General features: G+C 73.8%; 51 protein-coding genes and 4 pseudogenes (1 of these 55 cut by a window edge). 25 read left to right on the plus strand and 30 right to left on the minus strand.

Translation table 11 applies throughout. The features are described from left to right. A pseudogene (locus tag ABT026_RS21130) lies at positions 1-105 on the plus strand (alcohol dehydrogenase catalytic domain-containing protein); the annotation flags it as partial. A gap of 317 nt (positions 106-422) precedes the next feature. Here ABT026_RS21130 and ABT026_RS21135 read toward each other — a convergent pair. From ABT026_RS21135 to ABT026_RS21160, 6 genes are all read right to left on the minus strand, one after another. Next, entirely contained in the window at positions 423-806 is a 384-nt protein-coding gene (locus ABT026_RS21135) for an NTP pyrophosphohydrolase (RefSeq protein ID WP_351116336.1), read from the minus strand. A gap of 132 nt (positions 807-938) precedes the next feature. Further along, positions 939-3,068 (minus strand): 3-hydroxyacyl-CoA dehydrogenase NAD-binding domain-containing protein, encoded by a 2,130-nt coding sequence (locus ABT026_RS21140; RefSeq protein WP_351116338.1) that lies wholly within the window; start codon positions 3,066-3,068, stop codon positions 939-941. Then, positions 3,065-4,282 carry a thiolase family protein gene (locus tag ABT026_RS21145; RefSeq protein ID WP_351116339.1) on the minus strand — a complete coding sequence of 406 codons (1,218 nt, stop codon included), beginning with the start codon at positions 4,280-4,282 and terminating at the stop codon, positions 3,065-3,067. Before ABT026_RS21145 ends, ABT026_RS21140 begins: the two co-directional genes overlap by 4 nt. 398 nt (positions 4,283-4,680) lie before the next feature. Continuing rightward, entirely contained in the window at positions 4,681-5,982 is a 1,302-nt protein-coding gene (locus ABT026_RS21150) for an HRDC domain-containing protein (protein WP_351116341.1), read from the minus strand. A 91-nt stretch (positions 5,983-6,073) separates the two neighbouring features. Further along, entirely contained in the window at positions 6,074-6,733 is a 660-nt protein-coding gene (locus tag ABT026_RS21155; RefSeq protein ID WP_108952319.1) for a helix-turn-helix transcriptional regulator, read from the minus strand. 310 nt (positions 6,734-7,043) lie between these two features. Next, positions 7,044-7,754, minus strand: coding sequence for a DUF3000 domain-containing protein (locus ABT026_RS21160; RefSeq protein WP_351116342.1), 711 nt, complete (start codon positions 7,752-7,754; stop codon positions 7,044-7,046). A gap of 282 nt (positions 7,755-8,036) precedes the next feature. On the opposite strand from ABT026_RS21160, the gene hemE reads away from it, so the two are divergent. Further along, positions 8,037-9,086: a uroporphyrinogen decarboxylase gene (gene hemE, locus ABT026_RS21165; RefSeq protein WP_351116483.1), complete on the plus strand. Its 1,050-nt coding sequence runs from the start codon at positions 8,037-8,039 to the stop codon at positions 9,084-9,086. 111 nt (positions 9,087-9,197) lie between these two features. On the opposite strand, the gene ABT026_RS21170 is transcribed toward hemE, so the two are convergent. After that, entirely contained in the window at positions 9,198-10,496 is a 1,299-nt protein-coding gene (locus ABT026_RS21170) for an ROK family transcriptional regulator (protein WP_351116344.1), read from the minus strand. A gap of 163 nt (positions 10,497-10,659) precedes the next feature. Between ABT026_RS21170 and ABT026_RS21175 the strand changes: the two genes are divergently transcribed. From ABT026_RS21175 to ABT026_RS21190, 4 genes are all read left to right on the plus strand, one after another. After that, a complete protein-coding gene (locus tag ABT026_RS21175; protein ID WP_351116345.1) occupies positions 10,660-11,976 on the plus strand; it encodes an ABC transporter substrate-binding protein in 1,317 nt (438 codons plus the stop codon). Between the two features lie 8 nt (positions 11,977-11,984). Beyond that, entirely contained in the window at positions 11,985-12,968 is a 984-nt protein-coding gene (locus ABT026_RS21180; RefSeq protein ID WP_351116347.1) for a carbohydrate ABC transporter permease, read from the plus strand. Beyond that, positions 12,961-13,824, plus strand: coding sequence for a carbohydrate ABC transporter permease (locus ABT026_RS21185; RefSeq protein ID WP_351116349.1), 864 nt, complete (start codon positions 12,961-12,963; stop codon positions 13,822-13,824). Before ABT026_RS21180 ends, ABT026_RS21185 begins: the two co-directional genes overlap by 8 nt. Positions 13,825-13,904: 80 nt before the next feature. Next, on the plus strand, positions 13,905-15,278 hold the full coding sequence (locus tag ABT026_RS21190; RefSeq protein WP_351116350.1) for a GH1 family beta-glucosidase: 1,374 nt from the start codon (positions 13,905-13,907) through the stop codon (positions 15,276-15,278). Between the two features lie 270 nt (positions 15,279-15,548). Here the strand turns inward: ABT026_RS21190 and ABT026_RS21195 are convergent, their stop codons facing one another. Together ABT026_RS21195 and panD are read right to left on the minus strand one after the other, a co-directional pair. Next, a complete protein-coding gene (locus ABT026_RS21195) occupies positions 15,549-18,128 on the minus strand; it encodes a pectate lyase-like domain-containing protein (RefSeq protein WP_351116351.1) in 2,580 nt (859 codons plus the stop codon). Between the two features lie 172 nt (positions 18,129-18,300). Continuing rightward, complete coding sequence (gene panD, locus ABT026_RS21200; RefSeq protein ID WP_351116352.1) at positions 18,301-18,720, minus strand: aspartate 1-decarboxylase; 420 nt, start codon at positions 18,718-18,720, stop codon at positions 18,301-18,303. A gap of 1,085 nt (positions 18,721-19,805) precedes the next feature. Here panD and ABT026_RS21205 point away from each other — a divergent pair. The 3 genes from ABT026_RS21205 to ABT026_RS21215 all read left to right on the plus strand — a co-directional run bounded on the left by ABT026_RS21205 (position 19,806) and on the right by ABT026_RS21215 (position 22,201). After that, a complete protein-coding gene (locus ABT026_RS21205) occupies positions 19,806-20,498 on the plus strand; it encodes a Type 1 glutamine amidotransferase-like domain-containing protein (protein WP_351116354.1) in 693 nt (230 codons plus the stop codon). A gap of 40 nt (positions 20,499-20,538) precedes the next feature. Further along, positions 20,539-21,135 carry an MBL fold metallo-hydrolase gene (locus ABT026_RS21210; protein ID WP_351116356.1) on the plus strand — a complete coding sequence of 199 codons (597 nt, stop codon included), beginning with the start codon at positions 20,539-20,541 and terminating at the stop codon, positions 21,133-21,135. A 79-nt stretch (positions 21,136-21,214) separates the two neighbouring features. Beyond that, positions 21,215-22,201, plus strand: a complete 987-nt coding sequence (locus ABT026_RS21215) for an NADPH:quinone reductase (protein ID WP_351116357.1) — start codon at positions 21,215-21,217, stop codon at positions 22,199-22,201. A 68-nt stretch (positions 22,202-22,269) separates the two neighbouring features. On the opposite strand, the gene ABT026_RS21220 is transcribed toward ABT026_RS21215, so the two are convergent. From ABT026_RS21220 to ABT026_RS21230, 3 genes are all read right to left on the minus strand, one after another. After that, positions 22,270-22,770, minus strand: a complete 501-nt coding sequence (locus tag ABT026_RS21220; RefSeq protein WP_351116359.1) for a DUF2165 domain-containing protein — start codon at positions 22,768-22,770, stop codon at positions 22,270-22,272. Between the two features lie 78 nt (positions 22,771-22,848). Further along, positions 22,849-23,682 carry a YhjD/YihY/BrkB family envelope integrity protein gene (locus ABT026_RS21225; protein ID WP_351116360.1) on the minus strand — a complete coding sequence of 278 codons (834 nt, stop codon included), beginning with the start codon at positions 23,680-23,682 and terminating at the stop codon, positions 22,849-22,851. Positions 23,683-23,829: 147 nt separating this feature from the next. Beyond that, on the minus strand, positions 23,830-24,198 hold the full coding sequence (locus ABT026_RS21230; RefSeq protein WP_351116362.1) for a DUF6223 family protein: 369 nt from the start codon (positions 24,196-24,198) through the stop codon (positions 23,830-23,832). A 183-nt stretch (positions 24,199-24,381) separates the two neighbouring features. Between ABT026_RS21230 and ABT026_RS21235 the strand changes: the two genes are divergently transcribed. Both ABT026_RS21235 and ABT026_RS21240 read left to right on the plus strand, forming a co-directional pair. Further along, positions 24,382-25,566: a sensor histidine kinase gene (locus tag ABT026_RS21235; protein WP_502968023.1), complete on the plus strand. Its 1,185-nt coding sequence runs from the start codon at positions 24,382-24,384 to the stop codon at positions 25,564-25,566. After that, positions 25,563-26,246, plus strand: coding sequence for a response regulator (locus ABT026_RS21240; RefSeq protein WP_351116363.1), 684 nt, complete (start codon positions 25,563-25,565; stop codon positions 26,244-26,246). The genes ABT026_RS21235 and ABT026_RS21240 overlap by 4 nt, the downstream gene beginning before the upstream one ends. Here ABT026_RS21240 and ABT026_RS21245 read toward each other — a convergent pair. The 5 genes and pseudogenes from ABT026_RS21245 to ABT026_RS21265 form a co-directional block, all read right to left on the minus strand. Then, the gene (locus tag ABT026_RS21245) at positions 26,221-26,358 is read right to left on the minus strand and encodes a hypothetical protein (RefSeq protein WP_351116365.1); all 138 of its coding nucleotides are present in this window, start codon (positions 26,356-26,358) and stop codon (positions 26,221-26,223) included. The two genes, ABT026_RS21240 and ABT026_RS21245, sit on opposite strands and share 26 nt — an antisense overlap. A gap of 42 nt (positions 26,359-26,400) precedes the next feature. Then, positions 26,401-26,634 carry a hypothetical protein gene (locus ABT026_RS21250; RefSeq protein ID WP_351116366.1) on the minus strand — a complete coding sequence of 78 codons (234 nt, stop codon included), beginning with the start codon at positions 26,632-26,634 and terminating at the stop codon, positions 26,401-26,403. A gap of 160 nt (positions 26,635-26,794) precedes the next feature. Continuing rightward, on the minus strand, positions 26,795-27,901 hold the full coding sequence (locus ABT026_RS21255; protein WP_351116367.1) for an ABC transporter substrate-binding protein: 1,107 nt from the start codon (positions 27,899-27,901) through the stop codon (positions 26,795-26,797). Positions 27,902-28,131: 230 nt separating this feature from the next. Then, the gene (locus ABT026_RS21260) at positions 28,132-28,233 is read right to left on the minus strand and encodes a putative leader peptide (protein ID WP_351116369.1); all 102 of its coding nucleotides are present in this window, start codon (positions 28,231-28,233) and stop codon (positions 28,132-28,134) included. A 142-nt stretch (positions 28,234-28,375) separates the two neighbouring features. Continuing rightward, positions 28,376-28,833, minus strand: a pseudogene (locus ABT026_RS21265) (RrF2 family transcriptional regulator). A gap of 136 nt (positions 28,834-28,969) precedes the next feature. Between ABT026_RS21265 and ABT026_RS21270 the strand changes: the two are divergent. The 5 genes from ABT026_RS21270 to ABT026_RS21290 all read left to right on the plus strand — a co-directional run bounded on the left by ABT026_RS21270 (position 28,970) and on the right by ABT026_RS21290 (position 33,092). Further along, positions 28,970-29,068: a putative leader peptide gene (locus ABT026_RS21270; RefSeq protein ID WP_351116371.1), complete on the plus strand. Its 99-nt coding sequence runs from the start codon at positions 28,970-28,972 to the stop codon at positions 29,066-29,068. A 164-nt stretch (positions 29,069-29,232) separates the two neighbouring features. After that, positions 29,233-30,342, plus strand: coding sequence for an LLM class flavin-dependent oxidoreductase (locus ABT026_RS21275; RefSeq protein ID WP_351116372.1), 1,110 nt, complete (start codon positions 29,233-29,235; stop codon positions 30,340-30,342). Continuing rightward, complete coding sequence (locus ABT026_RS21280) at positions 30,339-31,193, plus strand: ABC transporter permease (RefSeq protein WP_351116374.1); 855 nt, start codon at positions 30,339-30,341, stop codon at positions 31,191-31,193. The genes ABT026_RS21275 and ABT026_RS21280 overlap by 4 nt, the downstream gene beginning before the upstream one ends. 92 nt (positions 31,194-31,285) lie before the next feature. Beyond that, positions 31,286-32,344, plus strand: coding sequence for a taurine ABC transporter substrate-binding protein (locus tag ABT026_RS21285; RefSeq protein WP_351116376.1), 1,059 nt, complete (start codon positions 31,286-31,288; stop codon positions 32,342-32,344). Beyond that, positions 32,331-33,092 carry an ABC transporter ATP-binding protein gene (locus tag ABT026_RS21290; RefSeq protein ID WP_351116377.1) on the plus strand — a complete coding sequence of 254 codons (762 nt, stop codon included), beginning with the start codon at positions 32,331-32,333 and terminating at the stop codon, positions 33,090-33,092. The genes ABT026_RS21285 and ABT026_RS21290 overlap by 14 nt, the downstream gene beginning before the upstream one ends. 112 nt (positions 33,093-33,204) lie before the next feature. Here the strand turns inward: ABT026_RS21290 and ABT026_RS21295 are convergent. The 3 genes and pseudogenes from ABT026_RS21295 to ABT026_RS21305 form a co-directional block, all read right to left on the minus strand. Next, a pseudogene (locus ABT026_RS21295) lies at positions 33,205-34,024 on the minus strand (rhomboid family intramembrane serine protease). Between the two features lie 29 nt (positions 34,025-34,053). Next, positions 34,054-35,451, minus strand: a complete 1,398-nt coding sequence (locus tag ABT026_RS21300; RefSeq protein ID WP_351116378.1) for an FAD-dependent oxidoreductase — start codon at positions 35,449-35,451, stop codon at positions 34,054-34,056. A 71-nt stretch (positions 35,452-35,522) separates the two neighbouring features. Next, a complete protein-coding gene (locus ABT026_RS21305) occupies positions 35,523-36,587 on the minus strand; it encodes a DUF4349 domain-containing protein (RefSeq protein WP_351116380.1) in 1,065 nt (354 codons plus the stop codon). A 191-nt stretch (positions 36,588-36,778) separates the two neighbouring features. Between ABT026_RS21305 and hemG the strand changes: the two genes are divergently transcribed. Together hemG and hemQ are read left to right on the plus strand one after the other, a co-directional pair. Next, positions 36,779-38,212 carry a protoporphyrinogen oxidase gene (gene hemG / locus ABT026_RS21310; protein ID WP_351116382.1) on the plus strand — a complete coding sequence of 478 codons (1,434 nt, stop codon included), beginning with the start codon at positions 36,779-36,781 and terminating at the stop codon, positions 38,210-38,212. A 10-nt stretch (positions 38,213-38,222) separates the two neighbouring features. After that, complete coding sequence (gene hemQ / locus ABT026_RS21315) at positions 38,223-38,942, plus strand: hydrogen peroxide-dependent heme synthase (protein WP_351116384.1); 720 nt, start codon at positions 38,223-38,225, stop codon at positions 38,940-38,942. 69 nt (positions 38,943-39,011) lie between these two features. Here the strand turns inward: hemQ and ABT026_RS21320 are convergent, their stop codons facing one another. Together ABT026_RS21320 and ABT026_RS21325 are read right to left on the minus strand one after the other, a co-directional pair. Beyond that, positions 39,012-39,560: a hypothetical protein gene (locus tag ABT026_RS21320; RefSeq protein ID WP_351116385.1), complete on the minus strand. Its 549-nt coding sequence runs from the start codon at positions 39,558-39,560 to the stop codon at positions 39,012-39,014. 49 nt (positions 39,561-39,609) lie between these two features. After that, entirely contained in the window at positions 39,610-41,268 is a 1,659-nt protein-coding gene (locus ABT026_RS21325) for an alpha/beta hydrolase (RefSeq protein WP_351116386.1), read from the minus strand. Between the two features lie 167 nt (positions 41,269-41,435). Between ABT026_RS21325 and ABT026_RS21330 the strand changes: the two genes are divergently transcribed. Then, positions 41,436-41,642, plus strand: coding sequence for a dehydrogenase (locus ABT026_RS21330; RefSeq protein WP_351116388.1), 207 nt, complete (start codon positions 41,436-41,438; stop codon positions 41,640-41,642). Between the two features lie 45 nt (positions 41,643-41,687). On the opposite strand, the gene ABT026_RS21335 is transcribed toward ABT026_RS21330, so the two are convergent. The 5 genes from ABT026_RS21335 to ABT026_RS21355 all read right to left on the minus strand — a co-directional run bounded on the left by ABT026_RS21335 (position 41,688) and on the right by ABT026_RS21355 (position 46,348). Further along, on the minus strand, positions 41,688-42,458 hold the full coding sequence (locus tag ABT026_RS21335) for a TIGR04222 domain-containing membrane protein (RefSeq protein ID WP_351116389.1): 771 nt from the start codon (positions 42,456-42,458) through the stop codon (positions 41,688-41,690). Between the two features lie 69 nt (positions 42,459-42,527). Next, entirely contained in the window at positions 42,528-43,859 is a 1,332-nt protein-coding gene (locus ABT026_RS21340; protein WP_351116391.1) for an MbnB/TglH/ChrH family RiPP precursor modification enzyme, read from the minus strand. A gap of 186 nt (positions 43,860-44,045) precedes the next feature. Further along, positions 44,046-44,717: a hypothetical protein gene (locus ABT026_RS21345; RefSeq protein WP_351116393.1), complete on the minus strand. Its 672-nt coding sequence runs from the start codon at positions 44,715-44,717 to the stop codon at positions 44,046-44,048. A gap of 37 nt (positions 44,718-44,754) precedes the next feature. Then, positions 44,755-45,606, minus strand: a complete 852-nt coding sequence (locus ABT026_RS21350; RefSeq protein ID WP_351116394.1) for an endo alpha-1,4 polygalactosaminidase — start codon at positions 45,604-45,606, stop codon at positions 44,755-44,757. Positions 45,607-45,643: 37 nt separating this feature from the next. Beyond that, positions 45,644-46,348 carry an aminoacyl-tRNA hydrolase gene (locus ABT026_RS21355; RefSeq protein ID WP_351116395.1) on the minus strand — a complete coding sequence of 235 codons (705 nt, stop codon included), beginning with the start codon at positions 46,346-46,348 and terminating at the stop codon, positions 45,644-45,646. A gap of 97 nt (positions 46,349-46,445) precedes the next feature. Between ABT026_RS21355 and ABT026_RS21360 the strand changes: the two are divergent. Continuing rightward, a pseudogene (locus tag ABT026_RS21360) lies at positions 46,446-46,652 on the plus strand (aminoglycoside phosphotransferase family protein); the annotation flags it as partial. Between the two features lie 116 nt (positions 46,653-46,768). Here the strand turns inward: ABT026_RS21360 and ABT026_RS21365 are convergent. Both ABT026_RS21365 and zapE read right to left on the minus strand, forming a co-directional pair. Next, entirely contained in the window at positions 46,769-48,334 is a 1,566-nt protein-coding gene (locus ABT026_RS21365) for an FAD-dependent oxidoreductase (protein ID WP_351116397.1), read from the minus strand. Positions 48,335-48,471: 137 nt separating this feature from the next. After that, entirely contained in the window at positions 48,472-49,578 is a 1,107-nt protein-coding gene (gene zapE / locus ABT026_RS21370) for a cell division protein ZapE (protein ID WP_351116398.1), read from the minus strand. Between the two features lie 37 nt (positions 49,579-49,615). Here zapE and ABT026_RS21375 point away from each other — a divergent pair, with 37 nt between their 5' ends. The 4 genes from ABT026_RS21375 (at position 49,616) to msrB (ending at position 53,272) form a co-directional block, all read left to right on the plus strand. Further along, positions 49,616-50,431: a pyrimidine reductase family protein gene (locus ABT026_RS21375; RefSeq protein WP_351116400.1), complete on the plus strand. Its 816-nt coding sequence runs from the start codon at positions 49,616-49,618 to the stop codon at positions 50,429-50,431. Positions 50,432-50,745: 314 nt separating this feature from the next. After that, the gene (locus tag ABT026_RS21380) at positions 50,746-51,237 is read left to right on the plus strand and encodes an indole-3-glycerol phosphate synthase (RefSeq protein ID WP_351116402.1); all 492 of its coding nucleotides are present in this window, start codon (positions 50,746-50,748) and stop codon (positions 51,235-51,237) included. 208 nt (positions 51,238-51,445) lie between these two features. Further along, positions 51,446-52,849, plus strand: a complete 1,404-nt coding sequence (gene murC / locus ABT026_RS21385; RefSeq protein WP_351116403.1) for a UDP-N-acetylmuramate--L-alanine ligase — start codon at positions 51,446-51,448, stop codon at positions 52,847-52,849. 15 nt (positions 52,850-52,864) lie between these two features. Continuing rightward, entirely contained in the window at positions 52,865-53,272 is a 408-nt protein-coding gene (gene msrB / locus ABT026_RS21390; RefSeq protein ID WP_351116405.1) for a peptide-methionine (R)-S-oxide reductase MsrB, read from the plus strand. Positions 53,273-53,412: 140 nt separating this feature from the next. Here msrB and ABT026_RS21395 read toward each other — a convergent pair whose 3' ends face one another. Further along, positions 53,413-55,251 carry a cholesterol oxidase substrate-binding domain-containing protein gene (locus ABT026_RS21395; RefSeq protein ID WP_351116406.1) on the minus strand — a complete coding sequence of 613 codons (1,839 nt, stop codon included), beginning with the start codon at positions 55,249-55,251 and terminating at the stop codon, positions 53,413-53,415. 201 nt (positions 55,252-55,452) lie between these two features. On the opposite strand from ABT026_RS21395, the gene ABT026_RS21400 reads away from it, so the two are divergent. After that, positions 55,453-55,948, plus strand: partial view of a TetR/AcrR family transcriptional regulator gene (locus tag ABT026_RS21400; protein ID WP_351116407.1) — the 5' portion only. Its footprint extends 209 nt past the window's final position; the window shows 496 of its 705 coding nt (coding positions 1-496); the start codon lies at positions 55,453-55,455; its stop codon lies beyond the right edge, outside the window.

Consider the following 55,948-nt stretch of genomic DNA (forward strand, 5'->3'; position numbering starts at 1 on the left):
GTCGACGCGGTCACCATCTGCGGCACCGACCTGCACATCCTCAAGGGCGACGTCCCCGCGGTGACGCCCGGCCGGATCCTAGGCCACGAGAGGGGCGGGCCCCTGAGGGGTCACCGGGCCGAAGAGCGGCACCGGTGGCCGTCGCGGCCACCGGCCCGGGCTCACGCCGCCCCGGCAGCCGTACGGTGGGAGCGGGGACGAGGCGAGGGCGCGCCGGTCGGCAGGAGCACGTGAAGGCGCTGCGGGCAGCGGTGCGGCCGCACGGCACACCATTGCGGCGACGAGGGCGAGGCCGGCGCCGGCCGGCAGGAGCGCGGTGAGGGCACGGCCCGGCAGCGGTGCGACCGCGCGGCACCGCGTCGCGGCGACGAGCGCGCCGAACACGGTGACGGTCACGTGGGGCCGCGGCGCCGCCCGGGGGCTCAGCCCCGGGCGGTGCGGGGCCCCGTGACGTCGGCGCCGAGGGAGGCGACCCGGTGGCGGAGCCCGCGGTCGGCGGTGACGACCAGGCACGACCGCCCGGGCCGCGCCGCGGCGACCAGGTCGACGACGAGGTCGTCCCCGCTGCCGCCCGCCGACTCCACCCGCACACCCGGCACCGACTCCACCCCGCGCGCCGCGCCCTCCACGACCAGGACGATCTCCACCGGCCCCGTCGTGTCGGGCAGCCCCGGCAGCCCCTGCGAGGCGAGCCGGTCGCGCAGCCGCTCCGCCGCGCCGCGCCGGTCCCGCCACCACCCGTCGGGCACCGAGCCGACCACGTTGGCGGCGTCGACGATCACCAGCAGCGGCAGGTCCTCATCCATGGGCCCAGCCTTCCAGACGCCCGGCCCGGCCGTCGGCTCCGGGGCGGCGGGGCGGCGGGACGGGAAGCGAAAGGGCCCCCGCCGAGTGGCGGAGGCCCTTTCGCGCGTCGCGCTACGCGCTACGCGCAGGTGTTACGCGGGAACCGACGCCACGCCCGGCGCCAGGAACCGCTTGCCGTTGACGCGCTCGGAGACGCCCTCACGGTCCAGGTACGGCGTGATGCCGCCCAGGTGGAAGGGCCAGCCCGCACCGGTGATCAGGCACAGGTCGATGTCCTGGGCCTCGGCGACGACGCCCTCGTCGAGCATCAGGCCGATCTCCTGGGCGACCGCGCCCAGGACCCGCTCGCGGACCTGCTCCTCGGACAGGACGGTGTCACCCTGCTGCAGGAGGGCGGCGACCTCCGGGTCCAGCTCCGGCTTGCCGGAGTCGTAGACGTAGAAGCCGCGCTTGCCGGCCTCGACGACCCGCTTGAGGTTGCCGGAGACGGTGAAGCGGTCCGGGAACGCGCGGTTGAGCGTCTCGGAGACGTGCAGGCCGATGGCGGGGCCGACCAGCTCCAGGAGCACCAGCGGGGACATCGGCAGGCCGAGCGGCTCGACCGCCTTCTCCGCCACGGCCACCGGGGTGCCCTCGTCGATCACGTTCTGCACCTCGCCCATGAAGCGGGTGAGGATGCGGTTGACGACGAACGCCGGGGCGTCCTTCACCAGCACCGCGGTCTTCCTCAGCTTGCGGGCGACGGCGAACGCCGTGGCCAGCGAGGCGTCGTCGGTCTGCTCGCCGCGGACGATCTCCAGCAGCGGCAGGACGGCGACCGGGTTGAAGAAGTGGAAGCCGACGACCCGCTCGGGGTTCTTCAGCTTCGACGCCATCTCGCTGATGGACAGCGAGGAGGTGTTGGTCGCCAGGATCGCGTGGGCCGGGGCGACCGCCTCGACCTCGGCGAACACCTGCTGCTTGACGCCCATCTCCTCGAAGACGGCCTCGATCACGAAGTCCGCGTCCGAGAAGCCCTCGGCCTTGTCCAGGACACCGGTGACCAGCGCCTTGAGGCGGTTGGCCTTGTCCTGGTTGATGCGGCCCTTGCCGAGCAGCTTGTCGATCTCGGAGTGGACGTAGCCCACACCCTTGTCGATCCGCGCCTGGTCGATGTCGGTCAGCACGACCGGCACCTCGAGGCGGCGCAGGAACAGCAGCGCCAGCTGCGAGGCCATCAGGCCGGCGCCGACGACGCCCACCTTGGTGACCGGGCGGGCCAGCGACTTGTCCGGCGCGCCGGCCGGGCGCTTGGCGCGCTTCTGCACCAGGTTGAAGGCGTACAGACCCGAGCGCAGCTCGTCGCCCATGATGAGGTCCGCGAGGGCCTCGTCCTCGGCGTCGTAGCCCGCCTGGAGGTCGCCGTCCTTGGCGTTGGCGATGATCTCCAGCGCGCGGTAGGCGGCCGGGGCCGCGCCGTGCACCTTGGAGTCGGCGACGAACCGGCCGCGCTCGACGGCCTGGTCCCAGCCCTCGCCGCGGTCGATCTCCGGGCGGTCGACGACGATCTCGCCCTTGAGGACGGCGGCCGTCCACACCAGCGACTGCTCGAGGAAGTCCGCGCCCTCGAACAGGGCGTCGGCGATGCCCAGTTCGAAGACCTGCTTGCCCTTGAGCTGGCGGTTCTGGCTGAGCGAGTTCTCGATGATCACCGAGACGGCCTTGTCCGCGCCGATCAGGTTCGGCAGCAGGGTGCAGCCGCCCCAGCCGGGGACCAGGCCGAGGAAGACCTCGGGGAGGGAGAACGCGGGCAGCGCGGCGGAGACCGTGCGGTAACGGCAGTGCAGACCGACCTCGACGCCGCCGCCCATGGCCGCGCCGTTGTAGTACGCGAAGGTCGGGACGGCCAGGGTGCCCAGACGCTTGAAGACGTCGTGGCCGCCCTTGCCGATCGCCACCGCGTGCTCGCGGTCCTTCAGCGCCTCGACGCCCTTGAGGTCGGCGCCGACGGCGAAGATGAACGGCTTGCCGGTGATGCCCACGCCGACGATCTCGCCGGCCGCGGTCTCACGCTCGACCTGGTCGATCGCCACGTCCAGCTTGGCCAGCGACTGCGGGCCGAAGGTGTTCGGCTTGGTGTGGTCGAAGCCGTTGTCCAGGGTGATCAGGGCGAAACGGCCCGCACCCAGGGGGAGGTCGAAGTGGCGCACGTGCGCCTCGGTGACGACCTCGTCGGGGAACAGCTCGGCCGCACCCTTCAGCAGTTCTGCGACGTTGCTCACTTGTCCCCCTCGAAGTTCGGGTTCTCCCAGATGACCGTGGCGCCCATGCCGAGGCCGACGCACATGGTGGTGAGGCCGTAGCGCACCTGCGGCTGCTCCTCGAACTGGCGGGCCAGCTGCGTCATCAGACGCACGCCGGAGGAGGCCAGCGGGTGACCGTAGGCGATGGCGCCGCCGTACTGGTTGACGCGGGCGTCGTCGTCGGCGATGCCGTAGTGCTCGAGGAAGGCGAGCACCTGGACGGCGAAGGCCTCGTTGATCTCGAACAGGCCGATGTCCCCGATGGACAGGCCGGCCTTGGCGAGGGCCTTCTCGGTGGCCGGGATCGGGCCGTAGCCCATGACCTCGGGCTCCACGCCGGCGAAGGCGTAGGAGACCAGGCGCATCTTGACCGGCAGGCCGTTCTCGGTGGCGAACTCCTCGGAGGCGAGGAGGGCCGCGGTGGCGCCGTCGTTCAGACCGGCGGCGTTGCCCGCGGTGACGCGGCCGTGGACGCGGAAGGGCGTCTTGAGGCCGGCCAGGTTCTCCAGCGTGGTGCCCGGGCGCATCGGCTCGTCGGCGGTGACCAGGCCGAAGCCGGTCTCGCCGGCGTCCGCGTTCGTGCGGCGGACCGAGATCGGGACCAGGTCCTGCTGGATCTTGCCGTTGGCGTACGCCTTGGCGGCCTTCTCCTGGGAGGCGACGGCGTACTTGTCCGCGCGCTCCTTGGTGATCGCCGGGTAGCGGTCGTGCAGGTTCTCGGCGGTCATGCCCATGAACAGGGCGGACTCGTCGACCAGCTTCTCGCTGACCAGCCGCGGGTTCGGGTCGACGCCCTCACCCATGGGGTGGCGGCCCATGTGCTCCACGCCACCGGCGATGACGGCGTCGTAGGCGCCGAAGGCGATGGAACCGGCGGTGGTGGTCACCGCGGTCATCGCGCCCGCGCACATGCGGTCGATGGAGTAGCCCGGGACGCTCTGCGGGAGACCCGCGAGGACACCGGCCGTGCGGCCCAGGGTCAGGCCCTGGTCGCCGATCTGGGTCGTCGCGGCGATCGCGACCTCGTCGATCTTCGCCGGGTCGAGGTTCGGGTTGCGGCGCAGCAGCTCCCGGATCGACTTCACGACGAGGTCGTCGGCGCGGGTCTCGTGGTAGATGCCCTTCGGGCCCGCCTTGCCGAACGGGGTACGGACGCCGTCGACGAAGACGACGTCCCTGACGGTACGAGGCACGATGGCTCTCCTCCAGGGGTGTGCGGACTGCGGCACTGCTGCGTGATGCTGCGGTGAGGGGCGCGGCTGAGCGCCCGCTCACCGGTCATGCTACTCGCGGGTAACCATTGTGCCCACCCCGGGAGCCCGACGCGTCGAACGTCACACCGCCGCGCCGCGTGCCGCGGGGTGCCGAGGCGGCGTGGGCGTGCCGTCCTGTGCGTACGCATCGGCCTGCGCCCACCCTCCCCCAAGCTCTCGGCTTCGCTCGAGCAGGGGGGACCCCCATCGCCCCAGCGGCACGATTGCCCGCAGGACGAACGGGCCCACTGCGCCTTCTGGGGGAGGGCGGGCGCAGGCGGCGCGTCCGCGCGTGAGCGCACGTCCGCGGGACGCCGGCCCGTGCCGCCCGGCAAGGGCTACTCCTTCGCGGCCAGCGCGGTGACCAGGAGGGGGGTGACCTGCTCGACCTGCCACGGGCGGGCGCCGTGGGCTGCGAGCGCGGCGGACACCGAGGCCTCGTCGGCCGCGGCGGGCGGCGCCCAGCAGACCCGCCGCACTGTGTCCGGCGCGATCAGGTTCTCCTGCGGCATCCGCAGCTCCTCCGCCCGCGCCGAGACCGCGGCCCGCGCCGCGGACAGCCGCGCGGCGGCCGCCGGGTCCTTGTCGGCCCAGGCCCGCGGCGGCGGAGGTCCCGCCACCGCCTGCCCGGGCAGCGGCAGCGCGCTCTCCGGCAGCGCCTTCGCCCGGTCGACGGCCGCCTGCCACTGCTCCAGCTGCCGTCGCCCGGTCCGGCTGTTGAACCCGCTCAGCGCGGACATCGCCTGCACGTCGGCCGGCAGCGCCAGCGCCGCCTCCACGATCGCGGCGTCGCCCAGCACCTTGCCCGGCGAGACGTCCCGCCGCCGCGCGATGCGGTCCCGCGTCTCCCACAGCTCGCGGACCACGGCCAGCTGCCGCCGCCGGCGCACCTTGTGCATGCCGGAGGTGCGTCGCCAGGGGTCCTTGCGCGGGGCCGGCGGGGGAGCGGAGGCGATCGCGTCGAACTCCTGCATCGCCCAGTCGAGCTTGCCCTGCCGCTCCAGCTCCTTCTCCAGCGCGTCGCGCAGGTCGACCAGCAGCTCCACGTCGAGCGCCGCGTACCGCAGCCACGGCTCCGGCAGCGGGCGCGTCGACCAGTCCACCGCGGAGTGGCCCTTCTCCAGCACGAAGCCGAGCACGTTCTCCACCATCGCGCCCAGTCCGACCCGGGGGAACCCGGCCAGCCGCCCGGCCAGCTCGGTGTCGAAGAGGCGGCCGGGGACCATGCCTATCTCCCGCAGGCACGGCAGGTCCTGGGTGGCGGCGTGCAGCACCCACTCGGCGTCGGCGATCGCCTCGCCCAGCGCGGTGAGGTCGGGGCAGGCGACCGGGTCGATCAGCGCGCTGCCGGCGCCGGCGCGGCGCAGCTGCACGAGGTAGGCGCTCTGTCCGTAGCGGTAGCCGGACGCCCGCTCGGCGTCGACGGCGACCGGGCCGGTCCCCGCGGCGAAGGCGGCGACGGTCGCCGCCAGGCCCTCCGCGTCGGCGATCACCGGCGGGATGCCCTCGCGGGGCTCCAGGAGGGGAACCGGCTCCGCCGCCCGGGAAGCAGATTCCCCGCCGGTTCCGCCGTCGTCCGGAGGGGCGCCTCCGGTGGTTCGCAGTGGGCTGTCTGCTGCGGTGTCATGGGCGTCGGTCACCTGTCAAGGGTATCTGTGTACCGCGCACATGCACCGCGCCCACCGAGGGAACGTTCCCTCGGTGGGCGCGATGTTCGAGCGTTCGGCCTGTTCAGTGGATGATGCCGGTGCGCAGGGCCACCGCGACCATGCCGGCCCGGTCGCCGGTGCCCAGCTTGCGGGCGATGCGTGCGAGGTGGCTCTTGACGGTCAGGGCGGACAGCCCCATGGAGACGCCGATCGCCTTGTTCGACTGGCCCTCCGCCACCAGCCGCAGGACCTCGACCTCACGGCCGGAGAGCTCGCGGTAGCCGCCCGGGTGGCTCGGGGAGCCCGGGGGACGGCGGTGCATGCGGTGGGCCCCGCCGAGCGGAGCGGCGCCCGGACGGCCGGGCAGGCCGATGTTGGTACGGGTGCCGGTGACGACATAGCCCTTGACGCCGCCGGCCAGGGCGTTGCGCACCGCGCCGATGTCGTCGGCGGCGGAGAGGGCCAGACCGTTGGGCCAGCCGGCGGCCCTGGTCTCGGACAGGAGGGTAAGGCCGGAACCATCCGGCAGGTGGACGTCCGCGACGCAGATGTCACGGGGGTTGCCGATGCGGGGACGAGCCTCCGCCACGGACGAGGCCTCGATCACGTCGCGTACTCCGAGCGCCCAGAGATGACGGGTCACGGTGGAGCGCACGCGCGGATCGGCCACGACGACCATCGCGGTGGGCTTGTTCGGGCGGTAGGCGACCAGGCTTGAGGGCTGCTCGAGGAGAACGGACACCAGGCCTCCTGGGTGGGGGACGGAGCCGGCTCACGGGGGATGAAGCCGGGACGGAAGAACCGTGCTTGCTAGGTCACTGTCTGCTTCGGCACCGGACGGGTCCGCCTTTAGGGAACGATCACGATTTGGTGAGGGGAAATCGGGGCAATTCGGACGCGCGATCGATCATCCGAAGAACGGCGCGAGTCGAACCCTGTCGACGGACGGTCAGGCGAGGTCGCAAAGTGTCCGTATCGACAAAACCGCAATCACAATGCGGCGAGGGCGGCCCGGGCGCGGCGGTCGCCGTCGCCGGGCCGCCCGGAAGAGGTCAGCGCTGGGGCCGGGGGCCGCGCCGCTGCGGCAGCGGGACCACGGGGGCGGCCGGCGCGGCGGAGGGGCCCTCGCCCGCCGACGTGCCCAGCGGGGGCAGGCCCGTGACCTGGGCCAGCAGGTCGCACCAGGCCGCCAGGTGCCCGGCGGTGTCCGGGACGCCGCCCAGGCCCTCGCGCGGAGTCCAGGAGGCGCGGATCTCGATCTGCGAGGCGGCCGGACGCTCCTCCAGGGCCCCGAAGTAGTGCGAACTCGCCCGGGTGACGGTGCCGCCGGCCTCCTGGTAGCCCAGGCCCCGGGCGTCCATCGCGCCGGTCAGCCACGACCAGGAGACCTCGGGGAGCAGCGGGTCGGCGGCCATCTCCGGCTCGTGCAGCTCCGCCCGGACGAGGGTGACCAGCCGGAAGGAGCCCCGCCAGGCCTCGTGCCCGTCGGGGTCGTGCAGCAGGATCAGGCGCCCGTCGGCCAGCTCGTCGCCGTCCTCGTCGAGCACCGCCGCCTCGAGGGCGTACGCGTAGGGCGCCAGCCGCCGCGGCGGCGTCACCGGCTCGAGTTCGATGCGCGGCCTCGGCCGCGCGGCCCGCAGGGCGTCGACGGCGGCCCGGAAGGGCAGTGGCGCAAAGGCGTCCGCATTCAGCTCCCGCTCCCCGTCCTTCCCGTCGCCCGCTCCGCCCGCACCGTCCGTCAGTCGTCCCTGAGCCGCAGCCATGCGCAGAAGATAAGGGGCGCGGAGCCCTGGCGACGTGAAGGACACCCCAGCGCGGGCGCCCGGACGGATCGCGCTGCGCGAACAGCCACGAGGTTTGCCGGACGGTCCCGCGTGATCACGCCCCGCCGCCCGCCCCGCCCGGGCGTGTCGCCCCCGCGCCGCGGCGGCGCCGCGACGGCCCGCGGCCGGTGGCCCGGGCGTCGTGGAGGCCGCCCCGGGGCGGTATCGCGGAGTCGGGTCCGGCGGACAGGACGGGCATGGGAGACTTTCCGCGTGAGTGCCATGGACAAGCCCGAGAACCCCGCCGTCGCCGATTCCGCCTTCCTCAGGGCGTGCCGCCGAGAGCCGGTGCCGCACACGCCGGTCTGGTTCATGCGACAGGCCGGGCGCTCGCTGCCCGAGTACCTGAAGGTGCGCGAGGGCATCCCGATGCTCGAGTCGTGCATGCGGCCGGAGCTGGTCACCGAGATCACCCTTCAGCCGGTCCGCCGGCACGGGGTCGACGCGGCCATCTACTTCAGCGACATCGTCGTCCCGCTCAAGGCCATCGGTCTCGACCTGGACATCAAGCCGGGCGTCGGCCCGGTGGTGGAGCAGCCGATCCGCACCCGCGCCGACCTCGAGCGGCTGCGCGACCTGACCCCCGAGGACGTCTCCTACGTCACCGAGGCGATCCGGATGCTGACCGCCGAGCTTGGCCCGACGCCGCTGATCGGCTTCGCCGGCGCGCCGTTCACCCTGGCGAGCTACCTGGTCGAGGGCGGCCCCTCCAAGAACCACGAGCACACCAAGGCGCTCATGTACGGCGACCCGCAGCTGTGGGCCGACCTGCTGGACCGCCTGGCCGACATCACCGCCGCCTTCCTCAAGGTGCAGATCGAGGCCGGCGCCTCCGCCGTGCAGCTCTTCGACTCCTGGGTGGGCGCGCTCGCCCCGGCCGACTACCGCCGCTCGGTGATGCCCGCCTCCCGCAAGGTCTTCGAGGCGGTCGCCCCCTACGACGTGCCGCGGATCCACTTCGGCGTCGGCACGGGCGAGCTGCTCGGCCTGATGGGCGAGGCCGGCGCGGACGTCGTCGGCGTCGACTGGCGGGTCCCGCTGGACGAGGCCGTCCGCCGGGTCGGCCCCGGCAAGGCGCTGCAGGGCAACCTGGACCCGGCCGTCCTCTTCTCCACCCGCGAGGCCGTGGAGTCGAAGGCGCGCGAGGTCCTGGACGCCGCCTCCGGCCTGGAGGGCCACATCTTCAACCTGGGCCACGGCGTCCTGCCCACCACGGACCCGGGCGCCCTGACCGCCCTCACCGAGTACGTCCACGAGCAGACGGCCCGCTGAGCCGAGCACCAACGCGGGCGGCGCCCCTCCCGGACCTCCGGGCGGGGCGCCGCCCGCTTTCGCCGTCGCGCCGCGGGAGCGCTCCCCGACCGCTGTGGCGGAGACCGCCCCTCAGCGCACCACCCGCTCGCGCAGGGCGCTGCGCCAGGCGGGGGCGGGGCCGTCCCCCTCGGCGGCGGCGGTGTTGTCGCGGTGGCCGCCGCGGCTGAGGAAGTCGGCCAGCGGAAGGGTCGCCGCGCCGACCGTGACGGCGTCGGGGCCCAGGCGTCCGAGCTCGATCCGCACCCGGCCCGCCGGGTGGCGCAGCGAGTAGGCCGTGGCGTGCCGGCGGACCGACGGCAGGAAGCGGGTGCCGAGCTGGAGGCCGGCCCAGCCGCCGATCAGGATGCGCTCCGGCTGGAAGAGGTTGACCAGGTCGGACAGGCCCGCGCCCAGGTACTCGGCGGTCTCCTCCAGCACCGCCAGGGCCACCGGGTCCGGCTCGCCGCCGCGCTCCGGGTAGGCCGCCGCCAGCAGCGCGGTCAGCGCGGTCTCCTCGTCGGCGCCCGCGGGCGGGCGTCCGCCCGCCTCCTGCCAGCGGGCCACCAGCGCCTCCGCGCCCGCGTAGGCCTCCAGGCAGCCGAGCGCCCCGCAGCGGCAGCGCCGCCCGCGCACCCGCACCGTCAGGTGGCCCCACTCCAGGGCCCGGCCGTGCTCCACGTCGTCGGCGACCAGGCAGGCGCCGACGCCCGAGCCGAACAGCACCACGACCGCGTCGCCGGCGCCCCGGCCCGCGCCGAACCACATCTCGGCCTGGCCCAGCGTCTTCGCGCCGTTGTCGATGAAGTACGGGACCCGCTCGGGGAGTCCGGCGCGCTCGCGCAGCAGCGCCTCCAGGGGGACGGCGTCCCAGCCGATGGTCTGCCCGTGCACCGTCGCACCCCGCTCCGCGTCCCGGGCGACGATGCCGGGCACGCCGATGCCGACGCCCAGCAGCCGCTCCGGCGCCAGGCCCGCGGTGGCGAGCACCTCGGCGACCGAGTCGCGGATGTGGCCGGTGACCACCTCCACGTCGTAGCGCTGCGGCTCCAGCGGCCGCTCGGCGCGGGAGACCTCGGCGAGCGAGAGGTCGAACAGCTCGACGCGGACCCGGGTCTCACCGACGTCCACGCCGATCAGGTGGCCGCTCTCCGGCACCACGCGCAGCAGCGTGCGGGGGCGGCCACCGTCGGAGTCGACACTGCCGGCCTCCTCCACCACGCCGTCGGCGATGAGTTCGGCGACCACGTTGCTGACCGAACCCGAGCTGAGTCCGGTGGCCGGACCGAGGTCGAAGCGGGTCAGCGGTCCGGCGAAGTACAACTGGCGCAGTACGGCCGCCCGGTTGCCCCGCCGCAGGTCACGCACCGTGCGTCCGTTCCGCGCCTTCATCCGGTTCCTTCCGTTCGTTTCCCCGAACGCAAGATACCTCTGCGCGACGCCTTGACGCGACCTTCTTACAGGTCTTAACTCACGCCGTGAATTAAGTCATGACGGTACGGGGGCCGTTCAGGTCCTCCGCCCGTCGACTCCCGGGGAAGGGACCTTCGTACTCATGCGCAGAATCCGAGCCGCGGCCGCCGGTGCGGTCACCGTCTCCCTGCTGGCCGCCGTCTCCGCCTGCGGCGGCGGTTCGGCGTCCGACGGCGGGTCCGGGGACTCGCCCGAGAAGCTCACCTACTGGGCCTCCAACCAGGGCCCCAGCATCGAGGCGGACAAGAAGATCCTCTCCGCCGAGATCGCCAAGTTCGAGAAGGAGACCGGGATCGACGTCGAGCTCGAGGTCGTCCCGTGGAGCGACCTGCTCAACCGCATCCTCGCCGCCACCACCTCCGGCCAGGGCCCGGACGTGCTCAACATCGGCAACACCTGGTCCGCCTCGCTCCAGGCGACGGGCGCGCTGCTGCCGTGGGACGCCAAGAACTTCGAGAAGATCGGCGGACGCGACCGGTTCGTGGAGTCGGCCATCGCCTCGGCCGGCGCGGAGGGCAAGGACCCGGCGGCCGTGCCGCTCTACTCCATGGCCTACACGCTCTACTGGAACAAGAAGATGTTCGCCGACGCCGGCGTCACCGAACCGCCCGCCACGTGGGACGAGATGGCCGAGATCGGCAAGAGGATCAGCGGCGACGGCAAGTGGGCGCTCGGCGCCGAGGGGTCCAACCTCTCGGAGAACATCCACCACGTCTTCACCTTCGGCCAGCAGCACGGAACGAACTTCTTCACCCCCGACGGCAAGCCCGACTTCACCTCCGACGCCGCCGTCGACGCCGTCAAGCAGTACGTCGACCTGATGGCCGATCACAAGATCATCGCGCCGGGCAACGCCGAGTACGCACAGAACCAGTCTCTCCAGGACTTCGCCAAGAACAAGACGGCGATGGTCATGTGGCAGAACGCCCAGACCGCCTTCGCCTCCCACGGGATGAAGGACGACGACTGGGGCGTCGCCCCGGTCCCGGTGCAGTCCGGCGACCCCGGCTCCGGCACCGGCGTCAACTCGATGGTGGCCGGCATCAACATGGCGGTCTTCAAGAACACCGACAACCTCGACGGCTCGCTGAAGTTCGTGAAGTTCATGACCAGCGACGCCGAGCAGAAGGCCCTGAACACCGCCTACGGCTCCATCCCGCCGGTCAAGGCCGCCCAGGAGGACCGCGCCTTCGACAGCCCGGCCCTGCGCATCGTCCGCGACACCCTCGCCAACAGCGCGGCCCCGCTGCCGCAGGTCCCCGCCGAGTCGCAGTTCGAGACGGCCGTCGGCACGGCCGTCAAGGAGCTCTTCGCGGAGGCCGCCGCCGGAAAGCCGGTCTCCAAGGACCTCGTCCGGGAGAAGCTCGCCAAGGCCCAGCAGCAGATGCCGCAGGGGTGACCTCGTCCATGACCGCGACACTCGCTCCCCCGAAGGGGAAGCGGGCGGCCCCCGGGGCGGCGCGCACACCGCGCCGCCCCGGACGGCTGCGCCGCGCCTCCCTGCCCTACCTGCTCCTGGTGCCCGCGCTGGCCCTCGAACTCCTGGTCCACCTGGTGCCGATGGTCTACGGACTGCTGATGAGCTTCAAGGAGCTCACGCAGTTCTACATCCGCGACTGGACCACCGCGCCCTGGAAGGGCCTGGACAACTACCGCGTCGCCGTCGACTTCGACACCCCCGTCGGCGCCGCGCTGCTCCACTCCTTCTGGGTCACCTGCCTGTTCACCGCGCTCTCGGTCGGCCTGTGCTGGCTGCTGGGCACCACCACCGCCGTGTACCTGCAGGAGTCCTTCCGCGGCCGCGGCCTGCTGCGCGGCCTCTTCCTGATCCCCTACGCGCTGCCCATGTACGCCGCCGTGATCACCTGGACGTTCATGTTCCAGCGGGACAACGGCCTGGTGAACCACGTCCTCGTCGACCAGCTCGGCCTGTTCGACGAACCGCCGTTCTGGCTGCTCGGCGACAACAGCTTCTGGGCCCTGCTGATCGTCTCGGTGTGGAAGGGCTGGCCCTTCGCCTTCCTGATCGTGATGGCCGGCCTGCAGACCGTGCCGCGCGAGCTCTACGAGGCCGCCGCCCTCGACGGCGCCGGCCGCTGGCAGCAGCTGCGCCGGATCACCCTGCCCTCGCTCAGCTCCGTCAACCAGGTGCTCGTCCTGGTGCTCTTCCTGTGGACCTTCAACGACTTCAACACGCCGTTCGTCCTCTTCGGGAAGTCCGCCCCGCACGCCGCCGACCTGGTCTCCATCCACATCTACCAGGCGTCCTTCGTCACCTGGAACTTCGGCACCGGCTCGGCCATGTCCGTCCTGCTGCTGCTCTTCCTGCTCGTCGTGACCGCCGTGTACCTGCTGATCACCTCACGCGGACGGAGGAGTGCCGATGGCTAGTGCCCCGCGGTCCCCGATGGCCGCGCCCCGCTCCTTCGTCTGGTCGCGGCGCGTCTTCCTCACCCTGCTCACCGTCTTCGTGGCGGTGCCGGTGTACGTGATGCTCTCCAGCTCGCTCAAGCCGCTGCAGGACGTCTCCGGCGAGTTCCGGTGGCTGCCCGGCGACCTCACGCTGAGCCCCTACGTCGACATCTGGTCGACCGTGCCGCTGGGCCGCTACTTCGTCAACTCGCTGGTCGTGGCCGGAGCGGCGACCGTCTGCTCGGTGGTGATCGCCGTGTTCGCCGCCTACGCGGTGAGCCGGTACGAGTTCCGCGGCAAGCGGATCTTCACCGTCACCGTGCTGTCGACGCAGATGTTCCCCGGCATCCTCTTCCTGCTGCCGCTGTTCCTCCTCTACGTCAACATCGGCAACGCCACCGGCGTCGCGCTGTTCGGCTCCCGGGGCGGCCTGATCCTCACCTACCTCACCTTCTCGCTGCCGTTCTCCATCTGGATGCTGATCGGCTACTTCGCCTCCGTGCCACGGGAGTTGGACGAGGCCGCGCTGGTCGACGGCTGCGGGCCGCTGGGCGCGCTGCTGCGGGTCGTGGTGCCGGCCGCGGTGCCGGGGATCGTCGCGGTCACCGTCTACGCGTTCATGACGGCCTGGAGCGAGGTGCTCTTCGCCTCGGTGATGACCAACGACACCACCCGCACCCTCGCGGTCGGCCTGCAGGCCTACTCCACGCAGAACGAGGTCTACTGGAACCAGATCATGGCCGCCTCCCTGGTGGTGAGCGTGCCGGTGGTCGCGGGCTTCCTGCTCCTCCAGCGCTACCTGGTCGCCGGCCTGACCGCCGGCGCCGTCAAGTGACGGGCCCGGCCCCCTCCGTGCCCGCGTACCGCGGCGTCCAGCGTGCCGCTGTTCCTCGTTACGTCCGAAAGGGAAACCTCGTGTCCATCGACTTCGCCGCGCTGCCCCGCGACTTCCTGTGGGGCACGGCCACATCGGCCTACCAGATCGAAGGCGCCGTCGCCGAGGACGGCCGCTCGCCGTCCATCTGGGACACCTACGCGCACACCCCGGGCCGCGTCGACAACGACGACAACGGCGACGTGGCCTGCGACCACTACCACCGCTGGCCCGAGGACGTCGCGCTGATGAAGGAGCTCGGCGCCAACGCCTACCGGCTCTCCGCCGCCTGGCCCCGGGTGGTGCCCGGCGGCGACGGGCCGGTCAACGAGCGCGGACTCGACTTCTACGACCGGCTGGTCGACGCCCTGCTGGAGGCCGGGATCACCCCCTCCGTCACCGTCTACCACTGGGACCTGCCGCAGGTGCTCCAGGACCGCGGCGGCTGGCCCGAGCGGGACACCGCCCACCACCTGGCCGCCTACGCCTCCGCCCTGGCGGGGCGGATCGGCGACCGGGTGCGGCACTGGACCACACTCAACGAGCCCCTCTGCTCGGCGTGGATCGGGCACCTCGAGGGCCGGATGGCCCCCGGCCTGACCGACCTGACGGCCGCCGTCCGCGCCTCCTACCACCTGCTGCTCGGCCACGGCCTGGCCGCCCAGGCGATCCGGGCCGCCGCACCCGGCGCCCAGGTCGGCATCGTCAACAACCTTTCCGAGATCCGGCCCGCCTCCGACAGCGCCGAGGACCTGGCCGCCGCCCGCCGGATGGACGGGCACACCAACCGCTGGTGGCTCGACCCGGTGCACGGCCGCGGCTTCCCCGAGGACATGCGTGAGGTCTACGGCGTCGAACTGCCCGAGCGGCCCGGCGACATGGAGATCATCGGCGCTCCCCTGGACTGGCTGGGCCTGAACTACTACTTCCCGATGACCGTCGCCGACGACCCCACCGCCCCCGCGCCCTTCGTCCGCGACGTCCGGCTGCCCGACGTGCCGCGCACCGGCATGGACTGGCAGGTGGACGCCGGCGGCATCGAGGGCCTGCTGCTGCGCCTCACCGAGGAGTACGGGGCCCGCGCGCTGTACGTCACCGAGAACGGCTCCAGCTACCCCGACGTGGTGCGTGAGGACGGCAGCGTGCGCGACCCGGAGCGGGCCGCCTACCTCGAGGGGCACCTGGCGGCCTGCGCCTCCGCGGCCCGCAAGGGCGCACCGCTGGCCGGCTACTTCGCCTGGTCGCTGCTGGACAACTTCGAGTGGGCCTACGGCTACGACAAGCGGTTCGGCCTGGTCCACGTCGACTACGCCACCCAGCGGCGCACCGTGAAGTCCAGCGGCCGGCGGTACGCGGAGATCGTCCGCGCCCACGCCGCCCAGGCCGACCAGGCCGCGGAGGGCGTCACCGGCTGACGGTCCCCGCCCCGTCGAGGCCCCCGGCGCCGCCACCCGCGCGCGCCGGGGGCCTCGTGCATCACCCACGCGGGCGGGTCCGGGGGAAGAGGGGAAGTCCGGGGGAGTACGGGGGATGCCGGCGCGGGTGCCGCGCCCGCCGGGCCGCCTCGCCGACACGCTGCCGCGCGGCGCCGGTCCGCGCCGGACGTGGGAAGGCCCCCCGGCCGGAGCCGGGGGGCCTTGGTCGGACCGTCGCGCGCCGGTGGGCGCCCGGCGGTCGTCACCGCGCTAGGGGAACCGGACGACCTTCGAGGGGACGGTGTCCGAGCCCGAGGTGGCCGAACCGGTGTCGTTGATGACGTGCCGGTACTGGCCCATGCCGCCGAGGGAGATCACCTGCAGGTGGTTCATGCTGATCCCCGGCTTCACCGGCACCTGGAACCCGTGGTGCTGCACGATCGACGGGTCGGAGGTGTAGTTGCAGTAGCTGCCGAGCGCCCAGGCCTCGTGGGTGTTCACCGAGTCCGCCACCTTGTAGGCGGCCCAGCCCACGATCCCGTCGTGGGTGATCGCGGCGGCGTTCGGCGCGTCGTACGCCTTCTCGTTCTGGAAGAAGATCGTGCGCCCGCGCTCGCCCTGCCACAGGACGTCGTACTTGTTGAAGTGCTCGACGAACAGTCCGGTGGTGAGGACGTCGTCGCCGTTGACGACCATGCCGTAGTCGGACCGGTTGGTCTCCCAGCCGACGCCCGCGCCGTGGTCCGCGCGCCAGATCCAGGTGTGGTCGACCACCACGTCGTCGCTGTTGATCACCACGCCGTTGGTGGCCAGGCCGGGGCCCGCGCCGCCGACGCGGATGAACACGTCCTGCATGGTGGTCGGGTTGGCGGCGTGGTCCGCGGAGGCGCCGGACGGGCCGATGCGCAGCAGCGTGTCGGACCTGGTGGACCCGGCGTCGACCAGGAAGCCCGCGAGCCGCACCCCGTCCACGTCGGCGACGTGCACGGCGTCCACCCCGTTGTCGGGGATGAACGTGGCCAGACCCAGGCCGAGCACCACCGTGTTCGCCCGCTCGATCTCGATCGGGCGGTCCAGGTGGTAGACGCCCGGGGTGACCAGCAGGTGCAGCCCCTGGGCGAGCGCGGCGTTGATGGTGGACGCGGTCGCGCCGGGCTTGACCACGTAGAACTGGTCCAGCGGCAGCGAGGTGCCCGCGTTGGCCGGCCAGGAGACGCCCCGCGCGTTGGTGCGCTTGGCGGGGACGAACACCTTGTAGGCGGAGCCGTCCTGGTACAGGAACGGCTTCTCACGGGAGATCGGCGTGGTGTCCATCGTGGTGTAGGGACCGGTGGCGAAGTTGCTCGCCGGAGCTCCCTGCACGCCGGTGAACGTCATGTTCCACACGCCGTTGGTCCAGCCGCCGACCGAGCTGTCCCGGGTGTACCACTGCTGCTGCGAGTACGGGCCGACCGTGCCGTCGATCTTGGAGTCGGCGATGTACCCGCCGGACGCCCAGCCGTAGCCGTTCGGGGCGAGGTTCAGCCCGCCCTTGACGTGGATGCGGCGGAACGGGGCCGCCTGGGCGACCGCCCAGCGGTTGGTGCCGTTGGACGGGGTGATGGCCAGGTTCTCCGCCGAACGCCAGAAGTTCTGGGTGGCGTTGCCGTTGAACCAGCCGGCGTCCACGGTGACGTCGCCGTTGATCTGGGTGTCGTCCGGGTTGAGGCCGAGACCGGAGATCGAGGTGTAGAAGCCGATCTGGGCGTTGATGTTGTTGTAGGTGCCCGGCTTCAGGAGGAACTGGTAGCGCCCCTCGCCGAACTGGTTGGACTCCTGCCGCGCGAAGACGTCGTCGAAGCGCTGCTGGAGGTTGGCCGTCGAGGGGTCCACGACGATCACGTTGGGCCCGAGGTCGCCGCCGCCGGTCACCGGCGGGACGCCGCCTCCGGAACCGGTGTGCACGGCCATCTCCCACAGTGAGTATCCGTAGGCGGTGGCGCGGGCGGTGCCGTTCATCCGGACGTAGCGGCCCGACCCGGCGACCTCGTAGGAGGCCTTGCCGCCGGTGGCGCCGGTGACGTTGCGCAGCGTCGTCCAGCTGCTGCCGTCGGACGAGACCTGGAGGGTGAAGTCGCGTGCGTACGCGGCCTCCCAGTCCAGGTCGATCCTGCACACGTCCTGGACGGAGCCCAGGTCGACGCGCAGCCACTGCGGGTCGGAGTGCGCGCTCGACCAGCGGGTGGTGCCGCTGCCGTCGAAGGCGGCGGAGGCGGCCAGGCCCGCGCTCTCGGAGGAGGATGCGGTGGCCGGCTTGTTCAGCGCCGCGTTCGCGGTGGAGCAGCCGGACGAGGTCCCGGTCGTCCCGAAGACCTGGAACTCCCAGAGCGAGACGCCCCATTGGGTGGCCCGGCGGTCGGCGTACACCCGCACGTGACGGGCGCTGCCGGAGACGTCGACGGTGTCGGTGCCGCCGTCGGAGCCGGTCACCTTGCGGGCGTCGGTCCAGGTCGAGCCGTCCTGGGAGAACTGGACGCGGTAGTCGGCCGCGTAGGCGGCCTCCCAGCGCAGCACCACCTGGCTGACCGTGGCGCTCGCGCCGAGGTCGACGCGCAGCCACTGGTTGTCGGAGGCCGCGGAGGACCACCGGGTGCCGGTGTCGCCGTCGACCGCGAGCCCGGCGGCGTACACCGCGCTCTCGGTGGACGACGCGGTGGCCGTGCGGCCCTGGGACAGGGGCACGTCGGCGGCCGCTGCCGCCGAGGCCGCGCCGTCCGCGGGAGCCGCGGGGGCGGCCGTCGCGGCGGGCGCGGGGAGGGCGAGCAGCGCCGCGACGGCGGCGAAGGCGACGCTTAAGGTTCTGAATCTCATACAGGGACTCCATGGGGGTGGAGGAGGGGGTGGAGCTGAGGGCACGACTTAATTCAGGGTTTGATTTAAGGGGTGACGGATCGGTCCGGCAAGCCCTCGCGCACGCATTCGCGCAACAAAAAACCGCCGCCGCCCCTCGGGGGCGGCGGCGGTCGCGGTCGGTCCGCGGGGGTCAGACCCCCACGGCCTGCGGGCTTCGCCGCTGGTCGGTCCCCGGAACGGGCTCGGACGCGTCGGAGCCGAGCGCCACGATCCGGTTCGCCTCGTCGACGTGCACCACGCGCGGCTTCATCGAGCGCGCCTCGGCGTCGTCCACCTGGGCGTAGCTGATGAGGATCACCAGATCGCCGGGCTGCACCAGGTGGGCGGCGGCGCCGTTGATCCCGATCACACCGGAGCCGCGCTCGCCCTCGATGGTGTACGTCTCGAGGCGGGCGCCGTTGGTGATGTCGACGATGTGGACGAGCTCGCCGGGCAGCAGGTCGGCGGCGTCCAGCAGGTCGGCGTCGACGGTCACCGATCCCACGTAGTGGAGATCGGCCTGGGTGACCGTGGCGCGGTGGATCTTGGATTTGAACATGGTGCGCAGCATGGAGGTACTCCGGTCCACTAGGCTCCCTGCCTGCGTTCTTGCAGGTCAAGGGCGATTCGTCCAGGGTACAACGGGTCGTGTGTTCGAGCAGGGTTCCGTGGGAATTCCGGGACCGATGCCTGGTGGGACGGCACTGTGACTTTCGGCGCAGTCGGCTCACGGCCCGGTGCCCCCCGAGGACCGACCGCCCCCGGCCCGTCGTGGGGTGGGGGCGGGCGACGCCGACCACGTACCGGCGGCGCCCCCCGTCCGGGGCGGCCTCCATCGCCGGAAAGCCGCGCCCGGCTCCCATTCACCGCTGGCCCGCGTGGAAAGTGGGCTTCGACGGGGAACACCGGGGCACCCTCAACTTCATGGCGAACGGGGGCACGAGCGACTGCACCTCACCGGCGCACCCGGACCCGTCGTGGCGCTCCCGGACGGAGGGGAAATGATGCGCATCGCCTCGGAGGGCAAAGGCTGGTGGATCCCGGAAGGGTGGGGCCCGTACCTCTTCTTCGGGTCTCTCGCCTGCGTGCTGGTCATCATCCTCTACTTCCGAAAGCGCCCGAGGTAGAGCTGTCCCTCACCGAACCTCGCCGGATGGGGTGGTGCAATGAGATTGCTGGCCGCAGCCTTTCTGACCGTCGGGACCGGACTGGCTGTCGTCCTGGGGGCGATGGAGGTGGATCGGGTCGTGATCCTCGTATCGACGGCACCGGTCATCGCCGTCGGCATCTTCTTGTGGCGGCGTGTGCGGTACGGACCTGAGGCGTGACGGTGACAACCGTCCTGCTGATCACATGCGCACCGGCGGTGGTGTGCTTGTTGTACGGATGGCGGTCTCCCTTCTGTTCGGTTTCGCTCTCGTGGGCTGGGCCGTCCTGCGGATTCCGCGTCGCCGCAACCGGTGATCGGGCGCTCGCGCCGGCGGGGTCGCGTCGAACGCCGTCCCGGGTCCGGGTCGTGGGGGAGTAGGGGGTGTGTCGGCCGGTCAGGACGAACGGGCGGCCGGCCCGCGGAGGTGCACCTGGGGCGGCGATGAGTTTCGGGAGGGTCCGGGGTCTGTCCGTCGGAGCACCGTCGCACCCGAACCTGGAGGAGCCTTGAAACTTCTGCTCACGTCCGCCGGCATCAAGAGCCCGAGCGTCGAGAACGCGCTGGTCGACCTGCTCGGCAAGCCGATCTCCGAGGCCTCCGCCCTCTGCGTCCCCACCGCGGCCTACGCCATGGCCGGCGGTCCTGGTAGCGCGTACCGCCTGATCACGGGGCGATCCGTCATGACCCTGTGCGAGTTGGGGTGGAAGTCGCTCGGAGTGCTGGAGCTCACCGCACTTCCGAGCATCGGCGAGGAGAACTGGGTCCCCCTGCTGGGGGAGACCGACGCCCTGCTGGTGGGAGGCGGCGACGCCCTGTACCTGTGTCACTGGATGCGGCGGTCCGGGCTGGCGGACCTCATGCCGTCCCTGCACGAGACGGTCTACGTCGGAGCGAGCGCCGGGAGCATGGTGCTGACCCCCGACATCGGGCGGGACTTCGTCGAGTCCTACAACTGGCAGCCACCCACCGGTGACAACAGCACACTGGGCGTCCTCGACTTCTCGATCTTTCCGCACCTGGACCACGTGAACCTGCCGGAGAACACCATGGCCGAGGCGGAGAAGTGGGCAGTCGGCCTTGCGGGCCCGGCGTACGCGATCGACGACGACACCGCCCTCAAGGTGACCGGTGACACCGTCGAGGTCGTCTCCGACGGGCACTGGAGGCACTTTCCGGGCCGGCGTGCGGCGTGGGGGTGACGCTGTCGGGGGACGCGCCCGGGCCGTACGTCGGGGCGTCATGAGGATCGTCAAGTACACCCATGCCTGTGTCCGGTTGGAGCACGAGGGGCGGACCCTGGTCGTCGACCCCGGGGTGTGGAGCGAACCGTCCGCGCTGAGCGGGGCGGACGCCGTGCTGGTGACCCACGAGCACGCCGACCACGTCGACGTCCTGCGCCTGGCCGGGCTCGGGGTGCCGGTGTACGCGCCCGCCGCCGCGGACCTCCCCGGCCTGGAGACGGTCCCGGTGTCCGCGGGGGAGGAGTTCACCGCCGCGGGGTTCCGCGTCAGGGCGGTCGGGGGACGGCACGCGTTCATCTACGGGGACCGGCCGGACTGCGCGAACCTCGGGTACGTCGTCGACCAGGAGCTCTACCACCCCGGCGACTCGCTGCACGTGCCGCAGGAGCCGGTCGACACGCTGCTGGTGCCCCTGCACGGGTCCTGGCTGCGGACCTCCGAGGCGATCGACTTCGTCAAGGCGGTCGCGCCACGGCGGGCCTTCGCGATCCACGACGCCCAGATCAACGAGCGGGGCCTCGCCGGCGCGAACGGCTGGCTCGCCGAGGAGACCGGTGACGTCTACCGCTACCTGAGGCCCGGCGAGTCCGCCTGATGGGCCGGGCGGTGGGACACGCCGCCCGTGACGGTCCGCCGCCCCCGCGCCGCGCGCCCGGCAGGTCACACTCGGCCTCATGCAGGCCGCGTACATCGAAGAGCTGGGTCCGCCCGACGTCATCCGGGTCGGGGAGCTGCCGCCGCCCCGGCCGGGACCCTGCGACGTCCTGGTCGACGTCGGGGCGACCGCGGTCGACCCGGTCGACACGTTCGTGCGCTCCGGGGCGTGGCGGACGCCGGTGCCCTTCCCGTTCGTGATCGGGCGTGACCTGGTCGGCACCGTCGCGGAGGCCGGGCCCGGCGCGCCCGGGTTCCGGCCGGGGGACCGGGTGTGGTGCAACAGCCTGGGGCACGGCGGGCGCCAGGGGGCCGCGGCGGAGCAGGCCGTGGTGGCCGCCGACCGCCTCTACCGCCTGCCCGAGGGCGCCGACGCGGTGGACGCCGTGGCCCTGGCCCATCCGGCGGCGACGGCCTACCTCGCACTGTTCACCCACGGGCGTCTGCGGGCCGGGGAGACGGTCTGCGTCCTCGGCGCCGCCGGGAACGTGGGCGGCGCCGCCGTCGTCATGGCCGCGCAGGCCGGGGCTCGGGTGGTGGCCGTCGCCTCGGACCGCGACGCCGCTTACTGCCGTGCCCTCGGGGCCCGGCACGTGGTCGACCGCCACGACCCCGACCTGCCCGCCCTGATCCGCGCCGCCGCGCCCGACGGGGTCGACCTGCACCTCGACACCTCCGGCCACAACGACCTCGAGGCGGCGGTGGCGCTCCTCGCGCCACGGGGACGGGTGGTGGTCATGGCCGGGCTCGGGACCCGGCCGGTGCTGCCGGTCGGGCCGCTCTACCTGCGCGGCGCATCGGTGACCGGTTTCGCCCTCTCCTACGCGCGGACCGACGAGCTCGCCGAGGCGGCCGCCTGCGTCAACCGGATGCTGACGGAGGACCTCCTGCGTCCCCGGGCCGTCGTGGTGCTGCCGCTCACCGCGACGGCCGAGGCGCACCGCAGACTGGAGCGGGGCGAGGTACGGGGCCGGCTGGTGCTGCGGGTGAGCGCCTCGGCGGACTGACGCGGGCGTCGACGGGGCGGTGCCCGCGCGGCGCCGCCCGCGCGGCGCCGCCCGCCGTCCGGTGCGGCTCACTCCTCGGCCGGTTCCCCGTGCGGAAGGTTCACGACGATCAGCACGACGCCGCTCATCAGGAAGACCCGGGTGGCGGCCTCCAGGCCGTTCCACTGCTCCGACTGCCACATGGCGAACCACTCGCCGCCGACGCCGATGAAGCCGGCGCCGAACAGCAGCATCGTCATGAGCAGCCCGTACGTGCTGACCCGCCGGGCCCGCGCGCGGCCGTCCCGCCGCAGCCACCGCCAGGCGCCGAGCAGCAGCACCAGCGCGGTGACGCTCTCCCAGGCGATGACCAGCACGTACGCGGCGTCCTGGAGCCGGGTGTCGGTGACGGCCCGCCACATCAGGTCGGGGTCCTCGAAGGTGGTGTCCATGGCGAGGACGTGGCGCACGAAGGCCTGGTTGGTGCCGAAGTCGGTGATGTTCCCGACGGCCACCAGGGTCATGTAGAGGGCGACGGTCCCGGTCAGCAGGGCCGCGGCGGTCGTCAGGGCGCGTGAGGTGGATGCCATGCCCGTTCCCTGCCCACCCGGGGACGGGGCCGCCCGTGCATATCGCGTCATCGTGCGGCGGGCGGGACCCCGGCGGGGTCACCGGATCCGCGTCCACCGGGACCCGCGTGGGCGCTCGGGGCCGTGGTGGTGCAGCAGCCAGTGGCCGAACAGCGCGCCGCCGTGGACGACGAAGCCCACGCCGATCAGCCAGGACTCCACCACCAGGACGATGCCGACGGCTCCGTAGCTGATCGCGTTGGTGACGATCAGCGGCGTGAACACGTAGTACGAGAACCCGCGCAGGCCGATCAGGCCGATCATCGTGCACAGGGCGCCGGGGAACAGGCGGCGCCAGACGATCTGGCCGCCGAGGAGGAAGTGCTGGCCCCACCAGAAGAACAGGGTGCCCAGCGCGGAGCTGATGGCGATCCGCACCCCACCGGGGAGTTCCCGGGTGAGGACCTCCTGGTACAGGTAGGCGGTCAGCGCGATCAGCCACACCCCTTGCCGCCACACGCGGTGCCAGGGCCCCGCGGGCAGACCCCAGATCCGCTCGTAGCCGTTCTGCACGCTGCCGCCGAAGGCCACGCCGAAGAGGGCCAGCGTGATGCCGCCGAGCACGCTGGTGGAGCCGACGACCTTCGGGGGTGGGCTGAAGATGTCCGTCAGGACGCGCGCCGACCGGTCCGGCAGCCCCATGCCGTCGGCCAGCCAGGAGGCGAAGCCGCCGCGGCCCAAGGGGTCGGCGGCGGCGATGACGATCAGCAGCGGGGCGAGGGTGACGAGGGCGAGGGTCGCGAACCCGAGCGCGCGGTGCATCAGCTCCAGGTCGCGGGCCTGGCGGATCAGGGCGTACGCCGCGAGCCGCCGCCACGCCCGGAGCAGCAGCCCCGGCTGCCCCCGGGTGGCCCTGGCCGTTCGTCGCCTCATACCCCGACCTTCCGTGACGAGCCGCCGCGGGACAAACCCGCCGGGGCAGCCGGGGGACCGGTCGCGTCCCCCGGGCCGCCCGCGCGGCGTGGCGCCGTGCGTCACCGGCGGCCGGTTCCGTCGGCGAGGGGCCCCGCCGCGGGACGCTCACCCCTCCCGCGCGGTCAGGGCGGCGCGGGAGCGGGCGCGCAGGCCCACGGCGACGGCGGCCGACCCCAGGAGGACCGCCACGATCCCCCCGGCGAAACCGTTGCCGGTGCCCGGGCCGTCGGCGGCCGTCGCCACGTGCAGCACCCCGAGCGCCACGCCCGTGACCCCCGCCACGACCGCCGCAACGGTGAGGCTCCGCGCCCGGGCGGCCTCCCCCCGGGCCGCCGTGCGCAGCGCCCACCAGCCCAGGACCAGGCCCACCGCCGCCGCCAGCAGCGCCAGGTTCGCCCCGGTCCGCCCGTCGCCGATGGCCCCGCCCGCGGGCGCCGCCGACCAGAGCTGTGCCGCGTCCGTGCCGTTCACCATGTCGTTCCCCTTTCGTCCGGCCCTGAGCATGTCGCCGGACCGGTGCTCGGGGCGTCCCCCGGACGCGGACATCACGACCTGCTCCGCGGGCCGCAGCCCGGCCCGCGGGTACCGCGGACGCGGTAGCCGGCCCTCGTCCGTGAGCCGGATCCGCACCGCCCGGGAGGTCACTAGGGTGCGGGCATGGCCCTGTGCGTGGAGAAGGGGCGGCTGCGCGTCCCGCCGGCCGCCGTGGACGCGATGACCGCCCTCGGCGCGGCGGCCCTGCTGATCGTCGGCGGCCTGTCCGAGGGCGCCCTGTCCGAGGGCGGCCTGTCCGAAGGCACGCTGTCCGGAGGCGACGGACGCCTCGGCGTGCCCGCCCTGGTGCTCCTCGGCTCCTGTGGCCTCGCGCTCGCCGCCCGGCGCCGCGCGCCCCTGGCTGTCCTGGTCGTCACCGCGCTGTGCGCGCTGGGATACCAGGCGGCCGGCGCCGAGGTGCTGGCCGTGCCCTACCTGGTCGCCGTGTACGGGGCGGTGCGGGCCGGCCGGCGTCCTTTCGCCCTGGCGGTCTCGGCGGTCCTGCTGGCCGCGCTGCACGTCTGCGCCCTGCTGCTGCGCGACGGACAGCCCGTCGCCGAGGTCCTCGCCCGGCCACGGCACGTCCTCGAACTGGCGTGGCTCGTCGCCGCCTTCGCCGCAGGGGAGGCCGTGCGTCAGGCGGAGCGGCGTGCGGACGAGGCCGAGCGGACCCGGGAGGAGACCGCCCGGCGCCGCGCGGACGAGGAACGGCTGCACATCGCACGGGAACTGCACGACGCGCTCACCCACCAGATATCGATCGTCAAGCTCCAGGCAGAGGTCGCCGTCCACGTGGCCCGGCGGCGGGGCGAGGAGGTGCCGCCCGCGCTGTCGGCGATCCAGGAGGCCGCGCGGGAGGCGAGCCGGGAGCTGCGGGCCACCCTGGAGGCGCTGCGGGACGACGACACCGCCCCGCCCCACGGCCTGGAACACCTCCCCGACCTGGTGGAACGGGCCCGGTCGGCCGGTGTCGGGGCGACCCTGCGGGTCGAGGGGGAGCGGCGGGACGTGCCGGCCGCGGTGGCCCGGACCGCCTACCGGATCGTCCAGGAGGCGCTCACCAACACCGCCCGCCACGCTGTCGGCGCGACCACGGCCGACGTCAGCGTCCGTCACGGGGCGGACCGGCTGACCGTCCGGATCGACGACGACGGCACGGCCGCCCCGCCCGCGGTCCCCGCCTCGGGGCTGGGGCTGCTCGGCATGCGTGAACGCGTCACCGCGCTCGGCGGCCGGCTCGACGCCCGGCCGCGCGACGGGGGCGGCTTCACGGTCCACGCCGAACTTCCCGTGGAGCCGGCGTCGTGATCCGTGTCCTGCTCGTCGACGACCAGCCGCTGATCCGCAGCGGATTCCGCGCCCTGCTGAGCCTGGAGACGGACATCGAGGTGGTCGCCGAGGCCGGCGACGGCGAGGAGGGCCTCGCCCTCGCCGCGCGGCACCTGCCCGACGTGATGCTGGTCGACATCCGGATGCCGGTCCTCGACGGCATCGCGACCACCCGCCGCGTCGCCGCCGACCCGGCACTGGCCGGGGTGCACGTCGTCGTCCTCAGCAACTACGGCATGGACGAGTACGTCCTGGACGCGCTGCGGGCCGGGGCCGCCGGGTTCCTGGTCAAGGACATCCTCCCCGACGACCTGGTGCACTCGGTGCGCGTGGCCGCGCGGGGCGAGGCGCTGCTCGCGCCGGCCCTGACCCGGCGGCTGATCGACCGCCACCTCGCCCAGCCGCCCCCCGCCGCCCCGGCCGCCGTGCTGGACCGGCTGACCGCCCGTGAACGCGAAGCCGTCACCCTCGTCGCGCGCGGCCTCTCCAACGACGAGATCGCCGCCCGCATGGTGATCAGCCCGCTGACCGCCAAGACACACGTCAACCGCGCCATGACCAAGCTCGACGTCCGCGACCGCGCCCAACTCGTCGTGCTGGCCTACGAGTCCGGCCTGGTCACGGTGGGCGGGACTACCGTCCGCCCCTCCGCCCCATGAAGACGCCCGCGACGATCGCCGCGAAGGCGATCACCAGCAGCACGACTCCGGCCGCACCGTGGGGAAACCAGAGCGCGGCCAGGGGCACGGTCCCTTCGTCGAGACGTGTCACCGCGTCAACTCCTTGTCGTCGAACGCAAGTTCAGGTGTGCCGCTAGGCGTCGGAGTGCCTTCGGCCCCGCAGGGCCAGGAACGTGCCGACCGCGAAGAGGACCCCCGTGACACCGAGGGTCACCCCGACCGCCGGTTCGACGAAGGCCACGATCACTCCCAGCACGGTCAGCACCGCGGAGGCGCAGACGCTCATCCACAGGGAGACGGTGATGACGGACTCGGGACCCGCGTTCCCGCCCTGGAGGGAATCCCCGCCGTCCGGAACGATGTGCATGGCTCCTGCCTCCTGACCGGTGGGCGCGTCACGAGGTGGCGGGTACCCCCGAGTCGGGGTCGAATGCCGCCCCGCCCCGTCCCGTCCCGGAACGCCGCGGAGGCGGTGGCCGCTCGGCCACCGCCTCCTGGGGTCCGGCCCGAGGGGGCCGGATGCCGGCCTACCGGACGCCGAGACCGGCGTCGTCGACCGCGTCCTTGCCCTCGGCCTTGAGAACCTTGTTCAGCGGGGCGAGGTCGTAGATGCCCTTCAGGCTCGGCTTCTCCAGCAGGCCGGCCTTCACCGCGTGCTGCGCCTGCGCGTCGAGCGTGGCGGCCAGCGGGTCGTCGAGGAAGGTGACGGACTTCCAGGCCGGGTCCAGGACTTCGGCCGGCAGGTCCTTGCCCGTCAGCTCCTTCAGCGCCGCGTTGGCGGAGGCCTTGGCCTCGTCCGGGTTGGCGTTGATCCACGCGTTGGTCTTCACCGAGCCGCGCAGCACCGCCTCGACGACGTCGGGGTGCTCGTCGAGGAACTTCTGCGACACGATGATGTTGGTGATGACGAACTGCTTGTCCGGCCACAGGTCCGACTCGTCGAGCAGCACCTTGCCGCCCTCGGCGACCAGCTTGGAGGCGGTCGGCTCGGGCACCCAGGCGCCGTCGATGGAACCGGACTTGTAGGCGTCCGGGGTGATCTTGTTGTCGGTGCGGAAGACGGAGACGTCGCCCTTGCCGCTCTCCGCGTCGACCTTCCACCCCTTCTCCGCGACCCAGTTGAGGAACGCGACGTCCTGGGTGTTGCCGAGCTGAGGCGTGGCGATCTTCTTGCCCTTGACGTCGTCCAGGGTCTTGATCTTGTCCGGGTTGACGACCAGCTTCACGCCGCCGGAGGCGGACCCGCTGATGACGCGCAGGCTCTTGCCGGCCGACTTGGTGTAGCCGTTGATGGACGGGGAGGGGCCGATCCAGCCGATGTCGATCGACCCGGCGTTGAGCGCCTCGATCTCCGACGGGCCGGCGTTGAAGGTGGACGCCTTGATCGTGGTGCCGCCGAGCTCCTTCTGGAGCAGGCCCTCCTGGACGCCCACCAGGGCCGTCGCGTGGGTGAGGTTCGGGAAGTAGCCGATCTTCACCTCGTCGGCGGAGAGCTTCTTCGCGTCCGCCGAGACCTTGGTCTCCTTGCTGTCGTCGGCGGCGTCGGAACCGTAGCCGCAGGCGGTGAGCAGGAGGGGGAGAGCGGTGAGGGCGGCGAGGGTGCGCAGGGCGCTGAGCGGTCTGACGGCAGACACGGAGGTGTCCTCTCGAGGAAGGGCTGGAACGCGTGGAACGCGGGAAGGCATGGCGGAACCCGGTGGGTACGCCGTTGTTCCGTCCACCGGGGCCCGTCGACGGCCGAAGGACCGTCAGGCGCCGGAGGACGGAGGAAGATGCACGGGTGGTGCGGACGCCCGGTGCGCGGCATGGGGCGCCGCCGTCCCGCGGGCCGGACCGCCGGGGCGGGCGGAACGGGGCGGTCGGCTCAGACGGAGCGACAGATGGCGCTCGAGGTGCGGCCGAGGTCGACGTGCCGGCGCGAGGTCAGGAGGAGGGACGACAGGGTGGCGCGGTCGAACGGACGCATGACACCCCTCACTTCGTTTCCTGGTCTTTCCTACCTGAATGCTGGGGATCGTGGCAGAAACCCGGCCGGGGACCAAGATGTGTTTCAGATCCCGGACAGCGGCTTCTCGGATGATGGGATCAGGCGGAACGTGCCGGTCCGGTCAGGGGTTCGTCCAGGCGTCCGGACGGTCGGCCAACTCCGTTACCTGCTGCGGCAGTTGTGACGCCGCGAGGTCGGCGAGCGACACGCCGTCCAGGATCTCGCGCACGTTGGCCCGCAGGGCGATCCACAGCGGGAGCAGGGAGGCGGCTGGGCCGGTGTAGGCGAGGTCCGGCGGGCGCACCCCCCGCACCGAGACCAGGGGGCCGTCCACGACGCGGATGACGTCGGCGACGCTGACGGAATCAGCGGGGCGGCGAGGCGGTAGCCGCCGTTGCCGCCCCGCCGGCTCGTCACCAGGCCGCCCCGGCGCATGTCGTTGAGGATGCCCTCGAGGAACTTGTGCGGGATGTCCTGGGCCTCGGCGATGGCCTCGGCCGTCACCGGGCCGTCGTCCCGCGAGGCGGCGAGCTGCAGTGCGGCCCGTACCGCGTAGTCCGCCCTGGCAGAGATGCGCATGGGTCCATTGTCCGTGGCGTGCGGGCCCGCCGGGCGAGGGGGTGGCGGACCAGGCGGGGCGTCCGGCGTGTGAGATCGGATTCCGGATGGCGGACACGCTCTTGATGCGCGTCACCGGTGGATACACAATGCGCCCATGGCCCCCTTCCTCGTCACCCGCCGCCACGTGGACCTTCTGCGTGTCGCCGGGATGCTGTGTCGGGCCGACCTCCCGTGCCGCGCCGTCCGCAGCTGACCGCGCGCACGACAATGCCGCGCTGAGGCGTTCTCCACGCCCGGCCGGCGCCCTTTCCCGTTCCGCCGTCCCGCGGTGACGGCGCGCCCTCGCGCGCCACCTCCTCCCCGTGCGGCGCCCGCCCGGCGTCGCGCTCACCCCTTCCCTCACAGAGGTGCTTCGCCATGCCCGTGCGCCCTGCCCCCGTCCTGCACTGGTTCCTGCCGACCGGCGGCGACGGCCGTGATCCCGGCGGCGTCACCGCCGTCCAGGCCCGCTCCCGGACCGCCACCCGCCGCCCCGCCGACCTGGGGTACCTGGCCCAGGTGGCCAGGGCCGCGGAGCGGGCCGGCTTCGACAAGCTGCTCACCCCGGTCGGCCTGGGCTGCGTGGACCCCTGGGTGCTGACGCCGGCCGTCGCCGCGGTCACCGAACGGATCGGCTTCCTCGTCGCCTTCCGGGCCGGCCTGACCGGCCCCACCCTGCTCGCCCAACAGGCCGACACCTTCCGCCGGTTGTTCGGGGACCGGATCGCGCTGAACGTGGTCACCGGCGGCGACCCGGCCGAGCAGCGGGCGTACGGCGACCACCTGCCCAAGGACGAGCGCTACGCCCGCACCGGCGAACTCATGCACGTCATACGCGAGTTGCTGGCCGGCAAGCCGGTCGACCACCAGGGCGAGCACGTGCGGGTGAGCGGAGCCCGGCTGGAGAACCCCACCCTCGCCGCCCCGGTGCCCCTCTACTTCGGCGGCGCGTCCCCGGCCGCCGAGGACGTCGCCGCCCGCCAGGCCGACGTCCAACTGCTGTGGGGCGAGCCCCCGGCTGCCGTCGCCGAGCGCGTCGAGCGGCTCCGCGGCAAGGCGGCCGCCGCCGGCCGGACCGTGCGGTTCGGGCTGCGGCTGCACGTGATCACCCGCGACACCGCCGCCGAGGCCTGGGCGGAGGCCGACCGCATCCTCGGCCGCCTGGACCCCGAGGCGATCCGCGCCACCCAGGAACGCTTCGCCCGCATGGACTCCACCGGCCAGGCCCGCATGACGGCCCTGCACGGCGGCACGGCCGAGAACCTGACCGTCGCGCCCAACCTGTGGGCGGGCATCGGACTGGTCCGCGAGGGCGCGGGCACCGCCCTGGTCGGCTCGCACGACGAGGTGGCCCGGCGCCTCTTCGAGTACCGCGAACTGGGCGTCGACGAGTTCGTCCTCTCCGGCTACCCCCACCTGGAGGAGGCCCTCCGGGTCGGCGAAGAGGTCGCCCCCCGGCTCCGCGCCCTCACCGAGGCCGCCCGATGACCCTCGTCGAGGAGACCCTGCCGGTGGCGCCGCCCGCCGACGAGCCGCCCGCGCGGCGGCGTCGCCCCGCGGTCCTGCGCTGGACCGCCCTGCGGCTGGTCGCCCTCGCGGTCCTCCTCGCCGCCTGGCAGGCGGTCGTCGTGGCGGGGCTGTGGCCGCGCGTCCTCGTGCCCTCCCCGGCCGAGGTGTGGAGCGCCTTCGTGGAGGCGTCGACCGTCCACGACGGCGTCCGCGGCCACAGCGGACACCTGCTCGCCGAGCACCTGGCGGTGTCGCTGCGCCGGATCGGCGTCGGCACCGGGTACGCGGCCCTCGTCGGCATCCCGCTCGGCCTGCTGATCGGCGTGGTCAAGCCGGTCGCCGTGGTGCTGGAGCCGGCGGTCACGTTCCTGCGGACGCTGCCGCCGCTGGCCTACCTCTCGCTGCTGGTCATCTGGTTCGGCATCGACGAGTCCCCGAAGATCTGGCTGCTCGTCGTCGCCGCGCTGCCGCCGATCGCGGCGGCGACCGCGGCGGCGGTGCGCGGCGTGCCGGGCGACCTGGTCGAGGCGGCCCGGACCCTCGGCTCGGGCCCGGTGACGCTGCTGCTGTCGGTGCGGCTGCCGGCCGCGCTTCCCGAGATCCTCACCGGCGTGCGGATCGCCCTCGGCGTCGCCTACACCTCGGTCGTCGCCGCCGAGACCGTCAACGGCGTGCCCGGCATCGGCGGCATGATCCGCGACGCCCAGCGCTACAACCAGACGGATGTCGTCATCGCCGGGATCATCGCCATCGGTCTCTCCGGAATCGTCCTGGACGCCGCCTTCCGCGGACTGGAGCGGCTGACGGTCCCCTGGCGAGGCCGCCGGTGAGCGCCCGCCCCGGGCCACCGCCCGCCTCCCGCCCCACCCCCGAGTCCCGCCCCGCGGCGCCTTTCCGCGCCGCCTCGCACGAAGGAACCGTCATGGCCCCGTTCGCCCGCCGCACCGCCCGCCGCACCCTCCTCCTCGCCTCCGCCACGGTGCTGACCGCTCTCGCCGCGACCGCCTGCGGAACGGGCGCCGACGACGGCGACGGCGCCGGGAGCGCCGGAAGGACCCAGGTGCGCATCGCCTACCAGGCGATACCCAACGCCGACCTCGTGGTGAAGAACCGGAAGCTGCTGGAGAAGGCGCTCCCGGACGCCGACGTGAAATGGGTGAAGTTCGACTCCGGCGCCGACGTCAACACCGCGGTGATCGCCGGATCCGTGGACCTCGGCCTGGCCGGATCCAGCGCCGTCGCCAAGGGCCTGTCGAAGCCGCTGAACATTCCGTACAAGGTCGTCTGGATCCACGACGTGATCGGTGACAACGAGGCCCTCGTCGCCAGGAAGGGCATCGGGTCCGTCGAGGAACTCAAGGGCAGGAAGGTGGCCGCCCCCTTCGGATCGACCACCCACTACTCCCTGCTGGCCGCGCTGGAGGAGGCCGGACTGGAGCAGTCCGACGTGAAGCTGGTCGACCTCCAGCCGCAGGACGCCCTCGCCGCCTGGCAGCGCGGCGACATCGACGCCGCCTACGTGTGGACGCCCACCCTCTCCGAACTCGCGAAGGACGGCACCGTCCTCGTCACCAGCCGCGAGATCGCCGAGCAGGGCAGGCCCACCGCCGACCTGGGCGTCGTCACCACCGCCTTCGCCGAACAGCACCCCGACGTCGTGGACGCCTGGCTCGCGGCGGAGAACCAGGCAGTCGAGCTCGCCAGGAAGAGCCCCGACGAGGCGGCCGCCGCCATCGGCGCCGAGCTCGGCCTGAGCGCGGAGGAGGCGAAGGAGCAGCTCGGCCAGCTGATGCTGCTCACCGCCGAGGAGCAGGCGGGAGCCGACCACCTCGGTGCGCCCGGGGCCCCGGGCGCACTGGCCGGCAGCCTCCACGACGCCGCCCGGTTCCTCAAGGCGCAGAAGGCCGTCGACGCGGTCCCCGCCCGCTCCGTCTTCGAGAAGGCCCTCGCGGTGGAGGAGCTGGCCCGTGTCACCGGCTGAGCCCGACATCCGCCTGCGCGAGGTCACCGTCCGCTACGGCACCCCGAGGAGTCCGGTCACCGCCGTCGCCGACGCCTCCCTCACCGTGCGGCCGGGGGAGTTCGTGGTGCTGGTCGGCCCGTCCGGGTGCGGCAAGACCACGCTGCTGCGGCTGGTCGCGGGCCTGGAGCGGCCCGCGGCGGGCACGGTGGAGGTCCGTCGCGCGACCGGCGTGGTCTTCCAGACGCCACGCCTCTTCCCCTGGCGCACGGTGGGCGGCAACCTCTCCTTCGCGCTCGCCCGCAAGGGGGTCGCCCGCGCCGGACGGGCCGCCAGGGTGGCGGAGCTGTTGTCGCTCGTCGGGCTGGCCGGCATGGCGGGGCGGCGCACGTGGGAACTGTCCGGCGGCCAGCAGCAGCGTGTCGCGATCGCCCGCGCGCTGGCCACCGAGCCGCAGATCCTGCTGATGGACGAGCCGTTCGCCGCCCTGGACGCGTTCACCCGGGAGCGGCTTCAGGAGGAACTGCGGACCCTGGCCGCGAGCACCGGCACGACCGTCCTGTTCGTGACGCACTCCGCGGAGGAGGCGGTGCTGCTCGGCTCGCGGGTCCTGGTGATGGCGGCCGGGCCGGGGCGGATCGTGGACGAGATGACGGTGCCGCTCCCGCGCGGGACCACCACGGACGCGGCCGCCCTGCGCGGCGACCCCCGCTTCGCCGCCCTGCGCGCCGAACTGGCCGCCGTCACCCGCGCCGCGACCGCCGCCTGACCCGATCCACACCCGGCCGAGGGGCGCCCGCCCCGTGGCCGGGCGTGGGGCCGGGCGTGGCGGTCACGGTTCCGGAGGCAGTGGGCACGGCAGGGAACCGCGACCGCGATGGTCACCAGGTCCGCCGGGCCTGCCGCCCGAAGGCGATCCGCGGCGGTTCCGGCGGCTGGGTGGTGCCGGGCCGCAGCGGCAGGGCCAGCAGCATGCCGGCCAGGAAGCCCGCCACATGGGCGAGGTAGGCGACGGTGCCGGCGCCCGCGACGCCGCCGCCGCCGGAGGAGTAGACGGCCTGCAGGGCGAACCACGCGCCCAGGACGATCCAGGCGGGCAGGCGGAGCGGGAGGAAGACGAGGAAGGGCACCAGGACCCAGACCCGGGCGCGGGGATAGAGCACCAGATAGGCGCCGAGGACCCCGGCCACCGCCCCGGAGGCGCCGATCAGCGGGGTGGCGGAGGCCGCGTTGAGCAGGGAGTAGGCGTAGGCCGCCGCGTAGCCGCAGACCAGGTAGAACAGGGCGAACCGCCAGTGGCCCATGCGGTCCTCGACGTTGTCGCCGAAGATCCACAGGAACAGCATGTTCCCCAGCAGGTGCAGCCAGCCGCCGCAGGAACATCGCGGACAGCACGCTGAGCTCCGGCGACTTCTCGTACCCCGGAGGCCGCACCACACAGCCCGCGCCCCCCGGGCCGACGCCGGTCTCACCCGTCGGCACCAGACGGGGCAGCCGGTGGTGGATCAGCTCCTGGGGGACGGCCGCGAACCGGTCCAGGAACGCCTCCAGACGGCAGAGTTCCGCCAGCGGCACGTTCCCGGTGAGCGACCCCGTGGTGCCGGGCGTCAGGAGGAACACGACGACGTTCGCGACGATCAGCGCGTACAGCACCCACGGGGTGCGTCGCGCCGGATTGAGGTCGTGCACCGGGATCACCACGGGATCAGGGGTGCCCGCCGTCCCGCAGTTCAGACGTGGTGCGCCCGCACCGCCGCGGCCGCCTTGCGGGCCGCCACCAGCACCGGGTCCCACACCGGGGAGAACGGCGGCGCGTACCCCAGGTCCAGGGCCGTCATCTGCTCCACCGTCATCCCGGCGGTCAGCGCCACCGCCGCCACGTCCACCCGCTTGGCGGCGCCCTCACGGCCCACGATCTGCACGCCGAGCAGCTTCCCGGTACGCACCTCGGCCAGCATCTTCACGGTCATCGACGACGCGCCCGGGTAGTAGCCGGCCCGGCTGGTCGACTCGATCGTGACGGCGTGGAAGCGCATCCCGGCGCGCAGCGCGTCCTTCTCCCGCAGCCCGGTGCGGGCGATCTCCAGGTCGCACACCTTGCTGACGGCCGTGCCCACCACGCCCGGGAAGGTGGCGTAACCGCCGCCGGCGTTGGCGCCGATGACCTGGCCGTGCTTGTTGGCGTGCGTGCCCAGGGCCACATGCTGCTGCTGGCCGGAGACCAGGTTGAGCACCTCCACGCAGTCCCCGCCGGCCCAGATGTTCCGGTGCCCGCGCACCCGCATGCCCAGGTCGGTGAGGAGGCCGCCGCTCACCCCGAGCGGGAGACCGGCGGCCCGCGCGAGGGTGGTCTCCGGCCGGACGCCGATGCCCAGCACCACCACGTCCGCCGGATACTCCCGGTCCCCGGCCCGCACGGCGCGGGCGCGGCCGTCCTCACCGGCGAGGACGGCGGTGACGTCCGTCTCGTTCACCATGGTGATGCCCAGGCCCTCCATGGCGGTGTGCACCTTGCGGCCCATGTCCGGATCGAGGGTGGACATCGGCTCCTTGCCGCGGTTGACCACCGTGACCTCGAAACCGTGGTTGATCAGCGCCTCGGCCATCTCGACGCCGATGTAACCGGCGCCCACCACCACCGCGCGCCGCCCGCCGGCCCGCTCCAGGGAGTCGATCAGCGCCCGGCCGTCGTCCAGGGTCTGCACGCCGTGCACGCCCGGCAGGTCGATGCCGGGCAGCGGGGGCCGCACCGGCGTGGCGCCGGTGGCGATCACCAGCTTGTCGTAGGAGGTCCAGGATTCCTCGCCGCTCTCCAGGTCACGGGCGCGGACCCGGCCGCCGTCGACGTCGAGTTCGGTGACCTCGGTGCGCATCCGCAGGTCGATGCCGCGTGCGCGGTGCTCGTCGGGCGAGCGGGCGATCAGCTCCTCGGGGTCGGAGACCGCCCCGCCCACCCAGTAGGGGATGCCGCAGGCCGAGTACGAGGAGAAGTGGCCCCGCTCGAAGGCGACGATCTCCAGCTCCTCGGTGCCCTTCATCCGGCGTGCCTGCGACGCGGCGGACATGCCCGCCGCGTCGCCGCCGATGACCACCAGTCGTTCCCGGTCCCGCCTCGCGCCGCTGCTCATGGGGCCCACGCTAGCGCCGTGGACGGGACCGGGGTCGCGCGGGCACCGCCCGAGCCGGTCACCGGCCGGTCTCAGGACCGGTGGGCGTGCTGCCCGTCGCCGGCCCCGCCCGCGGCGTCGCCGGCCTCGGCCGGTGCCCCGTCGGCCTCGCCACCGGCCTCGCCGGGGGTCTCGGCCGGTGCGTCGTCAGCGGTGCGGGAGCGTCCGCGCAGACCCCGCCACTGCTGGTCGTCCGCGGCGCGCGCACGGCGGCGCAGACGCAGCCACAGCCACAGCAGGGCGCCCAGCACCACGGCGAACGGCAGGACCGCGCCGACGACCAGGACGATCCAGTACAGGGTGGTGACGAAGGCGTCCCAGCCGCCCTCGAGGGCATCCAGCACGCCGGGGTCCTTGTCCTCCTCGTCCTCGTCCTCGGCGCGGTCGCTGTCGAAGAGGCTCAGGGTGACGGTCGCCAGCGAGGTCCGGTCCTTCAACGACGCCTGACGGGCCAGCAGCGAGTCCAGCTCGGCCTGCCGGGAGGAGAGTTCGCCCTCCAGGAGGACGACGTCCTCCAGTTCGGCCGCGTCGTCCATCAGCTTGCGCAGCCGGTCGACGGCGGCACGCTGCGACTTCACCCGGCTCTCCACGTCGACGACCTGGTCGGTGACGTCCTCGGCCTTCGAGGAGCGGTAGGTGACCCGGCCCGTGCCCTTGAGGTCCCGCATGACCTCGTCGTACTTCTCCGACGGGACGCGCAGCACGACCTCGGTGCTGTCGATGCGGCCGGACCCCGCGTACGTGTCGGACTCCTCCCGAGCCACGAAGCCGCCTGCCGTCTCGGCGACCGACCGGACCTCCGCCAGGGCGTCGGGGACGTCCTTGACGCGGACCGAGAGCTGGGCGGTGCGGATGATGTGCGAGGTCTCCAGCGCCGGGCCGGAGTCCTCGCTCCCGCCGCCCTTGCTTCCGTTGTCGCCCTTGCCCGAGGTGTCCGCGGCTCCCGCCCCGTCCGCCTGGGGCCCGTCCGCGCCGCGGACCTGGGACTTGGCGTCGGACTTCATGGCGCCGTCGTCGCCCCCGCCCCCCGCGCATCCGGCGAGGGCGAGCGAGGCGGCGAGGAGGATCGCTGCCGAAATTCTTGACTTGCGGACCATGGGTCCCCCGATACGAACATGCTGCTCGGCCTGTGCTGTCACTCCTCCGACGCCGGAGAGCCCCGCCGTGTTCGCCCCCGCAGGTCGCGATGCGGTCACGGTCCGGTCTCCGAACGGCAGGCCCCGTGGCCGCAGGCCGGGTGGGCGGGGCCGGACACCGGGTGAAACGGGCGGTTTGAGAGAGTGGACCCATGGCAACCGGTACCCACCACGGCTTGGGCCGTTCCCCGCACGTTCTCGTGGTCGGAGCCGGTGTCGCCGGCCTGGCCGCCGCCCACCGCCTGCTGCTGCGCGGCGCCACGGTGACAGTGGCCGAGGCCTCGGACCGCGTCGGGGGCAAGCTGCTGCCGGGCGAGATCGCCGGCGTCCGCGTCGACCTCGGCGCCGAGTCGCTCCTCGCCCGCCGCCCCGAAGCCGTGGAGCTCGCGAGGGAGGCCGGCCTCGCCGACGACCTCCAGCCCCCGGCCACCGCCACCGCGGCCCTGTGGACCCGCGGCGCGCTGCGTCCGATGCCCAAGGGTCACGTGATGGGCGTCCCCGGCACCGCCGACGCCCTTGCCGGGGTGCTCTCCGAGGAGGGCCTGCGCCGCGTCGGACAGGACGCCGAGCTGCCCCGCACCGAGGTCGGCGAGGACGTCGCCGTCGGGCGGTACGTGGCCGAGCGGCTGGGCCGCGAGGTCGTGGACCGCCTGATCGAACCGCTGCTCGGCGGGGTCTACGCGGGCGACGCCTACCAGATCTCGATGCGGGCCGCCGTGCCCCAGCTGTTCGAAGTGGCCCGCACCCACACCTCGTTGACCGAGGGTGTGCGCGCCCTCCAGGAGAAGACCGCGGCCAACCCGAACACCGGACCGGTCTTCGCCGGGATCGCCGGCGGCGTCGGCCGGCTCCCGCTCGCGGTCGCCGACGCCGCGCGCGCGCGCGGCGGCGAGATCCTGCTGAACGCCCCCGTCACCGGGCTGCGCCGGGACGCCGACGGCTGGCACGCCCTCGCCGGGGACCGCCCGCTGCGGGCCGACGCGGTCGTGGTCGCCGCCCCCGCGGCGGCCGCCGCCTCGGTGCTGCGCGAGGTCGCGCCCCGGGCCGCCGTCGAGCTGGACGGCGTCGAGTACGCGTCGATGGCGCTGATCACTCTCGCCTTCCGCCGCGCCGAGGCCGACGCCCAGCTGCCCGAGGGCAGCGGCTTCCTGGTGCCGCCGGTGGACGGCCGCACCATCAAGGCGTCCACCTTCGCCTCCCGCAAGTGGGGCTGGATCGCCGACGAGGACCCCGGCGTGCTGGTCGTGCGCACCTCGGTCGGCAGGTACCAGGACACCGCGATCCTGGGCCGTTCGGACCAAGAACTCGTCGAGGTCTCACGGCATGATCTGCACGAGGCCACCGGGCTGACCGCCGAGCCGATCGCGACCACGGTCACCCGGTGGGACGACGGCCTGCCACAGTATCCGGTGGGTCACCACACCCGGGTCGCCCGGATCCGGGAACACGTCGCGGCCGTCCCCGGCCTCGCCGTGTGCGGCGCCGCCTACGACGGGGTGGGGGTGCCCGCCACCATCGCGAGCGCCTACGCCGCCGTCGACGCACTGAGCACCGACCCGGTGCTCGGCCTCGGAACCGGAGAGTGAGAATAGGGTCATGAGTGACGAAGCTCCCGCCAAGATCCCCAACATCGGCAAGAAGGCGAAGGACCTCAACGAGGTCATCCGCTACACGCTGTGGTCCGTCTTCAAGCTGAAGGACGTGCTCCCCGAGGACCGGTCCGGCTACGCCGACGAGGTCCAGGAGCTGTTCGACCAGCTCGCCGCCAAGGACGTCACGATCCGCGGCACCTACGACCTCTCCGGCCTGCGTGCCGACGCCGACGTCATGATCTGGTGGCACGCCGAGACCGCCGACCAGCTGCAGGAGGCCTACAACCTCTTCCGCCGCACCCGGCTGGGCCGCGCGCTCGACCCGGTCTGGTCGAACATGGCCCTGCACCGTCCGGCCGAGTTCAACCGCTCGCACATCCCGGCCTTCCTCGCCGACGAGGAGGCCCGCGACTACGTCTGCGTCTACCCCTTCGTCCGCTCCTACGAGTGGTACGTGCTCCCCGACGAGGAGCGCCGCGCGATGCTCGCCGAGCACGGCAAGATGGCCCGCGGCTTCGCGGACGTCCGCGCCAACACGGTCGCCTCGTTCGCGCTGGGCGACTACGAGTGGCTGCTCGCCTTCGAGGCCAACGACCTGCACCGGATCGTCGACCTGATGCGCCACCTGCGGGCCTCCAAGGCGCGGCTGCACGTCCGCGAGGAGATCCCCTTCTACACCGGCCGCCGCAAGAGCGTGGCCGAGCTGGTGGAGAGCCTGGCCTGAGGCCTGCCCGGCAGCAGTGGTCCGGCCGACGGCGCCGGCGGTCCCCCCGACCGCCGGCGCCGTCGCCCGTCAGCCCCTTCTCGGCTTGCGCGGCCTGGTCCAGGCGCCGTGCGGCCGGTTCCGTGCCTGGGCCAGCACCGTCGCGTCCCACTCGCTCCTGCTCATGACGTCCCGTACTTCGGGCTCGACCACGGCCGTGGTCACCGGCCACGGGACCGCGGAAGCCCAGCCGACGACGGGCATGGTCTCGTCGTAGAGAGGGCGGAACCGCGCGGTGACGAGGGGCGGCATCCGGTACCGCAGGCCTCGCACGTGCTCCAGGAAACGGTCGGGGAGCACAACGTGGTGCGTCTCGACGTAGTGGGGGAAGTCCAGTCGCCAGAGCCAGGTTCCGTCCGTGACCGGCGACGAGCACCCCGCGGAGCGGCGGTGCGCCCTCCCTGTGACGACGTCGTGGCCACCCTCCATGACGTCGATCAGAACGTGCCCGGCGTCCAGGTAGGCCACCAGCTCCGCCTCGTCCGGCTCGCCGGTGTCCCGGATCGCCTCGTGCACGGACCCGTTCGGTTGCCCTGGGCGCCTGTCCAGTTCGTCGTAGAAGCCCAGCAGTCCCAGCACCACGTCTCCTTCGCCGTCGGCGTGCGAGGACAGTACTCGGCCCCCGGCACTAGGCCCCCGGTCGAGCGTCCGTCGGCGGGGAGGACGGGCGCGGCCGGGGCGCCGGGTGCGGTGCGCAGTCGGCGCGGCCGCCCGCGGGCAGGCGTCCGCGCAGCAGGTAGTCGAGCAGCCGGTCCTGCACGCAGGGGTTGCCGCCGCCCGCCAGGCCGTGCGAACCGGCTCTCCGTTCGGTCACCAGCACCGCCCCGGCCAGGCGGTCCCTCAGCTCCCGCGCACCCCGGTACGGGGCCGCCGCGTCCCGCTCCGCGGCCAGCACCAGCACCGGCGGCAGTTCGCCGGGGGCGGTGCGTACGTCCCGTGGGCGCCCTGCCGGCCCCTTCCAGTAGGCGCAGGGAAGGTGGGACCAGACGTGGTCCCAGGTCGCGAAGGGGGCGGTGCGGGCCAGGCGGGTGGCGTCGGCATCCCAGACCTTCCAGTCGGCGGGCCACGGCGCGTCGTTGCACTCCACCGCCGTACGCACCGCCCTCGTGTTCTCCGCCGCGGCCGCCCGGTCGGCCCGGGCGCCGGCGTCCGGGGGCGGGCCCGCCTGGGCGAGCAACTGCCGTGCGTCGCCGCGGGCGTGGTCGGCGAGGGCCCGCGCGCGGTGCGGCCAGAAGTCGTCGAAGTGTGCCGCGGTGACCATGGCCCGGTGCAACTGCCCCGGACCGACCGTCCCGCCGGCCGGCTCCTTCGCCAGCCGGGCGGCCACGCGCTCGTAGGCGCGTTCCACGGCCCCGGCGTCGGAGCCGAGGCCGTAGACGGCGTCGTGCCGCGCCACCCAGGCGCGGAAGTCCGCCCAGCGCGTCTCCACGGCCGCGGACCGGTCGAGGCTCGCCCGGTAGCCCAGGCGCGCCGGGTCCGGGTCGAGCGGGGAGTCCAGGACCATCCGGCGGACCCGGTGCGGGAACAGGTCGGCGTAGAGGGCGCCGAGGTAGCCGCCGTACGCGACGCCCAGGAAGGTCAGCCGGCGCTCGCCCAGCGCGGCCCGCAGGACTTCGAGGTCGCGGGCGTTGTCGAGCGAGGTGTGGTGGCGCAGCGCGGAACCCCCGCGGAGCGCGCAGGACGCGGCGTACTCGGCCGCCTCGGCGCGGCGCTCCTTCGTGAATCCCGCGGACGGGTGCGCGGGGGACCGGCGCGGACCGTCCGGGGCCTTCGCGGGATCGACGCAGTACAGGGGTCCCGACCGGCCCACGCCGCGCGGGGCGTAGCCGACCAGGTCGTAGGCCGCGGCGAGCTCCCACCACTCGGGCATCAGCGAGACGGCGGGGAAGGACATGCCGGAGACACCGGGCCCGCCGGGGTGGAACACCAGGGCGCCCTGGCGGGGGACGGGACGCGAACCGGCGCCGCCACCGGTCGCGAGGGTGCGGCTGACGGTGAGGCGGACGGCGGGGCCCGCGGGACGGGCGTAGTCCAGCGGCACGGTGACCGTCCCGCACTCGGCTCTGCCCGGCATCGCGTCCTGCCCGGTGCACCGGCCCCAGCGGATGCCCTCCTTCGCGGCCCGCGCGGCGGCCTCGGCCACCCCGCGTTCCGCTGCCGCGAGGCGCGGGGAGGCGGCCCCGCCGGGCGGTCGGGCGGAGTCCGGGTCCGGCGGCGGAGGCGGAGCGGCGGCGACGCCCAGCGAGGCCAGCGCCGAGACGACGGCGAACAGGACGATGCGGCGCATGAGGTGTCCCTTCGGGCGAAACGGTTCCTCCAGGGATGTTTCGCCCGCGACCCCGCCGGGGCAAGCCCGCCGCGCCGGGGCCCGCACGGCGGCCTCGGACGTGGCCGCCCCGCCGCCGAGGGGGCCTGTCCGGGCGGACGTCCGGGCGGGGCCACTACGGTCGAGCCGTGGAAGCGAACCGTGCGGAACCCGTGTGCCCGACCTGCGGCGGGCCGATGACCTGTACCGCGATGGTCCTCGCGCGGCGGGAGGAGGACGGGAAGCGCGTCTGCCGAGGCGTGTGGCAGTGCGCGGACCGTCACCTGTGGTGGAAGTGGAGCGATCGCCCGGGCGACCAGCTGGAGACCTGCCCCTACCCCCGCTTCGGGGCCTGACGTGGAAGTGGAACGGGGCCGCGTGCCCGCGCCGCCGGACAGGTTCTAGTCCTCCTCGGCGCGCGCGGCGAACGCGGCCCGCAGTCCCGGTTCCTCCACCGCTCCCGGGCCGCGCAGCGCGACGGCGGTCAGCGTGCGGGCCTCTCCGTCCTGGCCGTCCAGCCCGCGGCGCAGGGACAGCATCAGCCGGCGACCGGCGGGGGAGGCGCGCCGGGGGTAGGGGTACAGCTCCATACGGACCGTCAGCAGGCAGCCCAGCGCCAACGCGAGCGGCGCGGCGAACCAGGCCGCCGTGAGCCCCGCCGAGGGGCCGCCCTCCTCGCCCGGCAGCACCACCGCCACCGCGCCCAGGACGGCCACCGTCGTCGCCGCCCGGCGCACCCCCCGCACCCCGCCCGCGACGGTGCCCGCCCGCTCCGGCACGGCCAGCCCCGCCGTGACCAGCCGGTCCGCCAGGTCGCGCACCGCCTCGGCCGCTGCCGCGGCCGTGCGCACCAGGGCTATCCGCCGCTGGCCGCCGGGGCCTATCGCGGTCAGCACCGCGTCCTCCACCGCGTCACGGCCCTGCGGGTCGACGACCGTCGCCCAGCCGGTGTGGGCCAGCAGCAGGCGGCGTTCCCGGGCCATCGCCACCAGGGCCAGGTCGGCGACCCGGCCCGGCCCGCCGGCCAGGAACGCCGCCTCGTAGAGCGTCAGCGAGTCACGGTCGGCGCCTCGCCGTTCGACGGCCGCGGCGACGACCGCCGCACGGCACAGGCGCGCACAGGCCGCTCCCACGAGGACCCAGGCCGCCAGCAGGAGAAAGACCCAGAACATGCGGAGTTCCTATGTCACCGCAGGGGGGTCGCGCCATGGGTCGTTCACCATATGGACACACTTCTGCGGTCAACCGCCCAGCAGCACCCGCCGGGTGGCGCGCGCGACCCGGGCGGCGGGGGTGCGCGGCAGCGGCGCGGGACCCGACCGCTCGAGCCACCAGGCGCGCAACCGGTTGCGGCGGCGGGCGCTCTCCGGGCGGCCGGAGAGCAGCAGGTGCTCCGCGAAGTCCAGCGCGTCCCTGCGGTACCCGCCGCTCTGCGGCCGGCCGAGGGCGTAGCCCACGAACAGCGGGCGGTAGGAGTCGCCGAGGATGCGGGGGAGTTCGGGCGCGACCTTGGCCACGATCCCGGCCCGCTTGGCGGCCAGCGCCCTGGCCTGCACCCGGACCCGGGCCCGGTCGAACCCCTCCGGCACGGGACCGTCGGCCACCAGCGCGGAGAGCAGCGACGCCTGGGCCACGCCCACGCGCTGCCGGGTGCGGTCGGTCGCCGCGGTCACCGCCGGTCGGGCGCCCTCCGGAGCCGCCGCCGCTGTCGCTGCCGCGCCCGCGTCCCCGTCCCCGTCGGTGGCGGCACGGCCGCGGGCGACCGCCGCCCTGATCGACCCGAGCTCCCGCTCCAGCTCGGCGGGGTGCGGGAAGTCGTCGTCCCGCTCCAGGAGCACGCCCGGCGGACGGACCCGCGAGGCCAGGTCGGCCAGGATGTCCAGCACGGGCTCCGGCACCGGGTGCGCGTGGCTGTCGTGCCAGACCCCGTCCTTGAGCACGCCGCCCGCGACGTGCACGTAGGCGATCGCCTCCACCGGCAGGTCGGCCAGCGCCTTCGCCGCCTCCTCGCCCCGGTTGACCTGATTGGTGTACAGGTTGGCGACGTCGATCAGCAGCCGCACGCCGGTGCGCTCGGCCAGCTCGTACAGGAACTGGCCCTCCGTGAGCTCCTCACCCGGCCAGGCCAGCAGCGCGGCGATGTTCTCCACCGCGAGCGGCACCGGCAGCGCGTCCTGGGCGACGCGCACGTTCTCGCACAGCACGTCCAGCGCGTCGCGGGTGCGGGGCACCGGCAGCAGGTGCCCCGCCTCCAGCGCGGGGGAGGCGGTCAGCGCGCCGCCCGCGCGGACGAAGGCGATGTGCTCGGTCACCAGCGGAGCCTCCAGCAGCCGGGCACGCTCGGCGAGCGCCTCCAGCCGTGCGGCGTCCGGGCGTTCGGCGCCGCCCAGGCCCAGCGACACGCCGTGCGGCACCACCGTGACGCCCCGCTCGCGCAACCGGGTCAGCGAAGCGGGGAGGTGGCCCGGGCAGATGTTCTCCGCCACCACCTCGACCCAGTCGACCCCCGGCAACGCCTCCACGGCGTCCGCGATCTCCGGCCGCCAGCCGATACCCGTCCCCAGGTGCGTCATCGTCGCCCTCCCCCCGTCACCGTGTACATCCCCGTACGAGGGAGTCTTGGCCCCGCAGCGGGTGCCGCGAAGCGTGTCGGCGCGTATTCAGAGCTTGATTTGAGCTAACCGCGGGCCGCGCACGGGCTTCGGCCACGCGGGGGCGGCGCAGGGGTGTGGCGACGCGGGGCCCCGTGCGGGGGAGGTTCAGCCGCGCGCGGGCCGTACACCGGGCGGAAGGGCCCCGCCGGAGCCGCGCCACCACCGCCGTGGGAGCGCCGGCGTCAGCCGCTCCCGGGGGTACCGGGTGTGGGTCAGGAACGCCTCGACCATCTCCCGCGGCGGGCGGTGCGGCGGCGCCGCCATCAGCACCGCCTCGTCGCCGTCCGCCAGGGGCCGAGTCGCCGGAGGCGGTGCCACCAGGGCGACCTCGTCCCCGGACCGGAGCCGCAGCACCAGGCCCCGCAGGCCGTGCGCGTCCCCGGCAACGCTGCGCAGGCGCGCGTGCAGCACGTCCTGCGCGGGGGAGGACAGCCGCACGCGGGCCAGCAGGGTCCCGCGGGTGAACGCCTCCCAGCGGTCCGTCCCCAGACTCCGGAACGGCGGTTCCCGCCACGGTCGGAGCGCGTCCAGACGGTCCAGGAGACGGCGCAGGAAGTCGCGGACGGCCGGCTCGTCGTGCGGCTGCCAGGACAGGTCCGTCCGGCCGAGGTCCACGGCGAGGGCCTCCTCGATCCCGGCGTACTGCTCCGCCACAGGGAGGTCGTGGAAGGGCTGTTCCAGGATCGTCCGGCTGAGGCGCTCGACCTCCTCGTCGCCGAGTTCCCGGCTGAACTGCAGGCAGTACAGCACCGCTTGGAGCATTCCGGAGGAGCCCATGCGCCCAGTATGGCGGCGATCGGGGCGACCGGCGCCGTCAGCAGACGCGACGGCGGTACCCGTCCTCCCCGGCCGGCACCAGGTCCAGGTCCCGCAGCACCACCGACAGCCTCCCGCCCCACCGTTCGCAGGCGGCGGCGAAGCCGGAGGCCCGGTACTCCACGACGAACACCCGGTCGCCGTAGGCCTCCGCGTAGGCGCCGCACTCGTCGTACTGGCCGCACTCCTCGGCCACGGCGAAGTCGTACCCGAGGGCACGGGCCTTCGGGGCCAGGTCGACCGCGTTCTTCTGGGCGACCGCCAGACCGGCCGAGTGGGCGCGTTCCGCGACGAGTTCGGCGAACGCCAGGTTGTCGGCCGCCGTCAGGAGGCCGTCCGACCGCTCGTAGGAGTCGAGGTTGTCCGGCTCGACGGCCTGGTACCCGGCCGCGGCGCAGCCGTCGATCCACTCCCCGACGATCTTCGCCAGCCTCCGGCGCCTCTCCTGGGTCGAGGTGTCGAGCAGCACCTCGTCCCAGTCCTCGTCGACGACCAACTCGCCGTCGTGGTCCCGCAGGAGCAGGTCGGGGTGATGTTCCCGCCACCGGCCGAGGGCGTCCGGCTGCGCCTGGAAGGCGTTGACGTAGCAGACGTTGTAGAGCCCCGGCACGGGCTTCTCCGAGCGGTCGCGGACCAGGGCGCCCGCCGTGTCCGGCGGCGTGGAGGCGCCGCCGAGCTGGTAGTCGAACTCCACGCCCGGCCGCGGAGCGGCCGCCTTGCCCGGCGCCGCGTTCCGCCCGGTGCCGTCCGCGGTAGTGCACCCGGCGGTGGCCGCGAGGAGCGGGACGCACAGCAGGGCGACGGCCAGGGCGCCGCGCAGTCTGGCGGGGCGCCTCGGGCGGAAGGGCATGTTCAGCGCCCTCCGGGGGCGGTGGGCGGCATCGCGGTCAGGACCGGCGGAGCGCGGGGTGGTCGGCGATCACGGTGCACGAGCCGGGCGCGATCTCCGTGAAACCGGCGTCGCGCACCACGGGCAGGCCGGAGCGGAGCAGTTCGGCCCAGCGCTCGGCGGACGCGGTGCGCACGGAGAGGGCGAAGCCGGAGTCCCGCCAGGCCGCGCGGTCGGCGTCGCCCAGCTCCCACCAGGCGAGCTGGGCGGCGTGGCCGGTCTGGGCCATCGTCTTGCCCGCGGACATGTCCAGCCGCGGGTTGAGCCAGAGCACCGGGGCGGTGAGGTCGGCGGGCGGCGGGGGCTCCGGGTCGTCCAGGTCGGTGCCCGAGACCTGGAGCTTGGCGAGCTCCTTGGGCCAGCCGTCCAGGGGGATCGGCGGGTAGACGCGGACCTCGGCGCCGTGGCGGCCCCTCACCGTGATGCCGGGCAGGGTCTGCGCCTTGCGCCACTCGGCGCCCCGGGCACGGCGGACGACCTTGCGGATCCGGGCGTCCTGCCAGTCCTCCATCGCCTGCGCCCACTCCCCGTCGCCGGTCGCCCGGGGGTCGTCCAGCACCGTCAGCACGGCACGGGCCGAGGTCTCCAGCGCGTCGGTGCGGGCGGGGGGCTCCGTCTTCTCCAGCCGGACGACCAGGGGGAGCACGTACTGCGGCTTGTCGTCCCGGAGGTCGGCGACGAGGGCGAACGGCGAGGTGGTCACACCCCCAGTCTGCCAAAACGCCACCCGCGCCTCCCCGGGGGCCCGGCCGCCGGGGTCAGCCGGAAACCGGTCGTCCCCACCGTGACGCTCCCGTAGCGTGCGGATCCGCCTGCACGACGCCTACCGGCCGCTGGGCGTGGACGGCCTGGACGAGGACCGGCTCGCGCTGTACACCCTGGCCCAGCGGCTCTCGCTGACGGCGGGGCCGCTGCGGCTGCTCGACGGGCACTTCCCCGACCGGGCGTTCATGGCCGCCATCGCCGAGCACAACCTGCGGCAGACGCTGGAACTGCTCCGGGTCTGAGGTCTGGGTCCCCGGTGTCCGATGCGCGTGTCCGGGGCGGACCGGTGGACGGACGCGCTGCCCCGCGGGCGTGTGGGCACGGCGGCCCGCAACCCGCGGGGCAGGATCGCGCGGCGTCAGGCGGAGGACGAAGGATCCGTGCGGTGGCGCAGGGTCCGCCGGGGGAGGGGGCGGGTGGCCGGGCCCTGGAGGACGGAGCCGTCCGGGCCGAAGCGAGAGCCGTGGCAGGGACACTCCCACGCCCGCTCCGCCGCGTTGAAGTCCACCAGGCACCCCAGGTGCGTGCACCGCGCGGACACCGCGTGCAGCTCGCCCTCGTCGTCCCGGTGCACGGCGACGGACTCCCCGCCCACGCGGACCACCGCGCCGTCGCCGGGCTCGATGTCCTCCACCGGCGTCGCCCCGGTCACCGCCGCGAGGCGGTCGCCGACGAAGTGACGGGCGACCTTCGCCTGGGTCTTCAGGAACCGCGGGGCCTCCCGCAGCACCGGCGCCAGCCGCCGCGGGTCGTACAGCTCGGCCCACGGGCTGCTCCCGCCGTCGATCAGCGTCGCCAGCAGCCGGCCGGCCATGATGCCGCCGCTCATGCCCCAGCCGCGGAACCCGGTGGCCACCCAGAGGCCCCGGGCGCCGGGGTGCAGCGGCCCGACCAGCGGGACCGTGTCGGTCGCGTCGGTGTCCTGGGTGGCCCACCCGTACATCGGCTCGGTGCCGGGGAAGTTGGCCACCGCCCAGTCCGTGAGCCGCCGGAAGCACTCCTCCGGGTCCCCGGTGCCGGGCGTGATGTGCTCGCCGGTGACCAGCAGCAGCCGCTTGCCGGGCTCGTCGAGCGGCGCCGTCCGCACCGAGCGGGTGTTCTCCTCGGACGTGATGTACATGCCGTCCGGGTCGAGGGAGTCGGGCATCCTCCCCGCCACCACGAACTCGCGCCGCGGGGAGAGCCGCGAGAAGAGCAGGGCCCGGTCGAAGACGGGGTAGTGGGTGGCGACGACGACGTCCCGGGCCCGCACCACGTTCCCGGTGTCCGTCTCCAGGGTGTGCGGCTCGCCCTCGGTGAGGCCGGTGACGCGGGTGTTCTCCAGGATCAGCGCGCCCTGCGCGGCCAGGTCCGCGGCGAGGACGAGGAGGTAGTTCCGCGGGTGGAACTGGTACTGGCCCTCCACCCGGACGGCGCCGGCCACCTCGAACGGCAGCCCGGTCACCTGGGTGAAGATCGCCGGCAGGCCCGCCTCGCGGGCCGCCTCCGCCTCGGCCCGCACCTGGTCGGCCTGAGCGGGGTCGGTGACGTAGGAGTAGGCGTGGCGGGACTCCCAGTCGCAGTCGATGCCGAGTTCCTCGACCAGCGCCGCGGCGTGCTCGATCGCCTCGGTCTGCGACCGGGCGTACAGCCGGGCGCCGTCCGCGCCACGCGTCTTGCGCAGGTGGGCGTAGACCATGCCGTGCAGGGCGGTCAGCTTCGCGGTGGTGTACCCGGTGACGCCACCGGCCAGCCGGCCCGCCTCCAGCACGGCCACGGTCCGGCCGGCCCGCATCAGCTCGTGCGCCGTACTGATGCCGGCCATGCCCGCGCCGATCACGGCGACGTCCACGTCCACGTCGGAGGCCAGGGAGGGGTAGGACTCGTCGCCGGGAGCGGTCCGCATCCAGTACGACGGTCCGAGCGGAGGGTAGCGAGTGCTCATGCCGCGCCGGGTACCCCGAGCGCGGACGATCAGTGCAGCCCTCCTGCGCCCGGGGCCCGGCGCTCCGGCCCGGTCCTCCCGCCTCGCCCGCCCGGCGGGACCGCGCGGGCGGCGAGGCGGGAGGCGAGGCGGGCCCGTCAGGCGTCGACGAGCGGCTTGGCGTCCCGGGCCAGCGCCGTCAGCCGCGAGATGGCCCGGTAGTACTTCTTCCGGTACCCGCCGGCCAGCATCTCGTCGCTGAAGAGCCCGTCGAACGGCGCCCCGGAGGCCACCACCGGCACCTCCCGGTCGTACAGCCGGTCCGCGAGGACCACCAGGCGCAGCGCGGTGGACTGGTCCGGCACCGCGGACACCCCGGTGAGACAGACCGCGGCGAGGTCGTCCGTCAGCGCCCCGTAGCGGCTCGGGTGGACCCGCGAGAGGTGGTCGAGGAGCGCGGGGAACGCGTCGAGGGAGGCGCCCGGCGTGCGGTGCGCGACCCGCTCGACCTGCTCCTGGGAGAACGGCGCCGGTGCCTCGGGCAGGCCCCGGTGCCGGTAGTCCTCGCCGTCGATGCGCAGCGCGCGGAAGTGCGCCGACAGGCCCTGGATCTCGCGGAGGAAGTCCGCCGCGGCGAACCGGCCCTCGCCCAGCTTGCCCGGCAGCGTGTTGGAGGTGGCGGCCAGCGCGACCCCCGCCTCGACCAGCTTGCCCAGCAGGGTGGACACGAGCACGGTGTCGCCCGGGTCGTCCAGCTCGAACTCGTCGATGCACAGCAGGCGGTGGCCGGAGAGGGTCTTCACGGTCTGCTGGAAGCCCAGCGCGCCGACCAGGTTGGTCAGCTCCACGAAGGTGCCGAACGCCTTCAGCGACGGCTCCGCCGGGGTGGCGTGCCACAGCGAGGCCAGCAGGTGGGTCTTGCCGACGCCGTACCCGCCGTCCAGGTAGACGCCGCGGGGGCCGGCGGGGGCGGCCTGCTTCGCCCTGCCGCGCCCGAACAGCCGGCGCATCGCGCCGCCGCCGGAGTCCGCCGGCGGGCCGCCGAGGGTGGCGGCGAAACCCTCCAGGACGCGGACCGCCTCGCTCTGGCTGGGCTGGTTCGGGTCCGGGATGTACGTCCCGAAGCGGGCCTCGCCGAAGCGCGGCGGCGGCACCATCTCCGCCACCAGACGATCGGCGGGGACGAAGGGCTCACGGGCGCAGAGGGACTGCGGGGCCGTTTCGGCTATGGGTCCGCGACCGGCGGCGGAGGTGGAAGGAGACACGCTTCCCCATGTTAAGCGGCATGTCACACTGCGTGTCATGCGACGCCTGTTCCCTGTGACCCAAGAGACAGCCCCCGCCGCCCCGGCGGACCCGACGGATCCGGGCCGCGAGTGGACCCTCGACGAACTGGCCGACGCCTACGCCTACCCCACGCACGCCACCGACCCGCAGTGCGGCCCCGGAGCCCGCGAGCCGTGGCTGCGCGCCAACATGGTCTCCAGCCTCGACGGCGCGGCCCAGCACGACGGCCGCTCGCACCCCATCTCCAGCGCCACGGACATGCGGATCTTCGGCACGCTGCGGGCGCTGGCCGACGTGATCGTGGTCGGCGCGCAGACGGTCCGGCAGGAGGGCTACCGGCCCGCCCGGGCCCGCAAGGAGTTCGCCGCCCGCCGGGAGGCCGCGGGCCAGGGCCCGGCCCCCGCCATCGCCGTCGTCTCGGCGAGCCTGGAGCTGGACCTCTCGCTCCCCCTCTTCACCTCGCCGCTGGTACCCACCCTGATCCTCACCGGCGCCGCCGCCGACCCCGGCCGGGTCGCCGCCGCCGAGAAGGCCGGCGCCCGGGTGGTCGTCGCGGGCGACGGCATGGGCGTCGACCCGGCGCGGGCCGTGCACGCGCTCGCCGGTCTCGGTCACACCCGGCTGCTCACCGAGGGCGGTCCGCGGCTGCTGGGGCAGCTGATCTCCGCGGGCGTGCTGGACGAGCTGTGCCTGACCCTCTCCCCGACCCTGACCGCCGGGGACGCCCAGCGCATCGCGGGCGGCCCGTCGGTCGCCGTGCCGCACCGCTTCGTGCTCGGCTCGCTGCTGGAGGAGGACGGTTTCCTCTTCAGCCGCTACCACCGGAGCTGAGGCCGGTCCTCTGGAGCTGAGGCCGGCCCCCTGGAGGTGAGGCCGGGCCGCCTGGAGGTGAGGCCGGGCCGCCTGGAGGGGCGGGACGGGCTCCGAGCAGGGCGTACGGGCCCGGTCGGCCGGGATTGAGGCGGGCGATCGGTGGAACATGGAGATCCCCCAGGTCCGGCCGGTCCGGCGCGGCCGAGGAATTGCGTAGGTCCGGACCGCGGCGAGGGGGCAGGATGGTTTCAGCAGCGGCCCACGACGGCGCTGCCGGCCACGGACGACAGCGGGCCCCTCAGGTCCGTGAACGGAAGAGAAGGGGCGCCCACGTGTTCACGAGCGTACTGATGATCGAGAAGGCCCTGACCTCGGCCGACGTCGAGTTCGTCACCACGCTGCACGGCGACGAGCCGGTCGCCTTCCACGTCATGCTCCAGCCGCGCGGCGACCAGGCCGACCGGCTGCTGCGCGCCATCGACGACATCGCCCTCGGCGCGCTGGACGAGGCGGCCCGGGAGTCCGCCAAGCCGGAGGGCAAGGACGCCGCCGAGCAGGGCCGCCAGGCCCTCGACATCTCCCTGGTGGCGCTGCGCGCCGCCGGCAGCGACGCGGAGGGGCGGCTGGTCGAGGAACACCCGCTGGACGCGCTGAGAGCGGTCGTCGAGGAGGTCGGCGCGGACGAGGTGATCGTGCTGACCGACCCGCACTACGTCGAGGAGTTCTTCCACCGCGACTGGGCCTCCCGGGCCCGCCACAAGGTGGGCGTGCCGGTGCTCAAGCTCTTCTCGCACAGCAGGACCCAGGGCCAGACCCCCGCCTGACCGCCCGCCCGGACCGGCCGTCGGTGGCCGTCGACGGTCGCCGTCGGCCGCCTGCGGCCGTCCGCGGCCGGATCCACCCGATCGGCCCGACGCGACGAGGCCGCCCGGGGCGGGGAGGGGCCGCCCCGGTGCGGCCGCGCCGGGGCCCCGGCGGGCGCGGTACTAGGCTGTGGGCGGACACGACCGCACCACCGCAGGGGAGACACGCATGGCACCCGGCCTGCCCACCGCCATGGACCGACCGCACTTCATCGGCATCGGCGGCGCCGGTATGTCGGGCATCGCGAAGATCCTCGCCCAGCGGGGCGCCAAGGTCGCCGGCAGCGACGCCAAGGACTCCGCCACCGCCGACGCGCTGCGCTCCCTGGGCGCCACCGTCCACATCGGGCACGACGCCGCGCACCTGGCCGACGACGCCAGCTGCGTGGTGGTCTCCTCCGCCATCCGCGAGGACAACCCGGAGCTGGCCCGCGCCGCCGAGCTGGGCATCCCCGTCGTCCACCGTTCGGACGCGCTGGCCCGGGTGATGGACGGCCTGCGGCCCATCGCCGTCGCAGGCACCCACGGCAAGACCACCACCACCTCCATGCTGGCGGTCTCCCTGGGCGCCCTCGGCCTCGACCCGTCGTACGCCATCGGCGGCGACCTCGACCTGCCGGGCTCCAACGCCGCCCACGGCTCGGGCGAGATCTTCGTCGCCGAGGCCGACGAGTCGGACCGCAGCTTCCACAAGTACGCGCCCGAGGTCGCCATCGTCCTCAACGTGGAGCTCGACCACCACGCCAACTACGCGTCGATCGAGGAGATCTACGACTCCTTCCGGATCTTCGCCGGGAAGATCGTCCCCGGCGGCACGCTGGTGATCTCCGCCGACCACGAGGGCGCCCGCGAGCTCACCGCGCGCCTGGAGGGAACCGGCATCCGCACGGTCACCTACGGCGAGTCCCTGGACGCCGACGTCCGCATCGGCGCCGTCGTCGCCAAGGGCCTCACCAGCGACGTCACCGTCCAGATCGACGACGCCCCGCTCACCTTCACGGTCTCGGTGCCCGGCCGCCACTACGCCCACAACGCGGTCGCCGCCCTCGCCGCGGGCGTCGCGCTGGGCATCCCGGCCGAGGAGCTCGCGCCCGCCATCGCCGCCTACACGGGCGTCAAGCGGCGCCTGCAGCTCAAGGGCGAGGCCGCCGGCGTCCAGGTGATCGACTCCTACGCCCACCACCCGACCGAGATGAACGCCGACCTCGAGGCCATGCGCGCCGGGCTCCCCGAGGGCGGCCGGATACTGGTCCTCTTCCAGCCGCACCTGTTCTCCCGCACCCAGGAGCTCGGCACCGAGATGGGTGTGGCGCTGGCCCTCGCCGACGCCTCCGTCGTCCTCGACATCTACCCGGCCCGCGAGGACCCGATCCCGGGCGTCACCAGCGAGCTGGTCATCGACGCCGCCCGGGAGACCGGCGCCGACGTCACCGCCGTCCACGACAAGGCCGAAGCGCCCGCCGTGGTCGCGGGAATGGCCAGGCCCGGCGATCTCGTTCTCACCATGGGAGCGGGCGACGTCACCGACCTCGGCCCGCTGATCCTGGACCGTCTCGCACAGCAGAACCGGTAAGGGAAGGCGCACACCATGGCCTACGAGATAGAGAAGTCCGACGAGCAGTGGCGCGCGGAGCTCAGCCCGGAGGAGTACGCCGTCCTGCGCCAGGCCGGCACCGAGCGCCCCTTCACCGGTGAGTACACCGACACGAAGGCGAAGGGCGTCTACTCCTGCCGCGCCTGCGGGGCCGAGCTCTTCACCTCGGGGACCAAGTTCGAGTCGCACTGCGGCTGGCCGTCCTTCTACGACCCGAAGGACACCGACGCGGTCGAGCTGATCCAGGACACCTCCCTGGGGATGGTCCGCACCGAGGTCCGCTGCGCCCGCTGCGGCTCCCACCTGGGCCACGTCTTCGAGGGCGAGGGCTACCCGACGCCCACCGACCAGCGGTACTGCATCAACTCGATCTCGCTGCGGATGGAGCCGGCGCAGGACTGAGCCGTCCTCGTCCCTCCGCAGCCCGGGCCCCGGTCGCACGTCGGCCGGGGCCCGGTGCGTCGTCTGCGTCGCCATGGAGGAACAGTTCACGGGGTGGACGCGGTGATCGTCGCCGCGGAGGCCGAGGCACGCCCGCGGGATCAGCGCAGCAGCGTGTCGAGGAACGGGCTGGACATCACGTGGTGGGGGTCGAGCCGCTCCAGGGTCGTGACGGCCTCGTCCCAGCCGGGGCCGCCCCCGGCGCGCAGGGAGGCGGGGACGGTGCGGGCGAGGACGTCCGGGTCGGACCACGCGGCGGTGTCGGTGTACGCCCAGCCCTTGGACCACTCCACCCGGACCGTCGCCCTGTCCGCGTCCAGGGCGAACAGGAACCGCTCGAGCTCCCGGAGGAAGCGGTGCAGGCCGGGTGTGGCCGGCAGGGACAGGACGTCGATCCACACGGCGGTGTCGACGTCCGGCCGGTCGGGGCGCGGGCGCACGGCGGACAGCAGGGGTGACCGCGCGCCCGGTACGCCGCACGCGGACGGGTCCTCCAGGCCGGTCACGCGGATCTCCACCTGGCCGTTGACCGGGTACTCGCCGCGCGCCGCGTACTCGGCGAGCAGCGTGCGGTAGAAGTCGGCGAACCGGCTGACCACCCACTGCAGATCGGCGCGGCGGACGAGGACGGCATAACCGTTGGCCGTCTCGCGCAGCGTCGTGGGCCGGATGTACTGCAACAGGTTGCGGGAGGCGCCCCACAGGTCCGACCGCAGCCCGCCCGCCAGCAGGTGGGTGAGGACGTCACCGGTCAGCACGTCCCGCACGAGGTCGCCGGAGAGCAGGACGTCGGTGAGATCACCGGTCAGCGCCACCTTGGCGAGCAGGTACTGCACCTGGCCGAAGAGCGGCGCGCTCGCCCAGGCCCCCGAGACCAGGGACCCGGCCAGCCGGGCCACCGGCTCGGGGAGGGAGTCGGAGAACGGGTAGTTGTACGGCTCGTCGACCGCGCGTGAGCCCAGCGGCCGTCGCGGCGCGACGCTCCAGACCTTCAGCCACGGCTTGTCGGTGAAGGCGAACCAGATCGCCTCCGCCCGACCGGTCCGGTCGACGAAGTCGGCCAGGGTCCGCTTCCCGGCCGCGTCGGCGGGGGCGGCGAACAGTTCGGCGGCCGGGATGTCCAGGAGGGACCGGCAGCGCAGGTTCCGGTCGGCGCCCACGCGCAGGACGGCCTCGGTGACGAGCGAGCGGCCGAGGTGGACGAGGAGCGCGTCGCAGTCGGGTTCCGCCCGGCCGACGGTCCGCAGCAGGTAGCGGCCGGCGTCCTCGTCCCAGACGACCGCGGTCAGTTCGGTGACCAGGTTGCTCAGCGAGCCGTAGCCGTGGCCGGGCGGCGTGCTCTCGCCGACGGCGGGGACGGCCGTACCGTGCCCGCCGATGGCGAGCGCGCCGCCGACCGACAGCTGCCCGGGCGCCGGCGCGGCGGTGACGCCGTGACCGGCCGCGCCGGCGAACGCGAGCAGGTCCTCCAGCGTGGCCCCGGTCTGGACCCGGATCTCCGCCGAGCCGTCGGCGGCCCGCCGCTCCAGCGACATGGCGGTGAGGTGCGCCGTGGTGTCCAGCAGGACGACCCGGGTCGCGGCCGGTGTGCCGTCGGCCACCGTGAGCGGGGCCCAGCCGTGCCGTTTGCCTTGCGCGCGTACCGTCCAGCCCGCACCGTGCGCCCAGTTGACGATGTCGAGCACGTCCTGCGGGTGGCGCGGAGCGCACGTCCACAACTGGTCGGTGCGGATCTCGCCGACCCAGTTCTCGTAGACGCGTCGGTAGAGCTCGGGACCGGCCGGAAAACCCGGTGGCGGTGGGGGTGCGTCGGCGGCGTACGCACCTCCCGGGCGGACCAGTCCGCGCAGCAGCCACGCCCCGCCGCCCGCGGCGGCCGACGACGCGAGCAGTCGGCGCCGCGACAGCCCAGCGCCGTCACCCGAAGATCCATCCGCCATGCCGGAGACCTCCCCTGTCCTGCCGGACCCGGCCGTGCCTGGCCGGCGCCGGTCGGGTGCACACGCTATCCGCCGACGGACGGGGGGTGCGGGGACCTTCGCGGTTCTCTCACACGGTGACCACCGTGTCCCGCGACGGTGCGCGTGGGGCGGTCGCGCTCGAGGCCGCCCGCACGGCGGAGCGGCGGATATCCTGGGGTGATGGTGGAGAGAACAGGTGACGGGTCGCAGACCGACGGACGCTCCACCCGCTGGGACGAGCACCGGGCCCAGCGCCAGGGCGAGTTGGTGGACGGCGCGGTCGCGCTCATCGAGGAGGAGGGCGCGCACTTCCGCATGCAGCGCCTGGCCGAGCGGATGGGCCTGCCCCGGTCCGTGCTCTACCGGCACTTCAAGGACCGCGCGTCGCTGGACGAGCTGATCCGCCGACGGGTGGTGGAGTCCTTCGTGCAGCGCATGGAGCCCACGCTCTCCTTCGACGGCACGATCGAGGAGTCGGTCCACCGCGTCGTGGGCGCCCATCTGGACTGGGTGCTGCAGCACCCGCGTCTGTACGCCTACATGGGCGTCGCCGAGCACGACATGGGGGACGGCTCCCTGGTCGCGGACACCAAGTCGGCCATCGCGCTGAAGCTGGGCGAGCGGTTCGGCGACGTGCTGAAGGCCCTCGGGGTGCCCCAGGCGCCGATCCGGTCGG

The organism is Streptomyces sp. NPDC002734 (assembly GCF_040295685.1).
Classification (GTDB): domain Bacteria; phylum Actinomycetota; class Actinomycetes; order Streptomycetales; family Streptomycetaceae; genus Streptomyces.

Excerpts from the sequence above, each read along its gene's own strand:
- ABT026_RS21135 (WP_351116336.1), bottom strand. The coding sequence starts at position 806 with ATGGATGAGGACCTGCCGCTGCTGGTGATCGTCGACGCCGCCAACGTG.
- ABT026_RS21160 (WP_351116342.1), bottom strand. The coding sequence starts at position 7,754 with ATGGCTGCGGCTCAGGGACGACTGACGGACGGTGCGGGCGGAGCGGGC.
- hemE (WP_351116483.1), top strand. The coding sequence starts at position 8,037 with ATGGACAAGCCCGAGAACCCCGCCGTCGCCGATTCCGCCTTCCTCAGG.
- ABT026_RS21170 (WP_351116344.1), bottom strand. The coding sequence starts at position 10,496 with ATGAAGGCGCGGAACGGACGCACGGTGCGTGACCTGCGGCGGGGCAAC.
- ABT026_RS21175 (WP_351116345.1), top strand. The coding sequence starts at position 10,660 with ATGCGCAGAATCCGAGCCGCGGCCGCCGGTGCGGTCACCGTCTCCCTG.
- ABT026_RS21180 (WP_351116347.1), top strand. The coding sequence starts at position 11,985 with ATGACCGCGACACTCGCTCCCCCGAAGGGGAAGCGGGCGGCCCCCGGG.
- ABT026_RS21185 (WP_351116349.1), top strand. The coding sequence starts at position 12,961 with ATGGCTAGTGCCCCGCGGTCCCCGATGGCCGCGCCCCGCTCCTTCGTC.
- ABT026_RS21195 (WP_351116351.1), bottom strand. The coding sequence starts at position 18,128 with ATGAGATTCAGAACCTTAAGCGTCGCCTTCGCCGCCGTCGCGGCGCTG.
- panD (WP_351116352.1), bottom strand. The coding sequence starts at position 18,720 with ATGCTGCGCACCATGTTCAAATCCAAGATCCACCGCGCCACGGTCACC.
- ABT026_RS21210 (WP_351116356.1), top strand. The coding sequence starts at position 20,539 with ATGAGGATCGTCAAGTACACCCATGCCTGTGTCCGGTTGGAGCACGAG.
- ABT026_RS21215 (WP_351116357.1), top strand. The coding sequence starts at position 21,215 with ATGCAGGCCGCGTACATCGAAGAGCTGGGTCCGCCCGACGTCATCCGG.
- ABT026_RS21220 (WP_351116359.1), bottom strand. The coding sequence starts at position 22,770 with ATGGCATCCACCTCACGCGCCCTGACGACCGCCGCGGCCCTGCTGACC.
- ABT026_RS21225 (WP_351116360.1), bottom strand. The coding sequence starts at position 23,682 with ATGAGGCGACGAACGGCCAGGGCCACCCGGGGGCAGCCGGGGCTGCTG.
- ABT026_RS21230 (WP_351116362.1), bottom strand. The coding sequence starts at position 24,198 with ATGGTGAACGGCACGGACGCGGCACAGCTCTGGTCGGCGGCGCCCGCG.
- ABT026_RS21235 (WP_502968023.1), top strand. The coding sequence starts at position 24,382 with ATGGCCCTGTGCGTGGAGAAGGGGCGGCTGCGCGTCCCGCCGGCCGCC.
- ABT026_RS21250 (WP_351116366.1), bottom strand. The coding sequence starts at position 26,634 with ATGCACATCGTTCCGGACGGCGGGGATTCCCTCCAGGGCGGGAACGCG.
- ABT026_RS21260 (WP_351116369.1), bottom strand. The coding sequence starts at position 28,233 with ATGCGTCCGTTCGACCGCGCCACCCTGTCGTCCCTCCTCCTGACCTCG.
- ABT026_RS21270 (WP_351116371.1), top strand. The coding sequence starts at position 28,970 with ATGGCCCCCTTCCTCGTCACCCGCCGCCACGTGGACCTTCTGCGTGTC.
- ABT026_RS21275 (WP_351116372.1), top strand. The coding sequence starts at position 29,233 with ATGCCCGTGCGCCCTGCCCCCGTCCTGCACTGGTTCCTGCCGACCGGC.
- ABT026_RS21280 (WP_351116374.1), top strand. The coding sequence starts at position 30,339 with ATGACCCTCGTCGAGGAGACCCTGCCGGTGGCGCCGCCCGCCGACGAG.
- ABT026_RS21285 (WP_351116376.1), top strand. The coding sequence starts at position 31,286 with ATGGCCCCGTTCGCCCGCCGCACCGCCCGCCGCACCCTCCTCCTCGCC.
- ABT026_RS21300 (WP_351116378.1), bottom strand. The coding sequence starts at position 35,451 with ATGAGCAGCGGCGCGAGGCGGGACCGGGAACGACTGGTGGTCATCGGC.
- ABT026_RS21305 (WP_351116380.1), bottom strand. The coding sequence starts at position 36,587 with ATGGTCCGCAAGTCAAGAATTTCGGCAGCGATCCTCCTCGCCGCCTCG.
- hemG (WP_351116382.1), top strand. The coding sequence starts at position 36,779 with ATGGCAACCGGTACCCACCACGGCTTGGGCCGTTCCCCGCACGTTCTC.
- hemQ (WP_351116384.1), top strand. The coding sequence starts at position 38,223 with ATGAGTGACGAAGCTCCCGCCAAGATCCCCAACATCGGCAAGAAGGCG.
- ABT026_RS21325 (WP_351116386.1), bottom strand. The coding sequence starts at position 41,268 with ATGCGCCGCATCGTCCTGTTCGCCGTCGTCTCGGCGCTGGCCTCGCTG.
- ABT026_RS21335 (WP_351116389.1), bottom strand. The coding sequence starts at position 42,458 with ATGTTCTGGGTCTTTCTCCTGCTGGCGGCCTGGGTCCTCGTGGGAGCG.
- ABT026_RS21340 (WP_351116391.1), bottom strand. The coding sequence starts at position 43,859 with ATGACGCACCTGGGGACGGGTATCGGCTGGCGGCCGGAGATCGCGGAC.
- ABT026_RS21345 (WP_351116393.1), bottom strand. The coding sequence starts at position 44,717 with ATGGGCTCCTCCGGAATGCTCCAAGCGGTGCTGTACTGCCTGCAGTTC.
- ABT026_RS21350 (WP_351116394.1), bottom strand. The coding sequence starts at position 45,606 with ATGCCCTTCCGCCCGAGGCGCCCCGCCAGACTGCGCGGCGCCCTGGCC.
- ABT026_RS21365 (WP_351116397.1), bottom strand. The coding sequence starts at position 48,334 with ATGAGCACTCGCTACCCTCCGCTCGGACCGTCGTACTGGATGCGGACC.
- ABT026_RS21375 (WP_351116400.1), top strand. The coding sequence starts at position 49,616 with ATGCGACGCCTGTTCCCTGTGACCCAAGAGACAGCCCCCGCCGCCCCG.
- murC (WP_351116403.1), top strand. The coding sequence starts at position 51,446 with ATGGCACCCGGCCTGCCCACCGCCATGGACCGACCGCACTTCATCGGC.
- msrB (WP_351116405.1), top strand. The coding sequence starts at position 52,865 with ATGGCCTACGAGATAGAGAAGTCCGACGAGCAGTGGCGCGCGGAGCTC.
- ABT026_RS21395 (WP_351116406.1), bottom strand. The coding sequence starts at position 55,251 with ATGGCGGATGGATCTTCGGGTGACGGCGCTGGGCTGTCGCGGCGCCGA.